Here is a 57,342-nt window from a genome sequence, read left to right as displayed (position 1 = left end):
GATGGGCATCTCCACCGTGTCGTCGTACTGCGGAGCGCAGGTCTTCGAGGCGGTCGGCCTGGAGACCCGGCTGGTACAGCGGTACTTCCGGGGCACGCCGAGCACGATCAGCGGCGTCGGGCTGGACGGCATCCACACCGAGGTGGCCGCCCGGCACGCACTGGCCTGGCCGCCGCCGGGAGCCGAGGCCGCCGCCGGACTGCCGGTCGGCGGCGAGTACCAGTGGCGTCGCGAGGGCGAGCTGCACCTGTTCAACCCCGAGACGGTGTTCCTGCTCCAGCACGCCACCCGTACCCGGCAGTACGACGTGTTCCGCGCCTACACCAGCAAGGTCGACGAGCTGGCCGCGAAGGCCGGGTCGCTGCGCGGGCTGTTCCGGCTGCGCACCGGCGAGCGGACGCCGGTACCGATCGAGGAGGTCGAGCCGGCCAGCGAGATCGTCAAGCGGTTCGCCACCGGCGCCATGTCGTACGGGTCGATCTCGGCGGAGTCGCACGAGACCCTGGCGATCGCGATGAACCGCCTCGGCGGCAAGTCCAACACCGGCGAGGGCGGCGAGGACATCGAGCGCCTCTACGACCCGGCCCGCCGCTCGTCGGTCAAGCAGATCGCCAGTGGCCGCTTCGGCGTCACCAGCGAATACCTGGTCAACGCCGACGACCTCCAGATCAAGATGGCCCAGGGTGCCAAGCCCGGCGAGGGCGGTCAGCTCCCCGGCAACAAGGTGTGGCCGTGGATCGCCCGGACCCGGCACGCCACCCCCGGCGTCGGCCTGATCTCGCCGCCGCCGCACCACGACATCTACTCGATCGAGGACCTCGCCCAGCTCGTACACGACCTCAAGTGCGTCAACCCGGCCGCCCGGGTGCACGTCAAGCTGGTCAGTGAGGTGGGTGTGGGCACGGTGGCCGCCGGGGTGGCCAAGCTCAAGGCCGACGTCATCCTGATCTCCGGTCACGACGGCGGCACCGGCGCATCCCCGCTGAACTCGCTCAAGCACGCCGGCACCCCCTGGGAGCTGGGCCTGGCCGAGGCACAGCAGACGCTGCTGCTCAACAAGCTGCGCGACCGCGTCACCGTGCAGGTCGACGGCCAGCTCAAGACCGGCCGCGACGTGGTGGTGGCGGCGCTGCTCGGTGCCGAGGAGTTCGGTTTCGCCACCGCCCCGCTGATCGTCTCCGGCTGCGTGATGATGCGCGTGTGTCACCTGGACACCTGTCCGGTCGGCATCGCCACCCAGAACCCGGTGCTGCGCGAGCGCTTCAACGGCAAGCCGGAGTTCGTGGAGAACTTCTTCCTCTTCCTCGCCGAGGAGATCCGTGGCTACCTGGCCGAGCTGGGTCTGCGCAGCATCGACGAGGCGATCGGCCGGACCGAGCTGCTCGACGTCGCCCCGGCGGTCGCGCACTGGAAGGCCGGCGGGATCGACCTCGGACGCGTACTGCACCTGCCGGAGCTGCCCGAGGGCGCCGCGCGCCGGGGCGTCCGGGCCCAGGACCACGGCCTGGAACTGGCGCTGGACAACGAGCTGATCGCGCTGGCCGCCCCGGTGCTGGACGCGCCGGCCGACGGGACGCCGGTCGGCCCGGTCCGTGCCGAGGTGACGATCCGCAACGAGCACCGCAGCGTCGGCGCCATGCTCGGCGGCGAGGTGACCCGCCGGTACGGCGGCGCCGGGCTGCCCGCCGACACCGTCGAGTTCACGCTGCGCGGCACGGCGGGCCAGTCGTTCGGCGCCTTCCTGCCGCGCGGGGTCACCATGCGGCTGCACGGCGACGCCAACGACTACGTCGGCAAGGGCCTCTCCGGCGGGCGGCTGGTCGTCCGGCCGGACGCGTCGGCGCCGTTCGTCGGCACCGGCGCCGAGCCCGGCCAGCGGGCCGAGGACCAGATCATCGCCGGCAACACCATCCTGTACGGCGCCACCGAGGGCGAGGTGTTCCTGCGCGGCCGGGTGGGGGAGCGGTTCGCGGTGCGCAACTCCGGCGCGGTGGCCGTCGTCGAGGGCGTCGGTGACCACGGCTGCGAGTACATGACCGGCGGCACGGTGGTGGTGCTCGGCCCGACCGGACGCAACTTCGCGGCCGGCATGTCCGGCGGTACCGCGTTCGTCTGGAACCTCGACCGGCGGCGGGTCAACACCGAGCTGGTCGACCTCGCCGCCCCCGGCGAGCAGGAGCGGGTCCGGCTGCACGAGCTGGTGCAGCGGCACTTCGCGGAGACCGACTCGGCGGTGGCCGAGGCGCTGCTCAAGCGTTGGCCGGAGGCGGTGGAGGAGTTCACCGCCGTGGTACCCCGGGACTACCGCCGGGTGATGGAGATCATGCGGGCCGCCGAAGCCGCCGGCCAGAACGTCGACGACGCGGTGATGAGTGCGCTCGCGCCGACCGCGCAGCCGCCGCAGGCGGCACCCGCGTCGATGCCGGTTCCGTCCGCGTCGCGGGCGGTCGCCCAGGAGGTGGCTCGTGCCTGACCCGAACGGTTTCCTGCGCTACCCCCGGCGGATGCCGGCGCGTCGGCCGGTGCCGGTGCGGATCAGCGACTGGCGCGAGGTCTACCCACCGGCCGGTGAGGAACTGATCCGCGAGCAGGCCACCCGGTGCATGGACTGCGGCATCCCGTTCTGTCACAGCGACACCGCCGGGTGCCCGCTGGGCAACCGCATCCCGGACTGGAACGACCTGGTCCGCACCGGCAACTGGGACGCGGCGGTGGAGTCGCTGCACGCCACCAACAACTTCCCCGAGTTCACCGGCCGGCTCTGCCCGGCGCCCTGCGAGGCGGCGTGCGTGCTCGGCATCGGTGGCGGCGCCCCGGTGACCATCAAGCAGGTCGAGGTGGAGATCGCCGACGCCGCGACGGCCCGGGGGCTGACCCCGCAGCCGAGTCCGACCCCGTCCGGGCGGTCGGTGGCGGTGGTCGGCTCCGGCCCGGCCGGGCTGGCCGCCGCGCAGCAACTCGCCCGTGCCGGGCACGCCGTCACGGTGTACGAGCGCGACGACACCCCGGGCGGTCTGCTGCGGTACGGCATCCCCGACTTCAAGCTGGAGAAGCGACACATCGACGCCCGGCTGGCGCAGTTGACCGCCGAGGGCGTGGTGTTCCGTACCGGCGTGAACGTCGGCGTCGACGTCACCGCCGCGCAGCTCCGGGCCCAGCACGACGCGGTGCTGCTGGCCTGCGGGGCGTTGCAGGGCCGGGACACCGACACCGCGGGCCGGCACCTGCGCGGGGTGCACCAGGCGATGGCGCACCTGGTCGCCGCCAACCGGGTGGTCGCCGCGGCCGGCGCGGGCCGTCCCGCGCTGGCCACCCTGCCGGACGGTACGCCGATCGACGCGGCCGGCAAGCACGTGGTCATCATCGGCGGCGGCGACACCGCGGCCGACTGCCTGGGGGTGGCGCACCGGCAGGGCGCGGCCGGCGTCCACCAGCTCGACCTGTACCCGCGACCGCCGCAGGTCCGCGACGAGGAACGCGACCCGTGGCCGACCTGGCCGTGGATCCTGCGCGAGTACGCGGCGCACGAGGAGGGCGGCGAGCGCGTCTTCGCGGTCGCGGTGCAGGAGTTCGTCGACGACGGCACCGGTGCGGTCCGCGCGGTGCGGATCGCCGAGGTGACCGTCGAGAAGCGGGACGGCCGGCGGATCCTCACCGCTGTCCCGGGGACCGAACGGGAGTTGCCCGCCGACCTGGTGCTGCTGGCCATCGGCTTCGAGGGCACCGAGGAGCAGCCGCTGCTGACCCAGTTCGGGGTGGCCCGCAACGCCCGGGGCGCGATCGACTCGCGGGGTGACTGGCAGACCGGGGCCGACGGGGTCTTCGTCGCCGGTGACATGCACCGGGGCGCGTCGCTGATCGTCTGGGCCATCGCCGAGGGCCGGGCCGCCGCCGCCGCGATCCACGAGTACCTCGGTGGCGTCGGCACTCTCCCGGCACCCGTACACGCCGCGTCCCAACCGCTCGCTGTGTAAGGAGGGGTCCCCTGCTAACGCCTCGTGCATAGCAGGGGACCCCTGCTGACAACCGCGCACCGCACACACGCCCGGCCGTGCCTCGGCCGGGCGTGCTGCGTCTGCGGGGCGGCGGCTATTCACTTCATCTACATGGTTCGATAGCATTACCGGCTAGTAACAACCCCTGGCCACGCGCGCGGTCCACGGGCTCCACCACCACCCTCTGTGGAGGACCGTCATGTCCCACCGTCCGCTGGCCCGTGCCCTCGCCACGCTGGTCGCCCTCGCCACCGCCACCCTCGGCGCACTGGCCGTACCCGGCGCCGCCCAGGCCGCCGCGCCCGTGCACTACGTCGCGCTCGGCGACTCGTACTCCTCCGGGGTCGGCGCCGGCCCGTACGACCTGTCCACCTGCCTACGCAGCCAGAAGTCGTACGCGCCACTGTGGGCCGCCGCCAACGCGGTGGCCAGCTTCCGCTTCCCGGCCTGCGGCGGCGCGGTCACCGCCGACGTGCTCGCCAACCAACTCGGCGCACTCAGCGCCACCACCACGATGATCACCATCACCGTCGGCGGCAACGACGCCGGATTCGCCGACGTGATGACCAGTTGCCGCTTCGGCAGCACGTCCACCTGCACCACCGCGGTCAACGAGGCCAAGGCGTTCGCCACCGGCACCCTGCCGGCCCGGCTGGACCGCACCTACGCCGCCATCCGCGAACGCGCCCCGAACGCGCGGCTGATCGTGCTCGGCTACCCCCGCCTGTTCGAGACCCGGTCCTGCGGACTGCTGGCGATGAGCACCTACAAGCGCACCATCCTCAACGAGGCGGCCGACGTCCTCGCCGAGGTGACCGCCGACCGGGCCGCCGCAGCCGGTGCCACGTTCGCCGACACCCGGCCCACCTTCGCCGGCCACGGCGTGTGCGGCGCCCAGCCGTGGATCCGCGACGTCACCGGCGTGATCGAGGCGTACCACCCCAACGCCGACGGCTACCGGTACGGCTACCTGCCCGCGCTCAACGCCGTCACCGGCTGACCGTTCGTCGTGAAAGGAGGGGTCCCCTGCTATGCACGAGGCGTTAGCAGGGGACCCCTCCTTTCAGCACTCAGCACACGCCCAGTCGCCCGCCGCCGTACCGGGACGAGGCCGACACGGGGGCGACGGGACCGTGCCCGGATCGCCGCTGTCCGTTAGGGTTTCAGCGGACCAGGCGGCCGTCGGCGGAGGGGCACACGTTGGGCAGGCTCGCGTCGGCGTACGGGCAGGCGATGGCCGCCCACCGGGCCGCCCGGGCCCACCTCGACTCCGCCCGTGACGCGTTGCGCGGCGCGGTGCCGGTCACCCCGGCCGCCGACGTCGACCTGGTGGCCCGACTGGCCCGGGTCGGCACCGCGCTGGCCACCCCGACGCCTGGCACCCCCCTGGTGCGCCAGCCCGTGCCGGTACGCGTCGGTGAGGCGGTCGTCGCCGGTGGTGGATTCCCGGTGCTGCTCCCGCTCGGTGCCGGGCACCACCTGGCGGTCGACACCGACGCCCGGCACCCGGCCGTGGCCGCCCTGCTGCGGGCACTCGTGCTGCGGCTGCTGGCCACCGCCACGCCCGGCGGCGTCCGGGTCGCCGGGCTGGACACGGCCGCTCTCGGCGCCACCTTCGGTCCCCTGCGTCCGCTGGTCGACGCCGGGGTGATCGACCCACCGGCCACCACCGAGGCGGACGTCACCGCCCTGCTGGACGCCACCGAACAGCACGCCCGGGACGCCCGCCGCACCGACCGGCCCGACCAGGAACTCCTGCTGGTCGTCGCCGCGTCCGTCCCGTCGCCCCGCGAGGCGGCCCGGCTCGCCGCGCTCACCCACGCCGGCCCCGCCGCCGCGGTCTGTGTCCTGCTGGCCGGCTGGCCGCCGACCGGCCCCGGGGAGTCCGCGCCACCGCTGGGCTCGACCACCGTGGTCCGACTCTCCGACGACCAGGCCCGCGCCGGCGACGCGTCGGGCCGGTCGTCGTCGTCCGGGTACGTCGGCGCGTCGGCCCGGGTCGGTGACCCGCCCGCGACGCCGTTCAGCGCCGACGGCAGCGGACTGCGCGTTCCGGTACGTCTGGACGGCGACGCGCCGCCGGCCTCGGTCGCCGCCCTCGCCACCCATCTGGGCGACGCCGCCCGGCGCGGTGCGGCGGTCACCTTCGCCGACCTGCTGCCCGGGCAGCGCTGGGCCGCCTCGGCCCGCGCCGGTCTGCGTACCGTCGTGGGCCGCGCCGGACGCGATCCGTTCCGCATGGCCTTCGACGACGCCACCCCGCACTGGCTGGTCGGCGGACGCACGGGTGCCGGCAAGACGGTCTTCCTGCTCGACGTGCTCTACGGGTTGGCCGCCCGTTACTCCCCGGCCGAGTTGCAGCTCTACCTCCTCGACTTCAAGGAGGGGGTGAGCTTCACCGAGTTCGTCCCGACCGGGCACGACCCGTCGTGGTTGCCGCACGCCCGCGCCGTCGGCATCGAGAGCGACCGCGAGTACGGCGTGGCCGTCCTCCGCGAGCTGCGCCGTGAACTGCACCGGCGGGCCACCGCACTCAAACGTCACGGCGTCACCAAGCTCGCCGACCTACCCGCCGACACACCGGTGCCCCGGATCGTCGCCGTGATCGACGAGTTCCAGGTGCTGCTGGCCGGCAACGACCCGCTCGCCCGCGAATCGGTGGACCTGCTGGAGGAGTTGGCCCGCAAGGGCCGCTCGTACGGCGTGCACCTGGTGCTCGCCAGCCAGAGCACGACGGGGATCGAGGCCCTCTACGGCCGGGCCGACGCGGTCTTCGGCCAGTTCGCGCTGCGGGTGGCGCTGGCCGGCGGCGGGGGAGTGCTCGACCAGCTCAACGACGCGGCGGCGACCCTGCCGGTCGGCTCGGCCGTGATCAACACCGCCGCCGGCGCCCCCGGCGCGAACACCGTCGTCCGGTTCCCCGACGCGCACGCCGCCGGCAGCGAGCTGACCCGGCTGCGGCACGACCTGTGGCAGGCCCGTCCGCCGGGCGCGCGCCCGCCGTCGGTGTTCCGGGGGTACGACACCGCGCGCGTCGAGGCCGACGCCACCTTCACCGGCCTCCGCCCCGGCGGGCGGCGTCCCCTGGCCCTGGTCGGCCGCACGGTCGACGTGGACGGCACCACGGCCATGTTCATCATGGACACCGCGCCCGGTCGTCACCTGGCCGTGGTGGGCACCTCGCCCACCGGTGCCGAGGTGCTGCGCGCCGCGACCCTGAGCCTCGCCCGACAGCACGCCCCCGGCGAGGCGACCTTCCTGCTCGCCCCGCTGGTCGCCGCCGCCGACTCGGCCGCCGACGACATCGCCGCCGCGCTGACCGCCGCCGGACACCCGGTGCAGCGGCTGGACACCGCCGCCCTGCGCGCCCGGATCGGCACCCTCGCCACGTCCCCGCCCGACTCCGGCCCCGGGGCTGACGGGCCCGATGTCGCGGTGTCGTCCGACGGACCGGCTGGCGCAGCGCGTACCTACCTGGTGGTGTTCGGTATGGACGCCGCCGCCGGGCGACTCGCCGAGACGGATCCGGCGACCTTCCGCTCCGGCCACGACGACCTGCGGACCCTGTTGCGCCAGGGTCCCGGCCACGGCGTGCACCTGCTCGGCTGGTGGCGTGGCCTGCGTCGACTCGCCGACGACCTCGGCGGAACCCAGAACCGCGACGACGTCGCCTGCCTGGTCGCGTTGAACGTTCCCGGCGCGGACCTGGGTCTGCACCTCGGCGTGCACGACCTGGCGTACACGCCCCGGCCCGACCGGGCACTGCTGGTGGACCGGCACGACCAGCGGGTCCGGTTGATCGTGCCGTTCGCCCGGGACGGGCACACCCCCGACGGGCAGGAGTGAGGCGTGTCCAGCTTCGACGAGTACGCCGCACTGCTGCGGCATCTCTCCGCACAGCAGCGCGCGGGTGAACAGGACACCGCCGCCAAGACCGAGCGCCACACTCACCTCGGCGCCACCGTGGACTACCTGCACCGCCGCCTGCTCGCCCAGGGGCAGCGCCTCGACCACCTCGGCCGCACCATCGGCCTGGACCCCGGCACCGCCGGACCGCCGCCGGGCTTTCCGCCCGGGTCCGGTCCGCCGATGCCGGGTGCCGCGCCGGTGTCGGGTGTGCCGGTCTCCGGTGCGCCCGATCCCGGCCCGTCGGGCGGCACGTCGGCCTTCGGCATGCCGGGTGCCGGGTCGGTCTCGGGGACGCCCGAGCCGCCGGCTGCCGCCGGTCACCAGCCGGTGGCCGGGGGACCGTGGGGACCGTCGGGTTCGCCGGGGACGGTGGGGACCGGCGGCGCAGCCGCCGCGCCGGGGCAGCCGGGTGTCGGGGCGTACCCGCAGCCGGGGAGTTCGGGGACGGACCGGGCGTTGCCGGTGGCGGTGAGCGCGACGGAGGTGGGGGTGCCGGCCCAGCGGACCGGTACGGTCGACCCGGCGACGGAGCTGGAACTGGCGCGGCGCTGGGCGGACGAGGCGGACCGGTACGCCCAGCAGGCCGAGATGCTGGCGCAGCGGCCGGCGCTGCTGCCGAGCTGGTCGCCGATGGCCCGGGCGGTCGCCGTGTACCTCGGCTTCTCCGGTGTCGCCGTGATCCTCATGCTGGTGATGGTGCTCGCCTCCGGCGTCGGTGCGGTCGGCTTCGGCACCCTGATCGCCTGGATGTGCGCCGGACTGCCCGCAGCGGCCCTGATCGGTGCCTGGCTGGTGCTGGGCAAGTGGGGGCGGCCCGCCAGCGGTGCCGCCACTCCGCCCCGGTACCCGCTGCTGGGCTTCCTGCTCTGCTTCCTGGCGGTGCCGCTCGCCTACTGCGGCTACCTGCTGCTGTTCCGCGCGCTGCGCTGACCCGGCCGCGGCCTCGTGGCGTGGCGGGCGGCGGAGCGTGGGGCGCGGTTGGGTGTGGCGGCCTCGTGGCGCGGCGGGCGGCGTGGTGCCGCGAAGATTGTTGTTCGGGCGCTGTCGAGCTGGTGGTTCGGGTGCGCGGTGCGGGTGGTCGCGGTGGGCGGACGGATCTCGTACGCTCCTGTGTGGTCGCGGAGGCGGTCGAGCCGGGGAGGGCATGTGAGCGCAGCGGAAATGATCGCCCGGTTGGCGGCGGCCGCGCAGAAGCTGGACGAGGCGAAGGCCAAGACGGCCGCCGCCGCCCAGGACGCGGCCGAGGCGCGGCAGCTCGTCGCGGGGGCGTTGCAGGGGGTGGCCGCCGGGCCGCTGATCGGGATGATCGACTCGTACCGGCAGGCGCTCGCGCAGGCCGCCGAGGGCGGTGGCCCAGCCCGGCAGCACGTCCAGGAGACGATCACGAAGGTACGCGCGCTGGGCAACTGACCACGCGCCGATCGACGATCACGGGGGTGGCGGATGGACCGCGACGGCGGGGTGTTGGACGGGTTCCACCTCGGGTACGTGCCGCCCGGTGTCGGTGACGAGGTGTCGGACTTCTCCAGCGAGTGGGAGGACGTCGCTCTCACCAGCCGCTTCTGGGAACGGCGGACAACCGATGGGCATCGGGTGGATCTGCGCGTCCACGTGCTGCGCGGGCCACGGCTCACCGACCTCGACGCGGTACGCGACTTCCTCGCCGCCTACCTGGAGCGGGATCCGGCGCAGTGGCGGCTGACCGAGTTCCCGCATGAGGACGGCTCCGGGCTGACCGACGACACGCAGGCGTTCTGGCTTGTCGAACCGGGTGTGGCCGTCACCGTGCTGACGATCCCGGAGTTCGCCGACGCGCTCGCGGCGACCGCGCTGGCCGTCCGCGCCGCCCCCTGACCACCGCCCTCGACGCGGTGACGTGGTCGCCGCCTGCGACGCCGTGAAGCGATCGACGCGGTGGCGTCGCCGTGTCCTCCAACGCAGCCAGCGTATGTGGGCTCCGACGAGGCGGATCACCTGTCGCCAGGCCCGGTTGACGGGTCCCGACTGGAGCGAACCGAGTTGGCGACGTGCCTTCCACCCGCTGAGCGGTCGATCCGCCACGCGCATCAGGTCGTCGAGTTCGTCCATCGGCGATCCGACGCGCAGCAGCCTGCGGACGTCGTTCCACTCGAACGCCTCCGCGAGTTCCACCACGAGATCGCGATGAGTGATGAACAGCCGCGGAACCGATTCGGTGACCGGGAACCTCAGGTTGTAGACGATCAGGTCGAAGTCGTACGACTGGTCGTCTTCGTGGCGAATGCCGGTCCTGAGCATCCAGCTCATGCAGTCGTCCCAACCGGGTGCGGCGGCCAGACGTGGGCGGCGGACCTCGTCGCGCGGGCCCGGTCGACCCGGGGGCGATGGGCCTCCGACTCGCGCGCGTCGTCGTGTGGCGGCGGCATCCGCAGGTACGCGCACAGCATGCCATCGACACGCACCGTCCGCCGGTACCGCCCGTCTGGGGTTGCGGCGGGACTTCCGGCGCGGTACGCCATGCGTACGCAGATCCGCCGATGGCTCCGGGTGCCGACCCGGCGGCGGTCTGGAAGTCGAGGATGGAATGGAATTCCTGACCAGTCCCGAGCTGTGGATCGCGTTCGCGACCCTGCTCCTGCTGGAGATCGTGCTGGGCATCGACAACGTCGTGTTCATCTCGATCCTGTCCGGTCGGTTACCTGAGCACCAGCAGGCCCGCGCCCGGATGATCGGTATCTCGCTCGCCCTGATCACCCGGCTGATCCTGCTGGCCTCGTTGTCCTGGATCATCGGCCTGACCGCTCCGCTGTTCACCGTGCTCGGACAGGAGATCTCCGGGCGGGACCTGATCCTGCTGCTCGGCGGGTTGTTCCTGGTCGGCAAGGCGACGTACGAGATCCACGAGCACCTCGAAGGATCCGACCACGCCAGGTCCGGCAAGAAGGCCGCCTCGTTCGGCGTGGTCATCGCGCAGATCCTGGTGCTGGACGTCGTCTTCTCGCTCGACTCGGTGATCACCGCGGTCGGCATGGTCGACGAACTCGCCATCATGGTGGCCGCCGTGGTGATCGCGATGATCATCATGTTGGTCTCGGTCAATGCGGTCAGCAACTTCGTCAACCAGCATCCGACGGTCAAGATGCTCGCCCTGTCGTTCCTGCTGATCATCGGTGCCAGCCTCATCGCGGAGGGCCTCGACCAGCACATTCCGAAGGGCTACGTGTACGGCCCGATCGCCTTCTCGATCTTCGTGGAGTTCCTCAACCTGCGGGTCCGGTCGCGCCAGCGACGCCGTCAGGAGAACCAGCCGGTGCAACTGCACCCGACGTACGTCAAGAACGGTCAGGCGCGGCCCGAGCCCGAGCCGGAGAAGGCCCCGGCCGGCTGACGCCCGTACCCGTCCGGACGCCGCACGCACCCGGTCGGTGCGTGCGGCGTTCGCCGTCCGGCGGTGTGGACCGCGAAGAGATCGCTACCCGCGCGTAACTTTTCATTGACGTTTCCGGATCGTGGCCCGCATCATCGAGGCACGGTCGATCGGACACCCCACCACCTCCACCCGGCAACCCCGGGATCCCCCTTGGGAGGTGCAGCGATGCTGCTCCGAAAGGCTGTCCCCGTCCTGGCCCTGGCCCTTGCCGCCGTCCTGGCGCCCCCGGCCGCCGCCACCGCCGCCCCCGGTGCCCCGGAACCGTCGGCGAACACGACCACCACCACCGACGGACTGCGGGCCCTGGCCGGGGCCAACCCGGTCATCGTCGTCGGCGGACTCAGCGGCTTCGCCGCCGTCTACGAACCCCTCGCCGCCCGGTTGCGCGCCGACGGGTACCGCGTCTGGATCCACCCGCTGCCGAACCTCGGGCTCGGCGACATCAGCGCCTCGGCCGGTGGCCTGCGCAGTTTCGTCGGACAGGTCCGCGCCAGCACCGGCGCGGCCAAGGTCGACCTCGTCGCCCACTCCGAAGGCGGCCTGGTCAGCCGGTATTACATCAAGAACCTGGGCGGTGGGGACACGGTCGGCCGCTACGTCAGCCTGGGCACACCGCAGTACGGCACGTACGTCGCCAACATCGTGGCCTTCCTCGGCCTGGGTAGTTGCGTGGGCGTGATCGCCTGCCAGCAGATGACGATCGGCTCGTCGTTCCTCACTGCCCTCAACGCCGGTGACGACACCCCCGGTGACGTCCGGTGGACCACCGTGCGTACCCGGCAGGACGAACTGGTCCGCCCGGTCGACAACGCCATGCTGGCCGACGGGGCGACGAACGTGTTGATCCAGTCCAGGTGCCCGCTGCGCGTCGTCGGGCACCTCGGACTGGTGGCCGACGGCACCACGTACTCGGTGATCCGCCAGGCCCTCCGCGACCAACCCGTCAACCCCGCCTGCCTGGCCCTCTGACTCACCCGCCCGCCCCCGCCCCCGCCCCCGCCCCCGCCCCCGCCCCCGCCCCCGCCCCCGCCCGCGCCCGCCCCTCTGGCCCCGCCGATCATGGAGTTGTGGTGAAGGAAACGTGGCGTTACAACCGTTTCGTCACTGCCACAACTCCATGATCGTCGGGGAGAGGCCGTGGCGGAGAGGGGCGTGGGGCGGGGTCAGGTGGCGGTGGCGAGGGACTCGTACTCGGCGTCGGTGAGGTCGATGCGGGCGGCGGCGACGTTCTCCTCCAGGTGGGCCACCGACGAGGTGCCGGGAATCGGCAGCATCACCGGCGAACGGCGCAGCAGCCAGGCGAGCGCGAGCTGGGCGGGCGTCGCGCCGTGCTCGGTGGCGATGGCGTCCAGCGGACCGCCGGGGCGGGCCAGCTCGCCGGTGGCGATCGGGAACCACGGGATGAACGCGATGTCGTTCCCCTCGCAGTAGGTCAGCACCTCCTCGGCGCTGCGGTCGGCCACGTTGTAGAGGTTCTGCACCGAGACGATCGGTGCGATCCGGCGGGCCGCCTCGACCTGCGCGACGGTCACCTCGGAGAGCCCGATGTGCTGGATCTTGCCCTCGTCGCGCAGCAGCACCAGCTCGCCGAGCTGGTCCTCCAGCGGCACCTTCGCGTCGACGCGGTGCAACTGGTAGAGCCCGATGCTCTCCAGGCCCAGGTGGCGCAGGCTCAGCTCGCACTGCTGGCGCAGATACTCCGGGCGGCCGACCGGGCGCCACACGCCCGGGCCGCCGCGGGTCAGGCCGGCCTTGGTCGCGATGACCAGATCGTCGGCGTACGGGTGCAGCGCCTCTCTGATCAACAGTTCGGAGACGAACGGCCCGTACGAGTCGGCGGTGTCGATGAAGGTGACGCCCAACTCGTACGCCCGGCGCAGCACCCGGACCGCCTCGGCCGGGTCCTTCGGGTCGCCCCAGACGCCCGGGCCGGTGATCTGCATGGCCCCGTAGCCGAGCCGGTCGACGGTCAGCTCCCCGCCGATGCGGTAGGTGCCGGAGTGCTTCGCGGGCCTCGGGTCGGTGTCGCTCGCCATTCGCCGTTCCCCTCGTGTCGTTCGTCGGTGACCGGGCTGGTCACCCTGGGATACACCTTCCCCCTGGCGCGGGGGTGCGCCGCCGGGAGCGGGTACCCGATCGTGGTCCGCCCGGCGGAGATGATCAACGGAGCGGTCGGGTCGAATCCGATCAGCGGCCGGTGCGGGTCACCGGTGGCGTGAGACGCTCAGGGGTACCGCCGTGCGTGCCGCCGCAGGGCGTGGATGAGCTGCGGAAAGGAACGTGATGGCAGGAGAGCCGCGGGTCGACTTCGCGCTCGACACGTTCGAGTGCATCGTGCTGTATCCGGGCACCGCCGGGCGGGCGTTGCCGGCCGAGACCATCCAGCGCCTCCAGGCCGAGCACGCCGAGCACATGGCGGCGTTGCAGCGCCGGGGGATCATCCTGGTGGCCGGGGCGGTGGACGGCAACGACGCCCGGGAGCCGGACCCGCCGCTCGGCTTCGGGCTGGCGCGCACCGGCTCGGTGGACGACGTACGCAGCGTGATGGAGGCCGATCCGGCCGTGCAGGCCGAGCTCTATCGGGTGGACGTGATGACGTTCCTCTGCCCGGCGGGTTCACTGGAGTTCCCGCTGGCCAAGACGGAGAGCTGAGGCGGGGACGGGATTCGGCGGACGATCTTCGTGCGGTGATGGCGCGAGCACCCTCGGTCACCGCAGTGGAGCGCCTCACCGGCCATTGGTGTCAGGGGCGTACCATTCCGGCGCGCGGTCGCTGTTGCCCGCCGTCGACGTCCGGTGCGGCTTCGCCCGCCGGCTGCGCGCGTTCGGCGCGCAGCGTTGGACAATCGTTCCGCAATGCGCAAGGGGTCGGCCCGTGGTCCGACCTGGAGGAGAGACTAGCCTGATGGGCGTGACACGCCGCGCGAAGATCGTCTGCACTCTTGGCCCCGCCACCTCGTCGCCCGAGCGCATCCGTGGGCTCGTCGAGGCCGGCATGAATGTGGCGAGGCTCAACTTCAGCCACGGCAGCCACGCCGACCACGAGGCCGTCTATCGGCTCGTCCGGGAGGCGGCCGAGGCGGCCGGGCAGCCGGTGGCGATCCTGGCCGACCTGCAGGGACCGAAGATCCGGCTGGGCCGGTTCGCCGACGGGCCGCACGAGTGGCGTACCGGCGACTCCGTCGTGATCACCGGCGACGAGATCCTGGGCAGCAAGGAGCGCGTCTCCTGCACGTACCGCCGCCTGCCGCAGGAGGTCAAGCCGGGCGACCGGCTGCTGATCGACGACGGCCGGGTGGCCGTCGAGGTCACCGACGTGACCGGCAACGACATCCGGGTGCTGGTCACCGAGGGCGGACCGGTCAGCAACAACAAGGGCGTCTCGCTGCCCAACGTCGCGGTGAGCGTGCCGGCCCTCTCCGAGAAGGACGCCGCCGACCTGCGCTTCGCGCTCGGTCTCGGTGTCGACCTGGTGGCGCTCTCGTTCGTCCGCTCGGCCGACGACATCAAGCTCTGCCACTCGATCATGAGTGAGGTCGGCGTGCACCGGCCCGTGCTCGCGAAGGTCGAGAAGCCGGAGGCCGTCGACCACCTGGAAGCGATCGTGCTGGCCTTCGACGGCGTGATGGTCGCCCGCGGCGACCTCGGCGTGGAGCTGCCGTTGGACGAGGTCCCGCTGGTGCAGAAGCGCGCCGTGCAGCTCTGCCGGGAGAACGCCAAGCCGGTCATCGTGGCCACCCAGATGCTCGACTCGATGATCGAGAACTCACGCCCGACCCGCGCCGAGGCCTCCGACGTCGCCAACGCCGTCCTCGACGGCGCCGACGCGGTGATGCTCTCCGGCGAGACCAGCGTCGGCAAGTACCCGGTGCTCACCGTCAGCACCATGGCCAAGATCGTCACCACCACCGAGGCCGGGTCCATCGCCGTGCCCCGGCTCCAGCACGACCCGCGTACGCACGGCGGGGCGCTCACCGTCGCCGCCTCCTCCATCGCCCGGGCCATCGGCGCCAAGGCACTGGTCGCGTTCTCGCAGACCGGCGACACCGTGCGTCGGTTGAGTCGGTTGCACTGCGACCTGCCGCTGCTGGCCTTCACCCCGGTCCCCGAGGTGCGTCAGCAGCTCGCCCTCTGCTGGGGCGTGGAGACCTTCCTGATGCCGTTCGTCCAGCACACCGACGACATGTTCCGGCAGGTCGACCAGGCGCTGCTCGGGCTCAACCGGGGCAACCCCGGCGACCTGGTGGTGGTCGTGGCGGGCAGCCCGCCCGGCAGCCCCGGCTCGACCAACACGCTGCGGGTGCACCAGCTCGGATCGCTCGTCGACGCCGCCACCGCGAGGGCGTTGCAGTGACCGACGGCGAGGGGACCATCGTCGGCCAGGCCGCCGTCGACCAGTTGCTGGAGGTGCTCGACCTGGAGTCGATCGGCACCATGTCGTTCCGGGGGGTGAGCCCCCTGGTCGGCCCGCAGCGGGTCTACGGCGGCCAGGTCGCCGGCCAGGCACTGGTCGCGGCCGGGCGCACCGTCGCCCCGGACCGGGTGGTCCACTCGCTGCACGGCTACTTCGTCCGCGCCGGGGACCCGGCCGAACCGATCGCGTACGAGGTGGAGAACATCCGCGACGGCCGGTCCTTCTCGGTCCGCCGTTCGGTGGCCCTGCAACACGGCAAGCCGATCTTCTTCATGTCCGCCTCGTTCCAGCGGCACGAGGAGGGGCTCGACCACCAGACGCCGGTCCCGCCGGACGTGCCCGCCCCGGACGACGTGCCGACGATGTCCGACCGGTTGGCCCGTTACCCCGAACGGCTCGGCATCTGGGGGCAGATCCCGCGCCCCATCGACGTGCGGTACGTCGGTGAGCCGGGTTGGGTCCGCCCCGGTGACCGGCCGGCCGAGAAGCACCAGCGGGTGTGGATGCGGATCGACGGCAAACTCCCCGACGATCCGCTGCTGCACGCCTGCGCCCTGACGTACGCCTCCGACCTGACCCTGCTCGACTCGGTGCTCTCCGTGCACGGCGAGGTGTGGGGGCCGGGCGGGGTGGTCGGGGCCAGCCTGGACCACGCCCTGTGGTTCCACCGCCCGTTCCGGGCCGACGAATGGTTCCTCTACGACTGCGGCAGCCCGTCCGCCTCCGGTGCCCGTGGGCTGGCCACCGGCCAGTTGTTCACGATCGACGGTCGGCACATCGCCAGCGTGGTGCAGGAGGGTCTGCTGCGCCGGGTGGGCGAGTAGCCGCGACCGCCGGTCGCGCCGCCGGGCGACCGCGTAAACCGATCGGTCAAGGGGTGATCGTCCGGCTGGATCGGGTGGCCCGCTAACCTGTCCGGCATGCGACTCTCCGCTCGGGTGGACTACGCCCTCCGCGCGGTCACCGAGCTGGCCTCGGTGACCGGGGCTGGGCGCGGTCGCCCGGTGACCGCCGACCAGATCGCCCGCGCCCAGGAGATTCCGCCGAAGTTCCTGGAGAGCATCCTGCTGCAACTGCGCCGGGGCGGCATCGTGCAGGCGCAGCGGGGACCGGAGGGCGGCTACTGGCTGGCCCGCCCGGCCGAGGAGATCTCCCTGGCCGAGGTGATCCGGGTGATCGACGGACCGCTGGCCCACATCCGTGGCCAGCGCCCCGAACAGCTCGGCTACCACGGGGCGGCCCGCGCCCTACAGGACGTCTGGATCGCCCTGCGCGCCAGCGAACGCCAGATCCTGGAGCTGGTCACGATCGCCGACGTGGCCCAGGGCACCCTGCCCGAGCAGGTCACCAAGCTGGTCGCCGACCCGCGCGCCTGGACCTGATCCGCGTCGACCCGGGGGAGTCCCCGTCGGCCCTGGCCGTGGCGGCTCAGACGGCCCCCACCCGGCATGTCGTGTGGGGGCGCCGCCCCGATCGCGGACCCGCGTCGTCTCACTGACCGATCAGAGGGTTGACCGGAGGGCACCCCGTACCGCATTCTCGACCAAGTTGATAGGAGATGCCAAAAAGCTAGGGGGCGTCCGTGCGCAAGTTGCTCGTCATCGCACTGGTCGGGCTGGCCGCGCAACTGGTCGACGGTGCGCTCGGCATGGCCTACGGACTGACGTCCACGACCCTGCTGCTGGTGGTCGGCATCGCGCCGGCCGCGGCGTCCGCCTCGGTGCACCTGGCCGAGATCGGCACCACGCTCGCCTCCGGGGCGGCGCACTGGCGGTTCGGCAACGTCGACTGGCGGGTGGTACGCCGCATCGCCCTGCCGGGCGCGATCGGCGCGTTCGCCGGGGCCACCTTCCTGAGCTGGCTCTCCACCGAGTCGGCCGCCCCCTGGATGGCCGCCATCCTGTTCACCCTCGGCGCGTACCTGCTCGTCCGCTTCTCCCGGCCGCTGCGCCGCAACCCGGCCGCGGGTCAACTGCGCGGGCGCTTCCTCGGTCCGCTCGGGCTGGTCGCCGGCTTCGTCGACGCCACCGGCGGCGGGGGATGGGGGCCGGTCGCCACGCCGGCCCTGCTGGCCTCCGGTCGGATGGAGCCGCGCAAGGTGATCGGCTCGGTCGACACCTCCGAGTTCGTCGTCGCCGCCTCGGCCAGCCTCGGCTTCCTGATCGGCCTCGGCACCGAGGGCTTCCTGCTGCCCATCGTGCTCGCCCTGCTCGCGGGTGGGCTGATCGCCGCGCCCATCGCGGCCTACCTGGTGCGGATCATCCCGGCCCAGATGCTCGGCGCGGCCGTCGGCGGCGTGATCGTGCTGACCAACGCCCGCGTCCTGCTGGGCGCCGCCGAGCTGCCCAGCGGCGTGCCGGTGGTGGTCTACGTGCTGCTGGCCGCCGGATGGGTGGCCGCGCTGGTGCTGGCGGTGCGGGTGCTGCGGCGGACCCGCCGCGAGGAGGCGCTCGCGGCAGCCGCCGCACCGGTCGACCGCACCGCGTCGCCCACCGGGGCCCACGACACGCCGACCGACGCCGACAGCAGCACCCGCGCCCTCTCCGGCGCGGACCGCTGACGGCCCGCGGGTCGTACCGTCCTCGGTGATCCGACTCCCGGACCACCGAGGGACCACCCGCGCGTGGGTGGCCCGACGCCCCTGACTCAGTCGGCGGCGGTACGCGCGGCCTGAGACACCAGCTCCCAGGCCCCGTCCACGTGGACCTCGGTGGTCTGCGGCGCACCGACGGCCAGCCGCAGCGTGTACTGGCCAGCGACCCGGGTGTGCGTCAGGTGGACCCGACCGGTGGCGTTCACCGCCGCCAGCAACCGCTCGTTCGGCTCGTCGTCGCCCCGCAGCCGGAAACAGACCAGCGCGTACGGGTGCCCGGCGACCAGTTCGAAGCGGTCGTCGGCGCGTACCCGGTCGGCGAAGCGGGCAGCCAGGGCGACCCCGCTGCGAATGTGCGCGCGCAGCCCCTCCACGCCGTACCAGCGCAGCACGAACCAGAGCTTGAGCGCGCGGAAGCGCCGACCCAGCGGCACCTGCCAGTCCCGGTAGTCGATCACCGCACCGGACTCGGTGGCCGCGTTGCGCAGGTACTCGGGCAGCACGGTCAGCGCCTCGACCAGCTCACCGGCGTCGGCCACCCAGAACGCGTCGCAGTCGAAGCCGGTCAGCAGCCACTTGTGCGGATCGAAGCAGTAGGAGTCGGCGTACTCCAGTCCGTCGTGGCCGAACCGCAGCTCGGGGCAGACCGCCGCCGAGCCCGCGTACGCCGCGTCGACGTGCAGGAAGACGCCGTGCTCGGCGCAGATCGGCCCGATCTGCGGCAGTGGGTCCACGGCGGTGGTGGAGGTGGTGCCGACGGTCGCCACCACCAGGGCGGGGATCACTCCGGCGGCGATGTCCGCCTCGATCGCGGCCCGCAGCGCCGACGCCGACATGGCCCGGGTCTCCGGGTCCACCTCGATCAGCCGTACGCCCTCGGCGCCGAGCCCGGCGATCCGGGCGGCCTTCTCCACCGAGGAGTGGCCCTCGGTGGAGGTGTAGACCCGGTACCGCCGGTCCACGCCGACCTGCCGCCACCGTCCCCGCGCGGCCCGGTGCACCGCCACCAGCGTGGCGACCAGCGTGGCGGAGGAGGCGGAGTCCTGGATGACCCCGCCGCCGGGGCCGCTGGAGCGGAACCTGCGCGGCAGGTCCATCAGGTCGGCCAGCCAGTCGAGCAGCACCGTCTCCAGCTCGGTGCAGGCCGGGCCGGTGGCCCAGAGCATCCCCTGCACGCCGAGCCCGGCGCTGACCATGTCGCCCAGCACGCTGGGTCCGCTGGTGTTGGCCGGGAAGTAACCGAAGAAGCCGGGATGCTGCCAGTGGGTGAGCCCGGGCGTCACCACCGAGTCCAGGTCGGCGAGGAGCGCCTCCACCGGTTCGCCGTGCGTCGGCGGTCCGGCCGGTAGTCGGGCGGCGACGGTGCCGGGTGGATCCGGCGAGGTGACCGGGCGCTTGTCGAGGGTGGCCCAGTAGTCGGCGATCCAGTCGACGACCGCGTACCCGGCCTGACGGAACTCGTCGGGAGTCATGTGCCGCGCCATGGCATGAGTCGATCAAGAAGCGGGCACGGTGGCAAGCGGCCGTGCGAGACTGAGAAGGCGGTGAGCAGAGAAACGGACAGGCACCGGGCCGCGATCGCGGAATCCGCACAACCGCAGCCCGGTGCCCCACACCGCGGCACCCCCGACCCGTCCCGACCGGGGAGTGCCGTACCACCACCGGTAATAAAGTTAGGCGGGCTCCGCGTCGCGAGGGTGACGCTGTCGTGAAGATCGTGTTTCGTGCCCACCGAACCGCTGTGACCTGGGTTACTGCCTCAGCGGCGCAGACCCCCGGCCACCTCGGTCGCGATCAGCTCGAACGACCGCACCCGGTCGGCCACGTCGTACACCATCGCGGTCAGCATCAACTCGTCCGCACCCGTCCGCGCCAGCAACTCACCCAACTGCCGACGGACCGTCTCCGGCGACCCGACCGCCTGACCCTCCCGACGCTGCACCACGAACTCCCGCTCCAGATCCGTGTACGGATACGCCGCCGCCTCCTCCGGCGTGGCCAGCGGCTCCGGCCGCCCCGACCGCAGCCGCAGGAACGACAACCCCGCCGGCCCGGACAGCCACTCGGCCCGCTCGTCGGTCTCCGCGCACACCGCGTTCACCGCCACCATCGCGTACGGCCGCTCCAGCCACTGCGACGGGCGGAAACTCTGCCGGTACAACGCCAACGCGGGCAGCGTGTTCTGCGCGCTGAAGTGATGCGCGAACGAGAACGGCAACCCCAGCGCACCCGCCAACCGGGCACTGAACCCACTGGACCCCAGCAACCACACCGCCGGTCGCTGCCCCCGCCCCGGGGTGGCCGTGATCGGCCCCGACCCGTCCTCGCTGAAGTACTCCATCAGGTCGGCCAACTCGCGCGGGAAGCCCTCCGCCGACAACCCCTCCATCGTCCGGCGCAACGCCAACGCGGTCACCTGGTCGGTGCCCGGCGCGCGACCGATACCCAGGTCGATGCGGCCCGGATGCAGCGCCTCCAACGTGCCGAACTGCTCCGCCACCACCAGCGGCGCGTGATTCGGCAACATCACCCCACCCGACCCGAGCCGGATGGACTCGGTGTGCGCCGCCAGATGCGCGAGCAGCACCGCCGGTGCCGACGACGCGATGGCCGGCATGTTGTGGTGCTCGGCCACCCAGAACCGGCGAAAGCCCAACTCGTCGGTACGCCGGGCCAACTCGGTGGTGTGCCGCAACGCCTCGGTCGCGGAGGCGCCGGCAGCGACGGGGGCCAGGTCGAGGACAGACAACGGTACGTCGATCACACGGCTGGCCAACCCGTCGGAGGCCACCTTTGTTCCCCACCGACGACCGACGTGAGTCAGCCCATTCCCCGCGCCTGCTCGAAGATCAGGCTGGTCTGGCTGTGCTGCACCGCCGGATCCACGGCCAGATAGTCGAGGACGAAGTCCCGCAACGCCTCCGCCGACGCCGCCCGCACGTGCAGCACGTAGTCCTCCGCCCCGGCCACGTGGAACACCGACACCACCCCCGGCAGGCGCACCGAACGCGTCCGGAACGCGTCCACCGCCGCCCGCGCGTGCGCGGTCAACCGCACCGACACCAACGCCTGCAACGGCAACCCCACCGCCGCCGGGTCCACCTCGGCGTGGAAACCCCGGATCGCCCCGCACTCCCGCAAGGCCCGGGTACGCGCCAGACACGTCGACGGCGCCACCCCCACCCGCTCGGCCAGCGCGTTGTTCGGCAACCGCCCGTCGGCGGTCAACTCGGTCAGGATCGCGCGATCGGTGTCGTCCAGGGCCGCGAACGGCCGCACATCGTTCGGAACGAGGGGCATGAAGCCATCCTCCACCGAACATCATCGCTACGGATAGAGCTGATGGCGAATGATCTTCGGAAGTATTGTCCTCACGGCGCGCTATGTTCGATCCTTGCCGCCATGACGACCGTGGACACCCGAGCCGTGCACGCCGGCCGCGACGACCTCGCCGCCCTCGGCGTCCACGTGCCGCCGATCGACCTCTCCACCACCAACCCACTGCCCTCGGTCCACGACGGCGGCGACGCCTACGAACTCCTCGCCACCGGCGGCACCCCGACCCCCGGCACCAGCGCCGTCTACCAGCGGCTCTGGAACCCCACCGTGGCCCGCTTCGAGACCGCCCTCGCCGAACTCGAAGGCACCACCGACGCCGTCGCCTTCGCCAGCGGCATGGCCGCACTCACCGCCGCCCTGCTCGCCGCCACCCGCGACGGCAAACGACACCTCGTCGCCGTCCGCCCCCTCTACGGCGGCACCGACCACGTGCTCGCCACCGGCCTGCTCGGCACCGACGTCACCTGGGCCCGCCCCGACGAGGTCGCCGCCGCCGTCCGCCCCGACACCGCCCTGGTCGTCGCCGAGACCCCCGCCAACCCCACCCTCGACCTCGTCGACATCCGCGCCCTCGCCGACGCCGCCGGTGACGTGCCCCTGCTGATCGACAACACCGTCGCCACCCCGGTACTACAACAACCCGCCCGCCACGGCGCCGCGCTTGTGCTGCACAGCGCCACCAAGAGCATCGGCGGACACGGCGACGTCCTCGCCGGCGTCGTCGCCTGCGACCCGCACTGGGCCGCCCGGCTACGCCAGGTCCGGGCGCTCACCGGCGCGGTCCTGCACCCGCTCGGTGCGTACCTGCTGCACCGGGGCCTCCAGACGCTGCCGCTGCGGGTCCGCGCCCAACAGGCCGGCGCGGAGAAACTCGCCGCCTGGCTCGCCGACCACCCCGCCATCGAACACGTGCACCACCCCGGACTCGACGACGACGCCGGGCTCATCGGCCGCCAACTCGCCGGCCCCGGCAGCCTGCTCGCCTTCCGGGTACGCGGCGGCGCACCCGCCGCGGCGGCCGTCGCCGGTGCCTGCCGCCTGATCACCCACGCGGTCTCGCTCGGCGGCGTCGACACCCTCGTCCAGCACCCCGCGTCGCTGACCCACCGCCCGGTCGACGGCGACGCGAAACCCGACGGTGGCCTGCTGCGGCTCTCGGTCGGACTGGAGGACCCCGAGGATCTGCGCGCCGACCTGGCCCGGGCCCTCGACGTCGCCTGAGTCACCGGGCCGCGGTCAGGACTTCGGCCCGACATGGCGGTCCAGCACGGCGACCGCCTCCCGACGCGCGACGGAGAGACTGTTGCGGCGGTTCATCCGCCACGCCACGCCGAGCAGGTCCAGCGCCCACTGGCACAACCCCATGATGTCGGCCGACTCGTTGACGAACATGTAGCGCGGATAGACGTACGTCCGGCCCCGCACCGTGACCCGGTTGGCGCAGCGGGTCCCGTCGGAGTGGAAGAGCCCTCGGACGAAGTGGCCCGCGTGTTCGGTCAGGATCTCCCACTGCCAGGATGCCGGGACGATCGGGCGCTCGTGCTTCTTGCCCGGCCCGTGTTGTGGGAGAAGGCATGGCCAGTGGTTGCCGGCGCTCTGCATCGCCACGCAGCCCTGCTTCTTGACGCGTTGGACCTTGTTGGCCAGCACCGACCTCATCGCCGTGTCGCAGGCCTCGATCAGGTCCGGCCAGGCGTCGGCGCAGTAGATTCATAACACCGGTACCCGATCGGTCGTAACGAGATGCCCGTCGCCGAGATAGAGGCCGAGCAGGTACGCGTAGGCGGCCGGGTCCGCCGGACCCTCCTGGCCGGGGCGGCATCGGAAGCAGCGGTCAGCGCTGCTCGCCATCGTCGGCTCCGGGCGATCGACGCACCAATGCCATACGGTGGTGTAGGGAAGCGGGAGGCGCGTGCCGCCGAGCGGATGGTGTGGCCCCGGGCAAGAAGATCGCGGACATGTGCCCGCATCTCAGGAGGATGCACGACGACATCATCGAACACACGTATGACAAGAGTGCCGGGAGCGGGATTCGAACCCGCAAGCCCTTTCGGGCAGAAGTGTTTGAGACTTCCGTGTATGCCGTTCCACCATCCCGGCGGGTGGGGCTTACTGTACCCGACTACGCTCGTGCGGGAGCATGGGTGGTAGCCGTGCAAAAACGATCGTGGGAGTGGCTCGTGGCCGAGACGCAGACGGATGCCGCGCGCAGGCGGGTACTGATCGCCGAGGACGAGGCGCTGATCCGGCTGGACCTGGCCGAGATGTTGGCCGAGGAAGGCTACGAGGTGGTCGGGGAGGCCGGTGACGGCGAGACCGCCGTACGTCTGGCCGAGGAGCTCAAGCCCGATCTGGTCATTCTCGACATCAAGATGCCGATCATGGACGGGCTGGCGGCTGCCGAGCGGATCGCCGGTGCCCGGATCGCCCCGGTGATCATCCTGACCGCGTTCAGCCAGCGTGACCTGGTCGAGCGGGCCCGGGCGGCCGGTGCGATGGCATACCTGGTCAAGCCGTTCCAGAAGTCCGACCTGGTGCCGGCGGTGGAGATCGCCCTCTCCCGCTACTCGGAGATCGCCGCGTTGGAGGCCGAGGTCGCCGGGCTCAACGACCGGCTGGAGGTCCGCAAGACCGTCGAGCGGGCCAAGGGCGCGCTGATGACCACGTACAACATGACCGAGCCGCAGGCGTTCAAGTGGATCCAGCGCACGGCGATGGACCACCGGATGACCATGAAGGAGGTCTCCGAGCGGATTCTCGCCGAGACCGCCGGTGGCGGCGAGGCCACCCGCCCGGCGCCCTGACCGCCCACCGGCACGGGGCAGTCGTGATGCCCCTCGGCCGTTAGCATCTGGCGGCATGGGTGCCCGGCGTTCCACGCTGACGCGGCGATTCGGTTCGCCTCGTGTGGGCGTGTCCCGGGTTCGGCGGTCGTTCCTGCTGGTGTTCGGCCTGCTGGCGCTGGTGCTGGCGGGGTGCCCGGCACCGCAGCGGAACGACGCCGGTCCGGAGCCGGCGCGGCTGCGCTGGGAGCGGGTGGAGTTGCCGAGTCCGTCGGAGCCGGGTCGGGTCCTGCTGCGGGACCTGGTGGCCTGTGCCGGGCACTGGTATGCGGCCGGTGCGGTGGCGGATCCGGCCGGAGCGACCAGCCCGGCGGTGTGGTCCAGTCTGGACGGTGCGACGTGGACGCCGGTGCCGTTGATCGCGGATTCGTTCTACGGGCGGCAGAGCGTGCTGTTCTCGGTGGGCTGCCGGGACGGCGCGGTCGCCGCGGTCGGCGGCAAGGTCGGTGGCGCGCACGGCAATCCCCGGGTGAGCACCTGGTGGCAGCGTCGGGACGGCACGTTGGTCGAGGTGGCGGCCTCGTTCGAGCTGTACGGCGGCCCGAAGGCGGTCAACGTGTCCCGGTTGGCCGGTGGCCCGGACGGGTGGTTGATCGTCGGGAACCGGGCCAGCGGTGCGGCGGTGTGGGTGTCGTCGGACGCGGCGGAGTTCGCGATCGTCGAGGCGGCGCCGGAGCTGGCCAGTGACGGTCAGGGTGTGACGTGGGTGTTCGACGCGGTGGCCGGGCCGTCCGGCTGGTCGGCGGTGGGTGGGCTGTTGGCGCCGGGGCGCATCGACCGGGATCCGGCGGCGTGGACCTCCTCGGACGGGCGTACCTGGCAGCGGACGGTCCTGCCGGGCGGCCAGGAGTACGAGGAGATGCAGCGGGTGGTCCTGGTCGACGGGGTGCCGTTGGGGGTGGGTCTGCGCGGGCGACAGTTCGGCGCGTGGCGTCGGGAGCCGGGCGGGTGGACGGCGGCGGGCCGGTTCGGCCAGGTGGCCGGTGGGGTGCCGTCGGTCGGTGGGGTGGCCGTCTCCGTCGGGCAGGTGCTGGCGGTGGTGTCCGACGGCGAGCGGTACGGCGGTTGGCTCTCCGGTGACCGGGGCGACGGCTGGCGGCCGGTGGAGTTGCCGGTGGCGGCGCCGGTCGGGGCGGCTCGGGCGGTGGCGCTGGCGGCGGAGGGTGGGCGGTGGTGGTTGGCGGTCGACGACGGGGCGCAGACCTCGATGTGGGTGGGGCACGCCGACCCGCCGTAGGAGTGAGTTCGCTGTCACTCTCGGTGGTTTTCGGAGTGGAAACATGATCTTCACGAGGGTGCCGCACGGCATGTCCGTCCGGGCGTGTCGGCGGTGTTCCGGGGTGTTCCAACAGGCGGACAGGTGTCGGCTAACGACCGGTCAGCGGATTGACCTGTTACGGGAGTGGCAGGCTTGACGGCTCTCTTCGTAACGGTTTCGCAGACCCCGCTCCGACCTCTTCCTTGGCCGAATGAGTGTGGGTACGCTCCGCCAGCACGAGCCGTAATGCAGGGGGCGTCCCTGCCCGGTACGCGGTGGACGGGCCACACCTTGTCGCCGCCGAGCCGGGTCCCAATGCCCACCTGCTTCTGGAGGAGGTCAGGAAGCCGTGAGGCGAAGCTATTCAAGGGCGCTGGGTACTGCCGCGCTCGCCGCGGTGCTGGTCGCCGCCGCCGGGTGTCAGGACGCCGGTGGTAGCGGCGACAACACCGCGTCGGGTGACTGCGGTGGCAAGATCGCCATCTTCGGCGCGTTCACCGGCGACAACGCGGGTCTGGTGCTGCCGTCGCTGAACGCCGCGAAGCTCGCGATCAAGCAGCACAACGAGGCAAACGCCGACTGCAAGGTCGAGATGGTCGAGTTCGACACCCAGGGTGACCCGGCGCAGGCGACCCCGGTCGCGAACCAGGTTGCGGGTGACACCTCGTTCCTCGGTGTCATCGGTGGTCACTTCTCCGGTGAGTCGGACGCCACCATGCCGGTCTACGAGGCCGCCGGTCTCGTGATGGTCGCCCCGTCGGCGACCCGGACCGACCTGACCCAGAAGGGCAACAAGTCCTTCTACCGGGTGGTCGGCAACGACGGCACCCAGGCGGGCGCCGTGGCGACCTACCTCAAGGGCGAGAACGCGCAGCGGGTCTTCCTGATCGACGACGCCAGCGCCTACGGCGCCGGTATCACCGCCGAGCTGACCAAGAACCTGGGCGCCACCGTCGCGGCCAGCGACAAGATCCAGGAGCGGCAGTCGCAGTTCGAGGCGACGATCTCCAAGATCAAGGCGGCGAACGCCGACTTCGTCTTCTACGGTGGCTACACCCGGGAGGCCGCGCCGCTGGTCCGCCAGATGCGGGCCGCCGGTGTGCAGGCGAAGTTCATCGGTCCGGACGGCCTGTACGACCCGGCCTTCCCGGCCGGTGCGTCCGGTGGCGCCGACGGCTCCATCATCACCTGCCCGTGCCTCCCGCCGGACAAGGCCGGTGGCACCTTCACCGCCGACTACCAGGCCGAGTACGGCCAGCTGCCGGGTTCGTACGGTGCTGAGGGCTTCGACGCCGCGCAGATCTTCATCGACGCCTTCAAGGACGGCAAGAAGTCCCGCGCCGAGATCCTGGAGTTCGTGAAGAACTACGACAAGCAGGGCGTGTCGAAGTACATCAAGTTCGACGCCAACGGCGACGTGGACCCGTCGAGGGTTGTCATCTGGGCCTACCAGATCAAGGGCACGGAGATCTCTCCGCTGCAGGAGCTCAAGCTCAGCTGACGAACAGTATCGGGGTGCGGCCGGGGTGATCCCCCGGCCGCACTCGATGCAAGGAGACCTGGTGAATTTCGCGGACCTCTTCAGCCACATCGGTCAGCACACCGTCGACGGGTTGTCCAAGGGGGCGATCTATGCCCTGATCGCTCTCGGTTACACCCTGGTGTACGGCGTCCTGCGCCTGATCAACTTTGCCCACTCCGAGGTCTTCATGGTCGGCACCTTCGCGGTGCTGGGCCTGTGGACGGCCTTCGGGGTGGAGAACAACCCGCCGCTCGGCCAAGCGGTGATCTTCCTGGTACTCGGCCTGATAGTCGCGGCGATAGCCTCCGGCGGTACGGCCCTGGCGATCGAACGGGTCGCGTACCGACCGCTGCGGCGCAAGAACGCGCCGCCCCTCATCTTTTTGATCACCGCGATCGGTCTGTCGCTGGTACTGGTGGAGATCTTCGGCCTGGTGCTGCCGAAGCTGCTGGGCGACCTGGTGCCGTCCATGTTCGGCCGGGGCCGGATCATCCTCGGCATGCCGACGATCATCGAGCAGAAGACGCTGTTCACGATCGGCAACACGGAGATCAACAACGTTCAGTTGATCGTGATCGTGTCCGCGGTGGCGATGATGGCGGTGCTCGACTGGTTCATCAACCGCACCCGGTACGGCCGGGGTGTGCGGGCGGTGGCGCAGAACCCGGAGACGGCGGCCCTGATGGGCGTCAACCAGGAGCGCGTGATCATGCTGATCTTCGTGCTCGGTGGCATCATGGCGGGCGCGGCGGCGCTGTTGTGGGGCATGCGTTTCGGCTTCACGCAGAACAGCATCGGATTCGTGCTCGGCCTCAAGGCGTTCACCGCGGCCGTCCTCGGCGGCATCGGTAACCTGCGCGGCGCGTTGCTGGGTGGGCTGTTCCTCGGCATCGTCGAGGTCTACGGCGCCACCATCTTCGCGTCCAACTGGGAGGACGTCATCGCCTTCGTGGTGCTGGTCATCGTGCTGATGTTCCGCCCGACCGGCATTCTGGGCGAGTCGCTGGGGAGGGCCCGAGCATGATCGACAAGATTCGTGACCTGGACCGTAAGCGCACCAACGCCCTGCACTCGGTCGGCGACCGGTGGCGGGCGCTGCCGAAGTGGCAGCGGGTGCTGTCCTTCGTGGCCTTCGTGATCTTCCTCTACTACCTGCCGCTGCTCGGCATCCCCGGCCTGACCTGGCTGCGGACCGACTCGATCTCGGGTGGTAGCAACTGGGCCGGTGTGCTGTTCACCTGCGCCGTCTACGTGTTGGTGGCGATCGGTCTCAACGTCGTGATCGGCCTGGCCGGTCTGCTGGACCTGGGCTACATCGGCTTCTTCGCCATCGGCGCGTACGCGGTGGCCCTGTTCGGCTCGGTGAACTCGCCGGTCGTGAAGTGGATCCAGGCGGAGTTCAACCTCCCGACGACCTGGGCGGTGGCCTGGGCGATCTGTGTGTTCATCGCGTTGGTGATGTCGCTGATCTCCGGGGTGATCCTGGGCTGGCCGACGCTGCGGCTGCGCGGTGACTACCTGGCCATCGTGACGCTCGGCTTCGGCGAGATCATCCGGATCGTGGCCCGTAACCTGGAGGGCGTCACCCGGGGTCCGCAGGGCATCTCGGCGATCCCCGGCCCGGAGGGTCCGCCCTCGCCGGACAACCAGGTCTTCGGCCTGGTCGACGTCAAGCCGTGGTACTGGCTGGCGATCACCGTCGTACTGCTCATGGTCTTCGCGGTGCGCCGGCTGGAGAACAGCCGGGTCGGCCGGTCCTGGCTGGCCATCCGGGAGGACGAGGACGCTGCCGCGGTGATGGGCGTCTACCCGTTCAAGTTCAAGCTCTGGGCGTTCGCCATCGGTGCGGCGCTCGGCGGTTTCGCCGGCTTCCTGTTCGCCAGCCGGTACGCCTTCATCGACCCGACCCAGTTCAACGTGAACCTGTCCATCCTGTTCGTGGCGATGGTCGTGGTCGGTGGGTCCGGCAACATGGTCGGCGTCTCGGTGGGTGCGGTGCTGCTGGCGTACCTTCCGGAGCGGTTCCGTGAGGTCGCCGACTACCGGTGGTTGGCCTTCGGTCTGGCCATGGTGCTGGTGATGATCCTGCGTCCGCAGGGCCTGATCCCCAGCACGCGACGGGCCCGCGAACTGAAGGACCGTGCGGCGGAGGCAGAGGAGGCGCCCGCTCATGTCTGACGAGACCAACACCCCGTCCGACGCGACCGAGACCACGGCGGCGCCGAAGATCCCGGCACAGCCGGGACCACGCAAGACGCTGTTGGAGATCGACGACGTCACGCTGCGCTTCGGTGGCGTGGTCGCGCTCAACGGGATCAGCTTCGAGATCAACGAAGGCGAGATCCTCGGCCTGATCGGGCCGAACGGCGCCGGCAAGACCACCTGCTTCAACGTGATGACCGGGGTCTACAAGCCGACGTCGGGCGCGGTCCGGTTCCGTGGTGAGCGGGTCACCGGTCGCAAGCCGCACCAGATCAGCCGGCTGGGCATCTCCCGGACGTTCCAGAACATCCGGTTGTTCCCGGAGATGTCCGCGCTGGAGAACGTCATGGTCGGGACCGACTCCCGGCACAAGACGAGCGTGCCCGGCGCGCTGTTCCGGCTCTACCGGGTGCGGCCCAAGGAGGAGGAGCTGCCGCAGGTCACCGCCTCCGGCGGGATCGTGCGGACCTGGCAGACGGTGCGGCGTAGCTTCGCCAAGACCTTCGGTCTGTCCCGGCACATCCTGGAGGAGCGGGCCGCCGAGGACAAGGCGATGGAGCTGTTGCGCTTCGTCGGCATCGCCGACCGGGCGAACGACGCGGCGCGCAACCTCCCGTACGGCTACCAGCGACGACTGGAGATCGCCCGGGCGCTCGGCACCGAGCCGAAGCTGCTCTGCCTGGACGAGCCGGCGGCCGGGTTCAACCCGGCCGAGAAGGAGGATCTGCTGGGGCTGATCCGCCGGATCCGGGACAAGGGCGTGACGGTGCTGCTGATCGAGCACGACATGCGGCTGGTGATGGGTGTCACCGACCGGATCGTGGTGCTGGAGTTCGGCACCAAGATCGCCGATGGTCTGCCGGCCGAGGTCAGTCGAGACCCGCGGGTGATCGCGGCGTACCTGGGGGAGCCCGCCGATGCTGCTTGAGTTGGACGACGTCAGCGTCTCGTACGGTCGGATCGAGGCGTTGCACGGCATCAGCCTCACGGTCAACGAGGGCGAGGTGGTGGCCCTGATCGGTGCCAACGGCGCCGGCAAGACCACCACCATGCGGGCGATCTCCGGGATCCGTTCGCTGTCCGGCGGCCGGATCACCTTCGACGGCGAGGACATCAGCAAGCTCCGTGCCGACCTGCGGGTGGTCCGGGGTCTGTGTCAGTCGCCCGAGGGCCGGCAGATCTTCCCCGGTATGACGGTGCTGGAGAACCTGGACATGGGGGCGTACACCCGGCGGGACCACGCCGGCATCGCCGCCGACCTGGAGAAGGTGCTGGAGCTGTTCCCCCGGCTGCGTGAGCGGCGCAAGCAGGCCGGTGGCACGCTCTCCGGCGGTGAGCAGCAGATGCTCGCCGTCGGTCGGGCGCTGATGAGCCGGCCGAAGCTGCTGCTGCTGGACGAGCCGTCGATGGGCCTGGCCCCGATGATCATCCAGCAGATCTTCGACATCATCGTGGAGATCAACCAGCAGGGCACCACGGTGCTGCTGGTGGAGCAGAACGCGCAGCAGGCGCTCTCCCGCGCGCACCGGGCGTACGTCCTGGAGACCGGACGGATCGTCAAGGAGGGCACCGGGCAGGAACTCCTGCACGACCCCTCGATCAAGGAGGCGTACCTGGGCGTGGCCTAGCCGCCGCGAGCCGTCGACGGCCGCCCGTCCCCGCGTCCGGGGGCGGGCGGCCGTCGACGTTTCCGGTTGGCCGCCGGTGCCGCCGCGCCGGGGGTGTCGGGGGCACGGACTAGAGTCGCTGCCGTGACAGCTACGACGCCGCGCCTGCTCCTCGTCGACGGACACTCCCTGGCATACCGGGCGTTCTTCGCCCTGCCGGTGGAGAACTTCTCCACCACGACCGGGCAGCCGACCAACGCCGTCTACGGCTTCACCTCCATGCTGATCAACGTGCTGCGCGACGAGCGGCCGACGCACATCGTGGTCGCCTTCGACGTGTCCCGCCGCTCCTTCCGCACCGAGAAGTACGCGGAGTACAAGGCCGGCCGCAGTGAGACGCCGACCGACTTCAAGGGCCAGGTCAGCCTGGTCAAGGAGGTCCTGGCGGCGTTGCGGGTGCCGGTGGTGGAGAAGGAGGGCTACGAGGCCGACGACATCATCGCCACGCTCGCCTGTCAGGCCCGCGACCAGGGCATGCCGGTGCTGATCAGCACCGGCGACCGGGACGCCTTCCAGCTCGTCGACGACCAGGTCACCGTGCTCTATCCGCGCAAGGGCGTCTCCGACCTGGCGCGGATGGACCCGGCCGCGATCGAGGCCAAGTACGGGGTCGGCCCGCAGCGCTACCGCGACCTGGCCGCGCTGGTCGGCGAGACCAGCGACAACCTGCCCGGCGTCCCGGGGGTCGGCCCGAAGACGGCCGCCAAGTGGATCAACACGTACGGCGGGGTGGAGGGTGTCATCGCCCGCGCCGACGAGATCAAGGGCAAGGCCGGTGACAGCCTGCGCGAGCGGCTGGCCGACGTGATCCGCAACTACGAGATCAACTGCCTGGTCACCGACCTCGACCTGCCGGTGCGGCCGGAGGACGCCCGCTGGTCGGGGTGGGATCGCGAGGCGGTGCACCAGGTCTTCGACACTCTCCAGTTCCGCATCCTGCGGGACCGCCTCTACCAGTACCTCGATGCGGTGGAGCCGGAGGCCGAGGCGGGCTTCGACCTGACCGGCGAGGTGCTCGCCGCGCCCGGTGCGCTGGCCGGGTGGCTGGAGACGCACGCGACGGCCGGTACCCCGGTCGGCGTCGCGGCGAAGCTGGACACCGGCCCGAACCGGCGGCACACGGCCGTGGTCACCGGCATGGCGCTGGCCACCGCCGACGGCGCGGCGGCGTGGTTCGACCCGAGCGCGTTGGCGCAGGACGACGAGACGGCCCTGGCGGGCTGGCTGGCCGACGAGAGTCGGCCCAAGGTGCTGCACGACAGCAAGCCGGCCGTGCTGGCCTTCGGCGCGCACGGCTGGTCGCTGGCCGGCATCGCCCGGGACACCCAGATCGCGGCCTACCTGGCCCGCCCGGACCAGCGTTCGTACGACCTGACCGACCTGGCGTTGCGCTACCTGCACCGGGAGCTGCGGGTCGACGCGCCGGACGACGGGCAGCTCACGCTGGACGGGTTGGGCGGCGACGGTGAGGCCGAGCAGAACCTGATGGTGCACGCCCGGGCCACCCTCGACCTGGCCGAGGCGATCGACGCCGAGTTGTCCCGCGACGGGGAGCAGTCGGCGCGGCTGATGGCCGGGGTGGAGTTGCCGCTGATGCGGGTGCTGGCCGCGATGGAGCGCACCGGCATCGCCGCCGACACCGACTACCTGTCGGAGTTGGAGGCGCACTTCGCCGCCGAGGTGAAGGCCGCTGCCCAGGGCGCGTACGCGGTGGTCGAGCGGGAGTTCAACCTGGGCTCGCCCAAGCAGCTTCAGGAGATCCTCTTCGGTGAACTGAACCTGCCCAAGACCAAGAAGATCAAGACCGGGTACACCACCGACGCCGACGCCCTGCAGTGGCTCTACGCGCAGACCGAGCACCCGCTGCTGCACCACCTGCTGCGGCACCGGGACGTGGCCAAGCTCAAGTCGACCGTGGACGGTCTGCTCAAGTCGGTCTCCGACGACGGGCGCATCCACACCACCTTCAACCAGACGGTGGCCGCCACCGGCCGGCTCTCCTCCACCGAGCCCAACCTGCAGAACATCCCGATCCGGACCGAGGAGGGGCGCCGGATCCGGCGCGCGTTCGTGGTGGGTGAGGGATACGAGTGCCTGCTCACCGCCGACTACAGCCAGATCGAGATGCGGATCATGGCGCACCTGTCGACGGACGACGCGTTGATCGAGGCGTTCAACTCCGGTGCCGACTTCCACGCCGCCACCGCCTCGTCGGTCTTCGGGGTGCCGGTCGCCGAGGTGACCCCGGACCAGCGGCGCAAGATCAAGGCGATGAACTACGGCCTGGCGTACGGGTTGAGCGCGTTCGGGTTGTCCCAGCAGCTCGGCATCACCGCCGAGGAGGCGCGCGGGCTGATGGAGGACTACTTCGCCGGCTTCGGCGGGGTCCGCGACTACCTGCACGAGGTGGTGGCACGGGCCCGCCAGGACGGCTACACCTCCACCATCCTGGGCCGCCGTCGCTACCTGCCCGACCTGGTCAGCGACAACCGGCAGCGGCGGGAGATGGCGGAGCGGATGGCCCTCAATGCGCCGATCCAGGGCTCGGCGGCGGACATCATCAAGGTCGCCATGCTGCACGTGGACACCGCGTTGCGGGAGGCGGGCCTGCGTTCCCGGATGCTGTTGCAGGTGCACGACGAGCTGGTCTTCGAGGTGGCGCCGGGGGAGCGGACGGCGTTGGAGGAGTTGGTACGCCGCGAGATGGGTGCGGCCTATCCGCTCTCCGTGCCGTTGGAGGTGTCGGTCGGCGAGGGCCGGGACTGGAACAGCGCCGACCACTGACCCCGTGTGCCCGGCTCCGGCGGCCGACGGTCAGGCGGTGATCGCGGTGTCCGTGGGACCGGCCGCCGGGGCGGTGTCGGGCGAGGGGCCGGTGACCGGGGACGCCGCGCGCAGCGCGTCGGCGAGCCGGTCGCGCAGCGCCACCTGGGCGGCGATGCGGGCGTCCAGCACGGCCAGGCGCTCCCGGGCGATCCGTAGCCCGACGGGGGAGGGCGCTGCGGCGGCCACGTCCCCGTCGAGGCAGGGCAGGAAGGCCCGCACGTCGGTCAGGGTCAGCCCGCCGGCCAGCAGGTGCCGGATGTTGCGGACCCGGACGACGGTCCGCTCGTCGTACTCGCGGTAGCCGTTGGCGGCCCGGTACGCCTCGATCAGGCCGTGGTCCTCGTAGTGGCGCAGCGCCCGGGGCGTGCTGCCGGTGGCGTGGGCCAGTTCCCCGATCCGCACCCCGGGCACCGTCCTCTCACGCCACGACCGCGCCACCGTCGACGGGCAGCACCACCCCGGTGACGAAGGCCGCCGCCGGTTCGCAGAGCCGCAGGATCGCCCACGCTACCTCGTCAGGGTCGCCGATCCGGCCCAGCGGGGTGTGTGCGAGTTGCCAGGCGCGGATCGCCGCCTGCTGCGGCGGGGTGAGGCCCTGGTGCGTACCGATCGGGGTGTCGATCGCGCCGGGGGCGACCGCCACCACGCGGACGCCGCGCGGTGCCAACTCCACCGCCCAGCTCCGGGTCAGCGAGTCGAGGGCGGCCTTGCCGGCGGCGTAGAGCGCGGAGCCCGGCCAGGCCCGCTGCCCGACTGCGGTGGTGACGTTGACGATCACGCCCCGGCTGGCGGTCAGCGCCGCGACGGCCGCGTGGGCCAGCCGGATCGGGGCGAGCAGGTTGGTCTCCAGTTGCCGGCGGGCCGCGTCCTCGTCCAGGTCGGCCAGGTCGCCGCCGCCGGCGATGCCCGCGTTGTTGACCAGGACGTCGAGCCGGCCATGCCGGTCGACGGCTTCGCGGACCACCCGGTGGGGCGCGTCGGCGGCGGTGAGGTCGACGGCGAGTGGCGTGATCAGAGGGTGGCAGGTCGCGGTCTCGGTCAGCGGGGCGGCGCGCCGCCCCACCGCGACGACGTGCGCTCCGGCGGTGCCGAAGGCGCGGGCGGTGGCCCGGCCGATTCCGGTGCCGGCGCCGGTCACGACGACGACTCGGCGTGGCAGGTGGTCGTTCATGCCGCCGATCGTCGGACCCTGCCGTTAGCGGCAGGGTCAAGCCGCGCCTCAGCGGGCCGGGCCGCGCCGGTTCTTCGGTGGGCTGCCGTGTCGTTCCAGTGCCTTCCGGGACGGGCCACCGGGCGGGGGCAGCGGGGCCTTGACCGGATCATGGCCCCAGTTCATCAGCGAGTACCGCCAGCGGGTGTCGCGTACGTCGCCGCTGGGCCGCTGCGCCATGTGTCGCCGGACGTAACCGACGACCTTGCGCATGTGCTTGTAGTCGGCGGCGCTGAGCTGGTCGCGTTTGCGGCGGAGCAGGTCGACGATCCTGCGGCCGGACTCGTGGCCGACCGACTCGCCGCCCTCGGTCCCCTTCTTCTGCCAGCCGACGTGCTTGGACTCCGGCGTCTCCAGCCACTGCTGGAGTTCACCGGGCTTCATGTTCACCGCCTCGGTGAACTCCCGGTAGGTCTGCTGGTCGTCAGTCCCGCTCACGGCGCAGCACCTCCGGGTGGTGGGCGACGTCCCGGCCCGAGTCGTCGTTGCGGACGCGGTACTGCGGGGCCTGCGGCGACGCGTTCACGGTGTGCCCGCGCACCCGGGTGCGTTCGGTCAGCTTCTCCTGCACCACGCCGTGCGCCCGGCCGCTGTGGCTGGCCCAGGAGACGTGGTCGCCTCGGCGGAACTCCTTCTCGGCCATGGCGCGGGTTACCCGCGGGCGTGGGGCGGAAACGACGCTCGACCCGACGTCGGCGGGGCAGGATCAGCCGCCCCGCTCGGCGACGAAGATCGCGCTGCCGGGGAAGAGTCGGCCGCGCAGCGGACTCCACTGCCCCCAAATCCCCTCGTGTCCCGCCGGCCACTCCGGCTCCACCAGGTCCACCAGGTCGAACCCGGCACCGACCAGTTCGCGGACCCGGTCGCCGAGGGTGCGGTGCTGCTCGACGTAGGTGGCCACGCCGGTCTCGTCCTGCTCCACGTACGGCTGCCGGTCGAAGTAGGAGTGCACGGCGGTGAGCCCGCCCTCGCCGGGGTCGTCGAGGAAGATCCAGCGCATCGGGTGGGTGACCGAGAAGACCCAGCGTCCGCCGGGACGCAGGACCCGGTGCACCTCGCGCATCAGGGCCGCCGAGTCGTCGACGAACGGCACCGCGCCGAACGCCGTGCAGGCGATGTCGAAGCTGCCGTCGGCGAAGGGCAGCGCCAGCGCGTCGGCCTGGGCCAGCGGTACGCGTACCCCGCTGCGGTCGGCGGCGCGCGCGGCGTGGCGCAACATGCCGGCGGACAGGTCCACCGCGACCGGGTGGGCGCCCTGGGTGGCCAGCCAGCGGGCGCAGGACGCCGCGCCGCAGCCGACCTCCAGCACCCGGCGTCCGGCCGTCTCGCCGAGCAACCGGGCGTCGGCCTCGCGCAGCCCCTCCGGGCACCAGACGAAGTCCACGTCGCCCAGGAAGGTCCCGTGTTCGGCCTGGTAGGCGTCGGCGTCGGTGTCCCACCAGTGGCGGTTGGCGCGGCGGATCTCGGCGTCGCCGACCCGGCGCCGGGTCACCCGGTTGTCGTCGTTCACCCGCTCACGCTAGGCGTCCGGAAGGGGTGGGACGGCGGTGGGCCGGGGTGTCGTGGTGTCGGCTGGCCGAAATCTCCGCTTTCGCGGGTGGTGAGGTGATGAGCAGACGGGAGGGCTTGCACGCTGTGGTAATGCAGCGGGTAGGGTAGACGATGCGCTCGCGGATCGCGTGTCTCGGCAGGGAGCAGGTGCGCGGTCGACGGAGTCACATCAAGATCTCGTTCAGCGATTTCCGGGTGGTGGGTCCGCCGGCGGATCCGTTGGCGCGCACAGGTCACCGCGACACCAGCCTGCTGTGACACACCATCCGACCGGAGCAACCGCCCACATGACGAGCAGCATCGAGGCCCCCTCGAGCGCCACCAAGGTCACCGTCGACGATCTCGGCTCTGAGGAGGCTTTCCTCGCCGCGATCGACGAGACCATCAAGTACTTCAACGACGGCGACATTGTCGAAGGCACCGTCGTCAAGGTCGATCGGGACGAGGTCCTGCTCGACATCGGCTACAAGACCGAGGGCGTCATCCCCTCTCGTGAGTTGTCGATCAAGCACGACGTGGACCCGGCAGAGGTCGTCTCGGTCGGTGACCACATCGAGGCCCTGGTCCTCCAGAAGGAGGACAAGGAGGGGCGGCTGATCCTCTCCAAGAAGCGGGCGCAGTACGAGCGGGCCTGGGGCACGATCGAGAAGATCAAGGACGAGGACGGTGTCGTCCGCGGTTCGGTCATCGAGGTGGTCAAGGGTGGCCTCATCCTCGACATCGGGCTGCGCGGCTTCCTGCCCGCCTCCCTGGTCGAGATGCGGCGCGTGCGCGACCTGCAGCCGTACGTCGGCCGCGAGCTCGAAGCCAAGATCATCGAGCTGGACAAGAACCGCAACAACGTGGTGCTGTCCCGCCGTGCCTGGCTGGAGCAGACGCAGTCCGAGGTGCGCACCGAGTTCCTCAACAAGCTCCAGAAGGGGCAGGTCCGCAAGGGCGTCGTCTCCTCGATCGTCAACTTCGGCGCGTTCGTCGACCTCGGCGGCGTGGACGGTCTGGTGCACGTCTCCGAGCTGTCCTGGAAGCACATCGACCACCCCTCCGAGGTGGTCGAGGTGGGCCAGGAGGTCGAGGTCGAGGTCCTGGACGTCGACCTGGACCGCGAGCGGGTCTCGCTGTCGCTGAAGGCGACCCAGGAGGACCCGTGGCGGCAGTTCGCCCGCACCCACGCGATCCAGCAGATCGTGCCGGGTAAGGTCACCAAGCTCGTGCCGTTCGGTGCGTTCGTCCGCGTCGACGACGGTATCGAGGGCCTGGTGCACATCTCCGAGCTGGCCGAGCGCCACGTGGAGATCCCCGAGCAGGTCGTGCAGGTCGGCTCCGAGGTCATGGTCAAGGTCATCGACATCGACCTGGAGCGTCGCCGGATCTCGCTGTCGCTCAAGCAGGCCAACGAGGGCTTCGTCGAGGGCGAGGAGCACTTCGACCCGACCCTCTACGGCATGGCTGCCACGTACGACAACGAGGGCAACTACATCTACCCGGAGGGCTTCGACCCGGAGACGGGCGAGTGGCTCGAGGGGTACGACAAGCAGCGCGAGACCTGGGAGAACCAGTACGCCGAGGCGCGGCAGCGGTGGGAGGCGCACCAGAAGCAGGTGCAGACCTCTCGGGCCGCCGAGGCCGAGGCCGCTGCCAACCCGCAGCCCGCCCCGACCGGCACCACCACCTCGACCAGCGCGGCCCCGAGCCGGCAGGCCGAGGAGCCCGCGGGCACCCTGGCCACCGACGAGGCGCTCGCCGCTCTGCGGGAGAAGCTCGCCGGCGGTAAGTGACCCGCTGCTGACGACGACGGGCCCCGCCCCGACCTGGATCAACCGGGTCGAGGCGGGGCCCTCGCCGTCGACCGGCACGCTGAGGCGACCCCGCCTCGCGGGCTTGGCGCAGCCGCCCTGGTCAGGTTGACTGGTGCCGTGTTGAAGATCGGACTCACCGGCGGGATCGGCTCGGGTAAGAGCGCGGTGGCGCGTCGGCTGGTCGAGCGCGGGGCGGTGCTCGTCGACGCCGACCGGATCGCGCGGGAGGTCGTCGCTCCCGGCACCGACGGGCTGGCCGAGGTCGTCGCCGCCTTCTCCGAACGGGTACTCGACGCCGACGGCGCCCTGGACCGGCCCGCCCTGGGCGAACTGGTCTTCGCCGACGAGTCGGCCCGCCGCCGCCTGGAGGCCATCGTGCACGGCCGGGTGCGGGCCCGTACGGCGGAACTGGTCGCCGCGGCTCCACCGGACGCCGTGGTGGTCAACGACGTACCGCTGCTGGTGGAGGTGGGACTGGCCGCCACGTACCACCTGGTGGTCGTGGTGCGCACCGAGGTGGAGACCCGGCTGCGCCGGTTGGCCCGCGACCGGGGGATGAGCCGGGCCGAGGCGGAGCGGCGGATCGCCGCGCAGGCCGACGACGCCCGCCGCGCGGCGGCGGCGGACGTGCTGCTCGGCAACGACGGCACCCTCGACGACCTGCACGCGTCGGTCGACGCGCTCTGGCGCGACCGGCTGGTGCCCTACGAGGTCAACCTGCGGCGGCGTCGGCCGGTCCGGCTGGATCGGGCACGCCTGGCCGAACCCGACCCGACCTGGCCGCAGCAGTACGCGCGGCTCGCCGCCCGGATCCGGCACGCGGTCGCCCCCGCCGACCTGCGCGTGGACCACATCGGGTCGACCGCGGTCACCGGCCTGGCGGCCAAGGACGTCATCGACATCCAGCTCAGTGTGTCGTCGTTGGCCGAGGCGGACGGCCCGATGGCCGACCGGCTCGCCGACGCCGGTTTTCCCCGGCTGCCCGGCGAGTGGTGGGACACCGCGCGCACCGGCGGTGGCCGGTGGGCGAAGCGGCTGCACGGCAGCGCCGACCCGGGCCGCCCGGTGCACCTGCACATCCGGGAGGTCGGCTCGCCCGGCTGGCGGTATGCCCTGCTGATGCGTGACCACCTGCGTGCCGATCCGGACCGGCGGGCCGCGTACCTGGGACTCAAGCGGGAGTTGGCCGCCTCCGCGCCGGAGAGCGGTGCGTACGCCACGGCGAAGGACCCGTGGTTCGACGAGGAGCACCTGCGGGCCGAGGAGTGGGCCGCCCAGACCGGGTGGCGTCCCTGACCGTCCGGGTGGTTCAGGTCGGCGGGGTCAGCCGGGGCACCCGCCCGGTGGTGAGGTCGAGCTGTGCCCAGGCTCCGGCCGGCGTACGGGCCTCCAGCCGGCGCAGCAGTCCGGTGCGGTCGATCCAGTAGCGGGTCGGTCCCGGGGCGGTGTCGACCTCGACGACGTCCACCGGCACACCGGCGTGGCTGTCGCCGCGGATCCGCCGGGTGCCGCCCTGCGGGCCGGTGCCTCGGGCGGCCCGCAGCGCGGCGGTGACCAGCGGGTCCAGCGCCGCGGTGGGGTGCGGGCCGGTCCGCCAGCCGGTGGCCGGAGGCGGCAGCGGCGGCCGTGCCGCCGGGTCCGTGGCGGACCGGGTCTCGATCCGCGCCACCGTGCGCCGGTCGTGCCGGACCAGCACGCGGCGGTCCGTGGCGTCGAGTGCGGTGACGCCCAGGTACGCGGTGCCCGCCGTCCAGCTCAACCAGCCGGCGCCGCGCAGGTCCAGGCCGATGTCGACCGGGCCGACCAGGGTGGCGGTGGCGCCACCGGCGGCGCGGAGCCGGGCGGGCAGCCGGTGCCAACGGTTCCGTTCGGCGGTGGTGAGGGCACGGGGCAGTCCGGGGCGACCGCCGAGCGCGTCGACGGGGCGCAGCGTGGGCCGGTCGGCCCGGTGCACCTGGAGTTGCACCTCGCCGACGCCGGGCAGGGCGGTCTCGACCCGGTGCAGCCGTCCCGCGACGTCCAGCCAGTACCGGGCGGGGTCGCCGGGGGCGGTGCGGGGCGCGGCGGTGGGCGATCCGGTCGGGGCGGTGTCGCCGGTCGGGGCGGTGGTGCCGGACGCGGCGGGGCGCGGCAGAGCCGTCTCCAGCACGTCGACCTGCTCGCCGCCGACCTGCTCGCGTCGCAGCCAGCGGCCGGACACCCCGTCGGCGGGCTCCGGCCGGTCGCGGGCCAGGTCGAAGACCAGGCCCAGCACCGGGTCGAGGGTCCGGTCGGCGGGCAGTCGCCAGCCGTCGCCCGGGGGCAGCAGCGGTGGCATGGCGGGGGTCGACATCGCCTCCGGGTCGGGGCGGACCACGGTCACCGTGGGGGTGGCCTGGACCAGTCCGCGCAGCGGGCCGGCGCCGGGGCCGCTGACGTCGAGGTAGACCAGTCGGCGGGACCAGTCCACCCAGCCGAGCAGGTCGGTGCGGCCGGTGGTGCCGGTCACCGTCAGGTGCAGCCCGGCCCGGACGTCCCGGTAGTTGACGACCCGCATGGCGACCAACCGGTCCCGCTCGGCCGCGGTCAGCGCGCGGGCGGGTGGTGCGGCGGGTGCCCAGTTCACCAGCGTCGCGACCAGGGTGACGGCGGAGGCCGCGGCGGTCAGGGCGAGCGCGGCCAGGACGACGCGGCGGCGCCGGGCGGCGGTCTGCCGGGACTGCTCGGCCTCCTGGTGCGCCCCGGCGAGGTCGTCGTCCTCGGCCGGGTTGCCGGCCGCCGGGTCGAGCATGCCGTGCACCAGGGCCGCCCGGCGCACGCCGGGGCGCGGTCGCGGTGCACCGGTGGCCGGGTCGGGCCCGGTCAGGCCGAGGATCTCCGGTGGGGCGGTGCCGGCGCGGTGCCGGCGGGCACCGGCCCGGTGGCGGCGGTCGCCCCGCCCGGTCGGGCCGTCCGTCGGGCGGCCGGGCCGGTTGGTCGCGTCAGGCCGGGTGTGGGCGTCGGTGGTGCGCGCCTGAGGCGGGGTGTGCGCGTCGGCCGGGTCGTCGGGGCCGGTGTCGTCGGAGGCCGGTCGTGAGGTGTCCTTCACGGGAGGTTGAACGGGGCGGACCGGGCTGGGGTGACGAGGTGGCGGCGCTCGCGGCGGCCGGTCTGCGCGTTCGGCGCGACCACGTCGGGCGCGCACGCCGGGCATGCCGGGTGCTGCGGCCTTCGGTGCCGGGGCGGCGTGGCCTGTGGGGCCCGCCACCGGCCCGGTCGGCCGCCGCGAGCGGCCTACGGAAAAAGCGTAGCCGGGTGAGAAGAACCACACAATGCGAATATCGAAGCCGATCAGGTGCCGCCTGTAGTCGCGGCGCAGTGTCGGTCCCCCGGCGTACGGTTGACCTCATGGCGCTCGACATTCCCCGGCTGGACGGCCGTTTCCAGGTCGTCAGCGAGTTCCAGCCGGCCGGTGACCAGCCGGCGGCGATCGACGACCTGGAGCGACGGGTCCGTCGTGGCGACCGGCACACGGTGCTGCTCGGCGCGACCGGCACCGGCAAGAGCGCCACGACCGCCTGGCTGGTCGAGCGGCTGCAACGGCCCACGCTGGTGCTGGCGCCCAACAAGACGCTCTGCGCCCAGCTCGCCAAGGAGTTCAGCGAGCTGTTGCCGGACAACGCGGTGGAGTACTTCGTCTCGTACTACGACTACTACCAGCCCGAGGCGTACATCCCGCAGACCGACACGTACATCGAGAAGGACTCCTCGATCAACGAGGAGGTCGAGCGGCTGCGGCACTCGGCCACCATGTCCCTGCTCACCCGGCGCGACGTGGTGGTGGTGGCGACCGTCTCGGCGATCTACGGGCTGGGCACCCCCGAGGAATACCTGGACCGCGCGGTGCGGGTCGCCGTCGGCCAGGAGTTCGACCGGGACCAGTTGCTGCGCCGGCTGGTCGACATCCAGTACGCCCGCAACGACATGGCCTTCCAGCGCGGCACGTTCCGGGTCCGCGGCGACACGTTGGAGATCATCCCGGCGTACGAGGAACTCGCCATCCGCATCGAGCTGTTCGGCGACGAGGTGGAGAAGCTCTACTACCTCAACCCGCTCACCGGGGACGTGGTGCGCGAGGTCGACCATCTGCTGATCTTCCCGGCGACGCACTACGCGGCCGGGCCGGAGCGGATGGAGCGGGCGATCCGCGACATCGAGACCGAGTTGGGCGAGCGCCTGGCCGAGCTGGAGCGGCAGGGCAAGCTGCTGGAGGCGCAGCGGCTGCGGATGCGGACCACGTACGACATCGAGATGATGCGGCAGGTGGGCTTCTGCTCCGGCATCGAGAACTACTCGATGCACATCGACGGCCGGTTGCCCGGCAGCCCACCGCACTGTCTGCTCGACTACTTCCCCGACGACTTCCTCACCGTCGTCGACGAGTCGCACGTGACGATCCCGCAGATCGGCGGCATGTTCGAGGGCGACGCCTCGCGGAAGCGGATGCTGATCGACCACGGGTTCCGGCTGCCCAGCGCCGCCGACAACCGCCCGTTGCGGTTCGACGAGTTCCTGGAGCGGGTCGGCCAGATGGTCTTCCTGTCGGCCACCCCCGGGCCGTGGGAGCTGGAGCACGCCCAGGGCGAGTTCGTGGAGCAGGTGATCCGTCCGACCGGCCTGGTGGACCCGGAGGTCGTGGTCAAGCCCACCAAGGGCCAGATCGACGACCTGATGCACGAGATCAAGCTGCGCACCGAGCGCGACGAGCGGGTCCTGGTCACCACGTTGACCAAGAAGATGGCCGAGGACCTGTCGGACTACCTGCTGGAGAACGGCATCCGGGTGCGGTATCTGCACTCCGAGGTCGACACGTTGCGTCGGGTCGAGTTGCTGCGGGAGTTGCGGCGGGGCGACTACGACGTGCTGGTCGGCATCAACCTGCTGCGCGAGGGCCTGGACCTGCCCGAGGTGTCGCTGGTGGCGATCCTGGACGCGGACAAGGAGGGCTTCCTGCGCAGCGGCCGGTCGTTGATCCAGACCATCGGTCGCGCGGCCCGTAACGTCTCCGGTCAGGTCCACATGTACGCCGACAAGATTACGCCGTCGATGGCGGACGCGATCGAGGAGACCGACCGGCGGCGGGCCAAGCAGATCGCGCACAACGAGGCGCACGGGATCAGTCCCGAGCCGTTGCGTAAGAAGATCCACGACATTCTCGACGACATCTATCGCGAGGCGGAGGACACCGAGGCGACCCGGGTCGGCGGTGCGGTGCGCCAGTTGTCGCGGGGCAAGGCGCCGGTCAAGGAAACCCGCAGCCGGAGCCGGGGCGGTGCGGCCACCCCGGCTCGTGAGGGCATGGCGCGGGCCGAGTTGGCGCAGCTCATCCAGGAGCTCAACGACCAGATGCTGGCCGCCGCGCGGGAGTTGCAGTTCGAGTTGGCCGCCCGGATCCGCGACGAGGTCGCCGACCTCAAGAAGGAGTTGCGGGGGATGGACGCCGCCGGGGTGACCTGACGCCCGGGGCGGATGTGGTGGCGCGCGGCGATATCGGTTCGTTGCATAGCGCGAGCGAGGTATTGCCGTGCGTGACTGTCCTGCGTACTCTCCCACGGTGGGGAGGCCGGGATGCCGTTGTCAGCAAGTCCTGTCATCCGCCGGGTACGGCTCGGCGCAGAGCTGCGCCAGCTTCGCCGCGGGGAGTCGCTCACCTTGGAGCAGGTCTGTGGCCAGCTCGGGTGGGCGTCCACATCCAAGTTGTCGCGCATCGAGCTGGGTCAGAGTCGGCCGGATCTGGCCGACGTGCTCGACCTTCTCGACGTCTACCAGGTGCCGGCACCGCAGCGTGAGGCGTTGATCGTCATCGCCCGGGACGCGGCGGCCGGTCGCGGCTGGTCCCGCGCGCTGGGTGAGATGGGGGAGCGACAACGCGCGTACGCGGAGCTGGAGGCGGGTGCGGCCGGCATCGTCGAATACCAACCCTCGGTGCTGCCCGGGCTGGTGCAGACTCCGGCGTACGCCCGGCTGCGGCTGACCGCCGCCGCGCTGATCGCGCCCGAGTTGGACCTGGAGGCCGAGGTGCGGGCGCGGGGGCTGCGGCAGCAGGTGCTGCGCCGGGCCGATCCGCCGCACTACACGGCCCTGCTGGACGAGCGGGTCTGCGCCCCCGGAGGTCTGCCGGAGGACGTCTGGCGGGAGCAGTTGTGGCACCTGGTGGCGCTGACGGAGCTGCCGCACGTCACGATCCGGCTGGTGCCCGGCGACACCCCGCCGCACGAGGGTGTGCATCCGCTGGCGGGCTTCTCCTGGTACGTGTTCCCCGATCCGGCGGATCCCCGCACGGTGATGGTGGAGACGCTCACCACCGACCTGCGGTTGGTCGCCGAGGCCGACATCGCGCGCTACGAACGGATGGTCGACTGGCTCTCCGCGGCGGCGTTGCCGGCCGTCGAGACCGCGTCGGTGCTGGCCCGGCAGGCGGAGGGGCCGGAGATCCCTCGGCCCGCCGACCCGGTCGAGGAGATGTCGACCGTGGAGCGCGACACGGAGCGGCTCGCCGGCTGACCCGCGCCGCCGCCCACGACGCAACGGGGTGCGCCGGGCGCGGACGACCGTGCGGTGACGCGCGGCCGCCGGGCCCGGCGCGCCCCCGAGCCCGTCGGGACCGGCAGCCGCGCATCGCGGCGCACGGTAGACGAGGGGTACGACAATTTCCGCCGGGACGCCGACGGCGCGCCCTCAGGCGGGTACGTCGTCGAAGTGCTCGACGAGCGGTGGACCGGCGAAGTACGGACCGATCAGCCCGCGCCACTGCGCGAAGCGGTCGGTCTGCCGGAAGTTGACCTCGTGCGCCTCGACCGAGTCCCACTCGACCAGCAGCACGAACCGGGTGGGGGACTCGACTCCCCGGGTCATCCGGACCGAGCGGCAGCCCGGGGTGTCACGCAGGACCGGGTGCGCCGTGCGGTACGCGGCGGCGAACTCGTCCTCCTGCCCCGGAATCACGTCGATCAGCGCGACTTCAAGCACCATGTCAGCAGCCTCGCACGGCGGGCGGGTGGAGGTGGGCGCAGGGGTCTGTTCCGCCGCCGGTCGGCGCTCCAGGGTGAGCGCGCGAAGGACCGGGAGGACCTGTGATCGACTGGCTCTCCAGCACGGCGTTCAGCGTCGCCGGGGCGGGCATCGAGCCGGTGGACGCGGTCTTCTCCTCCGAGGAGTACGGCACGGAACTGGCCCGGCGCTTCGATGCGGTGGCGGTCTGCGTGGACCCGGACCGGCGCACGGTGCCGGTCTCCGGCACGGCGGTCCGGGCCGATCCGGTGGCGCACTGGCGGTGGCTGAGCCCGCCGGTGCGGGCCTGGTTCGTCGGTGGTGGGTGCCGAGTCGGGTGGTCCCTGGCCGATCCGCTGCCCCGGCCACCCACGACACCTAGCCTCCTAGGAAGCCGTAGGCGGCGTGTGCCGGGCCACCCGATGCACGCACACCGGCGACCCACGCCCCGACCTCGGCGGGTGTGCCGAGCGCCGGGGCGTCGACCGCCCGCACCTCGTCGGGAGATCGCCAGAGGGTGGCGACGGCGACCCGCGCTTCGGCACCGTGTCGCACGCCCACCCCCAGGCCGGTTGCACCCCTGGCTCCGGACGATAGGAAACTTTCCGCCGATCGACAATCCTCAGTCCGCATCTTTACTCCGATCGGCCGGGTCGTCCGGACCGGGCGTGCCGCGGTGATCGTCGGACCGGGCACACTGGTGGGCCGGTGACCGTGCGGGGAAGGGTGAGAACGTGGGCCTGGAACGGGACTGGCGGCTCGTGGGTGCGCCCAACGCGCGGGACCTCGGAGTTCTGGTCGGGGGCGCGCGAGGTGCTGATCGAGGCGATGCGGCGGGTGCACGGGCCGTTCGACGCGTACCTGCGCGCCGGGCTGGGGGTCACCGACGAGACGGTGGCGGCGGTGCGGGCGCACCTGTTGGAGTGAGGTGGTGGCGGTCGCGCCACAGCCGGGCGGAGATGTCGGCGACCAGTCGGCGGGCGTGTGCGTCGGCCGGGCCGCTGGGCTGTGCCTCGGTCAGCGGGGTGGTGGTGCAGACCACCAGCAGGTAGGGCGCGGCGTCGGCGGGGAAGACCACCGCGGCGCCGTGGCGTACTCCGCGTACCCAGCCGTTCTTGTGGGCCAGCCGGGTGCCGGCGGGCAGGCCCTCGGCGATGTCCTGGCGGACCTGTTGGGCGCAGAGCACGTCGAGCATCGCGGCGCAGGCGGCGGGTGCGGCGATCGGTCCGGGACGGGTGGCGCCGACGGCGACGGCGCGCAGCAGGGCGGCCAGGTCGTCGGCGGTGACCAGGTTGGTGATGCCCGCGTCACGGGCGGCGAGGTCCTCGATGCCCCGGGTGGTGACGCTGTGCCGGGCGCCGGCCGCCGCCCAGACCTCGGCGACGGCGGGACGGCCGACATGTTCGAGGACCAGGTTCGTGGCGAGGTTGCTGGACCGGACGATCATGCGTTCGGCGAGCCAGCGCAGCGGTTCCTCCCGCCCGAGCCGGTCCCAGACGTCCTGGTCGTTGTCGTACTCCCGAACGCAGGAGTACGCGGGCGCGTCCGGCAGGGCGGAGGTGAACCGGTTGCGGACCGGCACCGGGGTGTCCAGGTCGAGCCGTCCGGTCTCGGCGGTGCGGTGCAGCGCGGCGAGCACCGCGAGTTTCATGGTGCTCGCCGCGTAGTGGGTGGCCTCGGCGTGTCGGGTCCAGGTGGGCGGGGCGTCGAGGCGCCCCGCGTACACCGAGATCGTGCCGGGTTCCCGGTCCAGCCGCGCGTCGAGGTCGTCGGCGGACATGGCAGGGGTCAGCCGGCGTGCTTGCGGCGGGCGGCGGTGCGCGCCCGCTGGGTCTGGTCGAGCACGACCTTGCGGATGCGTACGGCGACGGGGGTGACCTCGACGCACTCGTCCTCGCGGCAGAACTCGAGGGCCTGCTCCAGCGACAGCTTGCGCGGCGGGATCAGCTTCTCGGTCTCGTCGGCGGTGGAGGAGCGCATGTTGGTGAGCTTCTTCTCCTTGGTGATGTTGACGTCCATGTCGTCGGAGCGGGAGTTCTCCCCGACGATCATGCCCTCGTACACCTCGGTGGTGGGCTCGACGAAGAGCTGGCCGCGCTCCTGGAGGTTGGTCATCGCGAAGGCGGTGACCGCGCCGGCCCGGTCGGCGACCAGCGAGCCGTTGTTGCGGGTGCGCAGCTCACCGAACCACGGCTCGTACGACTCGAAGACGTGGTGCAGGATGCCGGTGCCGCGGGTCTCGGTGAGGAACTCGGTGCGGAAGCCGATCAGGCCGCGCGCCGGGACCAGCCACTCCATCCGGATCCAGCCGGTGCCGTGGTTGACCAGTTGCTCCATCCGGCCCTTGCGGGTGGCCAGGAGCTGGGTGATCGCGCCGAGGTAGTCGTCGGGCGAGTCGATGGTGAGCCGTTCCACCGGCTCGCAGGTGCGGCCGTCGATCTCGCGGGTGACCACCTGCGGCTTGCCGACGGTCAGCTCGAAGGACTCGCGGCGCATCTGCTCGACCAGGATCGCCAGGGCCAGTTCGCCTCGGCCCTGCACCTCCCAGGCGTCCGGGCGCTCGGTGGGCAGTACCCGCAGCGACACGTTGCCGATGAGTTCCTTGTCGAGCCGGTCCTTGACCATGCGGGCGGTGACCTTGGCACCCTTGACCCGGCCGACCAGCGGCGAGGTGTTGGTGCCGATGGTCATCGAGATGGCCGGTTCGTCGACGGTGATCAGCGGCAGGGCCTTCGGGTTCTCCGCGTCGGCGAGGGTCTCGCCGATCATGATCTCCGGGATTCCGGCGACGGCGATGATGTCGCCCGGGCCGGCCGAGTCGGCGGGCTTGCGCTCCAGGCCCTCGGTCATCAGCAGCTCGGAGATGCGGACCCGCTGGGTGCTGCCGTCGGTGCGGCACCAGGCCACGGTCTGGCCCTTGGCGATGGTGCCCTGCCGGACCCGGCACAGCGCGAGGCGGCCGAGGAACGGGGAGGCGTCGAGGTTGGTCACGTGGGCCTGCAGGGGTGCCTGCTCGTCGTACGCGGGCGGCGGGATGGTGTCCAGCAGGGTGCGGAACAGCGGCTCCAGGTTGGGGCTGTCCTGGGGTACGGAGCCGTCGGCGGGCTGGGTCAGCGAGGCGATGCCGTCGCGGGCGCAGGCGTAGACGATCGGGAAGTCGATCTGCTCCTCGTCGGCGTCGAGGTCGAGGAAGAGCTCGTAGGTGTCGTCGACGACCTCCTTGATGCGGGCGTCGGGGCGGTCCACCTTGTTGATCACGAGGATGATCGGCATCCGGGCCTTGAGGGCCTTGCGGAGCACGAAGCGGGTCTGCGGCAGCGGGCCCTCGCTGGCGTCGACCAGCAGCACCACACCGTCGACCATGGTCAGGCCGCGCTCGACCTCACCGCCGAAGTCGGCGTGGCCGGGGGTGTCGATGATGTTGATGGTGACCGGGTCGGAGCCGTCCGCCGGCAGGTAGCGCACGCCGGTGTTCTTGGCGAGGATGGTGATGCCCTTCTCGCGTTCGAGGTCCATCGAGTCCATCACCCGCTCGGTCACCTCGCCCCGGGCGCCATAGGCGCCGGCCTGCCGCAACATGGCATCGACCAGGGTGGTCTTGCCGTGGTCGACGTGAGCGATGATGGCGACGTTGCGAAGGTCGGTGCGCAGCTGCATGAGCTCCATCCTCCCGCCTGGTCGGTAGCCGCGTGGCGTCGGGGTCACCGGAGAGTGGGGCCGCGCGGTGACGGAGAGCACTGTCACACTTGCAGGGCAGTCCTGCCGAGGTGATCCGGGGGCGCCGTGCACGACCTGCTGAACTCGGTGCAGAACCTGCCACCGGGTCTGATCTACGTGGTGGCGGCGCTGGTGGTCGCGGCCGAGACGGCGCTGCTCGTCGGGTTGGTCGCGCCCGGGGAGGCCACGCTGCTGTTGGTGGGCTTCCTCACGTACACCGGGACGTTGCGGCTCGGTCCGGCGTTGGTGGCGATGGTCGTCGCGGCGGCGGCGGGGGACGCGGTGGCGTTCCGGGCCGGGCAGCGCTACGGGCCCCGGTTGCGGGCGAGTCGCTGGGGGGTGCGGGTGGGACCGCAGCGGTGGGCCCGGGCGGACGCGATGCTCGACCGGATGGGCGGCCGGGGGGTGCTGACCGCCCGCTGGGTGGCGTTCGCCCGGACGCTGGTGCCCCGGCTGGCGGGTGCGGCGGGCATGCCGTACCGCCGGTTCGTGCCGTGGAACCTGGCCGGGGTGGCGACCTGGGTGGGTGGGTCCGTGCTGGTCGGGCATCTGGCGGGCGAGTCGTACGAGACGGTGTCCCGGCTGCTCGGGCGGGCCACCGGCGCGGTGCTGGTGCTGATCGCCGCGCTGCTCGCGGTGGTGCTGGTCGGGCGGTGGCTGGGGCGTAATCCGGATCCGGCGCGGGCGTTGTTGACGCGGGCCGCGCGGCTGCCGCCGTTGCGCTGGCTGTCGGCCCGGTACGGGCTGCTGTTCTTCCTGCTCAGTCTGCGGCTCGGTCCGGCGTGGGCGTTGCTGGCGAACCTGGCGGTCGGCGTGGTGCTGCTGTTCGTGGTCGGTCTGGTCATCGCCTGGGCGTTGCGGACGGTGGTCCGGCACAGCGGTCTCTCGCTGGTGGACGGGGCGATCGCGGGGTGGTTCGCGGCGCGGCGGACGCCGGACGCGGTGGAGGCGACGCAGGCGGCGGTGTCGGTGCTTCGGGGGTCGTCGCTGATCGTGGTGGTGGCGGTGGTGGCGCTGGTGCAGGCGTGGCGGCACCGGCCGTGGCAGGCGGACCTGCTCAGTGTGGTCGGCACGGTCGGCGCGTTCGTGCCGTTGGTGGTGCTGGCGGTGGTGGCCGACCTGGCCGCCGGAGGTCGGACGGTGCTGTTCTCCACGCAGAACGTGGTGGTCACCGCCAGCCTGTGCACGCTGGCGTGGTTGCTGTCGCGGGGGGCGCGGTGGCCGTTGGCGGTGGCGGCCTGGACGGTCGCGGCGGTCGGGGTGGTCGCCATCGGCGGGGCGCGGCTCTATCTGGGGATGAGCACGGCCAGCGGGACGGTGGGGGCGGTGTTGCTGGGGGCGGCGTGGCCGGCGGTGTTCATGGTGGCGTGGGCCACTCGGGACCGGGCGGTGACGGCCGGGCCGGGGCGCGATCCGGGTTTCGGCCCGACGGTGTAGCCGCGAGGGGGTTGACCTGGGCGGGGTGGATGTGCGGGCCGCGGATCACGGCCGGTGGCTGTTAGGGTGCGGCGGGCTCGTCACTGCCGAAGGGGGTCGACATGGGACGGAGCGTCACCAGGCTGGGCGTCGCGTTGCTCGCCGCGCTGTTGCTGGCGACCGGGGGTGGTTGCGCCAGAGTGGACGCTCCCGCTGCGGAGGTGCCCGCGCCGGTCGCGTTGCCGACGGAGTCGACTGAGCCGACGGAGGCTGACGGGTCGGAAGGCCCGGACGAGGCGAGTCCGACGCCGAAGGCGGTCCAGTCGATGGGGGCCGCGCCCCGGTCGGCTGCCGCGTCGTCGTCGCCGTCGGCGAGTGTCCGGCCGACGCCGCGACGCAGCGCCCCGGCGCCCCGCCGGGTGCCGAAGCCGCCGACGGAGACCAACGTGCCGCCGAAGCAGCCGAAGCCCGCGCCCAGTGGCTGCCGGCCCACGTACAAGGGCGAGCAGGCCAGCCGGGCGCAGGTCAAGGCGGCGCTGACCGACGCGGCAGGTCGGACGTACTGGCCGACCTCCGCGCCGGACATCCGCGTTCCGTTGGATCTGATCAAGGCGACCGCCTGGCAGGAGAGCGGGTGGCAGTCCAACATCGTCGCCTGCGACGAGGGCATCGGCCTGATGCAGGTGATGCCGGACACCGCGACCTGGATGAACCAGCGGTTCGGGCAGAACTACGACGTGTGGGACTACCGGGACAACGCCTACCTCGGCGGCACCTATCTGGCCTGGCTCACCAAGTACATCGGTGACATGTACTTCGACGCCGACTACCGGCTGGACGCCAGCCTGTGCACCTCGGGCGTACTGGACTCCTGTCTGCTCAACGCGGTCATCGCCGCGTACAACTTCGGTCACGGGGCGGTGGCCCGGCCGGGACAGCCGCTGGCCATCCCGAATCCGGGTTACGTGCGCAACGTACGGGCGCTCATGTCGGAGTGCGTCTGCCTGGGGTTCTGATCGCGGGTGATCCGGCCGGGCCACCAGAACCTCTCGCCGAGCAGGAACGCCAGCGCCGGCACGACGACCGTGCGCACGAGCAGGGTGTCCAGCAGGACGCCGAGGCAGACGATGATGCCGATCTGGGTCAGCGTGATCAGCGGCAGCACGCCGAGCAGCGCGAACACGGCGGCGAGCAGGATGCCGGCGCTGGTGATGACGCCGCCGGTGGCGCGGAGCGCGGAGAGCATGCCCTCCCGGGTGCCGGTGGTGCGGGCGTCCTCCCGGGCCCGGGTGACCAGGAAGATGTTGTAGTCCACGCCGAGCGCGACGAGGAAGACGAAGGCCAGTAGCGGCACCGTGGTGTCCAGCGCCGGGAAGCCCAGGACGTGGTCGAAGAGCAGCCACGCGCCGCCGAGGCTGGCGAAGTACGACGCGACCACGGTGACCACCAGCAGCACCGGGGCGACGACGCCGCGGAGCAGCAGGACGAGCACCGCACCGACCAGCAGCAGGATCAGCGGCAGGATCATCCGCAGGTCCCGGTCGTCGGCGGCGGCGGAGTCGTAGTCTCCGGCGAGGCTGCCGCCGACCACGGCGCCGGAGAGGTCGTCGACGCCGGACGGGGCCGGGGGTGCCGAGTCGGGTACCGCGGCGACGGCGTCGCGCAGCGCGACCAGGGTGCGGTTCGAGGCGGCGGTGCCGGGTTCGGCGTCGAGGACGACGTCGATCTGGGCGACGGCGTCTCCGGCCGGGCCGGGGCGGGCGGAGGCGACCCCGTCGACGGCGGTGGCGGCCTCGGTGACGGCCGCAACGGCGTCGGGGTTGGTCATCACCGCGACGGGTTGGGTGGTGCCGGCGGGGAAGGCCCGGCCGAGGGTCTGTGCGCCGGCCACCGCCTCCGGCTCGACCCGGAACTGCTCGGTCTCGGACAGGCCGGTGCGCAGGCCCAGCCCGCCGAGGGCGAGGGCGGCCAGCAGCAGGGTGGCCAGCGCCGCGACGGGCACCGGGCGGCGGATCACGGCGGTGCCGAGGCGGCCCCAGATCCGGCCTTCGCGGCCGACGCTGCCGACCTCGGGCACCAGCGGCCAGAACAGGCGGCGTCCGCCGAGCACCAGGGCGGCGGGCAGTACCAGCAGCGCCGAGGCCATCGCGAGCAGGATGCCGGTGGCGCAGGCCACGGCGAGGGCCCGGTTGAGTTCCCGCTCGCTGAGCAGCAGCGTGAGTACGCCGAGCATGACGGTGCCGCCGCTGGCCAGGATCGGTTCGGCGGTGCGGCGCAGGGCCTTGCGCATCGCGACGAAGCGGTCCTCCTCGCGGCGGAGTTCCTCGCGGTAGCGGGCGATGAGCAGCAGGGCGTAGTTGGTGGCGGCGCCGAAGACGAGGACGCTGGCGATGCCGGTGACGGCGCCACCGGCGAAGTTGATGCCGACCGCCGGGATGAGGGTGTCCAGGGCGCGCAGGGTGATCTGTTCGGTGGCCGCCACGATGGTCAACGGGACCAGCCAGAGCAGTGGGCTGCGGTAGGTGACCAGCAGCAGGACCGCGACGACGGCGGCGGTGAAGGCGAGCAGGGTGAGGTCGGCGCCCTCGAAGACCTTGGTGAGGTCGGCGGTGAAGGCGGGGCCGCCGGTGACCTCGACGGTCAGCTCCGCGGGCAGTGCGGTGAGCGTCTCGCGCAGCTCGGCCACCTGGTCGGTGACCGCCTGCTGGCCGTCGGCGGTGGACATCGGCACCACGACCAGGGCGACGGTGCCGTCGGGGGAGACCTGGGGCGGGACGACCTGGCCGCCGACGGCGAACTCGGTGAGACCGGCGGATCCGGTGGTGATGGCGGCCTGGTCGGCGTCGGTCAGCGGGGCACCGTCGTCGCGGCTGACCACCACCACGGCGGCGGAGACGTCGCTTTGCGGTAGTTCGTCCTGGAGTAGCTCGACCTGGGTCGACTCCCAGCTCTCCGAGAGCCCGGTGGCGGAGACCGGCGCCGGGTTCTCGGGGGTGGGCAGGGCGAAGACGATCGCCCCGAAGGCGAGCGTCAGCAGGACGGTGAGCCAGGCTGCGCGGCGGCTGCGCGCGACACGGGTTGACACGGACATCCGGGAAGCCCCTCGAACAGGTCTCTCGACAGACAGATATCTAGACAGTCGAGAGTTTTGCCCATCAAGATAGAAGTGGCAACCACGGGCGGGGTGAGAATCTCGACAACGATGGTGGACGTCCGGCTGGGTATGCTCCGACGCGGGCGTACGGGAGGGGAAGCGGCGCGACGTGGCGGCTCAGGGGATGTACCGGCGGCGGGATACCCGCCGGGACCTGCTGATCGCCGAGATCACCGCCGAGCTGCGCCGCTACGGCGTGGACGCCCAGCACGTCGGGCACGCCTTCGCCGGGCAGCACGGGCTCAACGTCACCGACCTGCAGGCGCTGATCGCGGTGATGGACGCCGAGTTGGCCGACGCGCCGATCACTCCCGGACGGCTCGGCGAACACCTCGGCATCTCCTCCGGGTCGGTCACCGCCCTGATCGACCGGCTGGAACGGGGTGGGCACATCCGGCGGGACCGGGATCCCACCGACCGGCGCAAGATCCTGCTCCGCTACGCCGACCGCGGTGCCGCGCTGGCGATGGACTTCTTCCGGCCGTTGGGCGAGCGCACCGACCGGGTGATGAGCGGCTTCCGCGACGACGAGCTGGAAGTGGTGTACCGCTTCATCTCCGCGATGGGCGTCTCGCTGCGCGAACACCGGGACACCGTCCGCGGCGCCCGACCCGAGCCGCCCCGTCGCCGGACGGACTGACCCGATGTGGGAGCGACTGACGTCGGCGCTCGCCGGGGCCGCGCTGCGGTTGCCGCCGGCGCGTACCCGTCGGGTCACCGTCACCCGGGACGTCCCGGTCCGGACCCGCGACGGGGTGATCCTGCGGACCGACCACTACCGCCCCGACCTGGCCGACGCGCCGACCGTGCTGATCCGGACCCCGTACGGGCGGGGTGGGCCGATGCGGCTGCTCTGCCGGCTCGCCGCCGAGCGTGGATTCCACGTGGTCATCCAGTCCTGCCGGGGCACCTTCGGCTCCGGCGGCTCCTTCGACCCGTTCGTGTTCGAGCGCGACGACGGGCTGGACACCCTCGACTGGCTGCGCCGGCAGCCCTGGTGGCGGGGCGCGTTCGGGATGTTCGGCGCCAGCTACCAGGGTTTCGTGCAGTGGGCGCTGGCCGCCGACGCGGGTCCGGAACTGCGGGCGATGGTCGCGGTGGCCACCGCCTCGTCCACCCGCGACTCCACGTACGCGGGCGAGTCCTTCGCGCTGGACACGGTGCTGACCTGGGTGGAGCTGCTCCAGGCGCAGACGGTGCCGTGGCTGGCCCGGCAGTGGGAGCTGAAACGGGGTCAACCCCGGCTGGCCGCCGCCCTGGCACACCTGCCCCTGGTCGAGGCGGACCGGATCGCCACCGGGGTCACCGTGCCGTTCTTCCAGGAGTGGCTGGAGCACCACACCCCGCAGGCCGACTACTGGCGTACCCGGATCTTCGACGACCGGCTCGACCAGGTGCGGACCCCGGTGGCGATGGTCAGCGGGTGGCACGACATCTTCCTGCCCGCCCAGTTGCGCGACTACGCGGCGCTGCGCGCCACCGGCGTCCGTCCGAGGTTGGTGGTGGGGCCGTGGACCCACGGCAGTCCCGGCCTGTTCGTGGCCGCGTTGCGCGAGGGGCTCGGCTGGCTCGACGAGCACCTGAACGCCCCCGCCGCCGCCCCGCCCGACCCTGCGGCTGACGCACCGGTGCGGGTGCACGTGGGCGGCGTCGGCGGCGGGTGGCGTGACCTGCCCGACTGGCCGCCGCCGGCCCGATCCGTCCGGTGGCACCTGCACCCCGGCTTCGCGCTGCGCGCCGCGGCGCCGGTGCCGTCCCCGCCGGACGGCTTCTGGTACGACCCGGCCGACCCGACCCCCTCGCTGGGTGGCCCGCTGCTGGTGGCCCAGCGCGCCGGGCCGTTCGACAACCGTCCGGTCGAGGCGCGGCCGGACGTGCTGACCTGGACCACCGATCCGCTGGAGCAGGCGGTCGAGGTGATCGGCCCGGTGCGGGCGGAGATCCACCTGCGCAGCGACCTGGACCATCTGGACGTCTTCGTGCGACTGTGCGACGTGGACCGGCGGGGCCGTTCCTGGAACGTGTGCGACGGGTTGGTCCGCGTCGACCCGCACCGGTTCCCCTGCGACGCGTCGGGCGTGGTGACGGTGCCGGTGGAGATGTGGCCGACCGCCCACCGTTTCGCCCCCGGGCACCGGTTGCGGTTGCAGGTCTCCGGCGGGGCCCATCCCCGGTACGCGCGCAACCCGGGCACCGGCGAGCCACTCGGTGATGCTGTCACTCTCCGTGGTGGACGTCGGGAGATCATCCACGACCCGGAACATCCGTCCGCAGTGGTCCTGTCGATCCTCCACTCTGCCTCACAGCCTATTCCAAGCTGAATAAACCGCCTCTGAGCTGGGCATTCGTCCAGAAGTGGGGTTATGGTGGGAACACGCCCGGCGCTGTGCAACCAATGGCCGGGAGCGCTTGTACAGCCTGCCTACCGCGCACGCGGTGTCACTGCCGTGCCCGGCCCCCGACGAATCAGCAGAGGGGGGAACCATGACGCGGGCACCGGCGAACCTGATGGCCGTCCGCAGCTTGCTGCTCAAGCACCTCAACCGCGATCCCAACCGGGCACGCGACGAGGACCTGGAACCCAACGAGGTCGGCATCGTCGGCGACGCCAACCATCGCGGCGGATACCACACCGGGTCCGACCGGGTGGTCGCCAACGACTACTCGGTGGTCGAGTCGCCCCGGGACCGCAACGGTCTGACCCTGGACGCGGCCGCGCTGGACGTGGGCATGTTCCGGGTCGCCAGCGGCGGTCGTACCCACGACCTGTCCACGTTCTCGACCTGGTGTGTGGCCCAGTGCGTCGCCAACACGGCGGACACCCGGGACATCCGCGAGATCATCTATTCACCGGACGGCAAGGTGGTGCGGCGGTGGGACCGGCTGGGGCGGCGCAGCACCGGCGACAGTTCCCACCTGTGGCACACCCACTTCAGCTTCTTCCGGGACTCGATCAAGGCGGGACGTGACCAGACGCCGCTGTTCCGCCGCTACCTGACCACCATCGGACTCATCACGTCGGAGCAGGAGGAGACGGACATGACCCCCGAGGAGCACAACTGGCTCAAGACCGTGCACCGCAACCTCACCGTCCTGGACGGACGCAACCCGATCGGGCAGACGTACACCCGTACCACCACGGGTGAGGACCACACCGACCCGAAGTTCCAGGTCGGGCACCCGACGCTGCGGAGCCTGGGCGCGCAGTTGACCGCGTTGCAGACCGCGGTGGAGGCGCTGGCCAACCGCGACTTCACCGACGAGCAGGCGATCATCACCGGTGTGCTGGCCGGGCTGACGCCCGAGGAGATCGCGGCGGCCATCCCGCCGACCGTGGCCGAGCAGGTCGTGCGGGAACTCGGGCGGCGGCTGGCCGCCTGAGGCGAGATCGGTGGACGTGTGGGGGGGGCCGGCCGGGCCCCCCCCCCCCCCCCCCCGCGGCGGCGCGGGGGGGGGGGGCCCCCCGCGCCCCCCCGCCCCCCCGGGGGGGGCCCACCAGAACCGAGTGGCCGC

49 protein-coding genes and 1 tRNA gene (1 of these 50 cut by a window edge) are annotated in these 57,342 nt (G+C 72.1%); 33 read left to right on the top strand and 17 right to left on the bottom strand.

The window, feature by feature from the left end:
• The 9 genes from gltB to ACIBMZ_RS12265 all read left to right on the top strand — a co-directional run.
• Positions 1-2,473, top strand: partial view of a glutamate synthase large subunit gene (gene gltB, locus ACIBMZ_RS12305; protein ID WP_396692962.1) — the 3' portion only. 2,255 nt of this gene lie to the left of the window's left edge; 2,473 of the gene's 4,728 nt are visible here — the last part of the coding sequence; its start codon lies off the left edge, out of view; its stop codon occupies positions 2,471-2,473.
• A complete protein-coding gene (locus ACIBMZ_RS12300; protein ID WP_396692960.1) occupies positions 2,466-3,974 on the top strand; it encodes a glutamate synthase subunit beta in 1,509 nt (502 codons plus the stop codon). Before gltB ends, ACIBMZ_RS12300 begins: the two co-directional genes overlap by 8 nt.
• 220 nt (positions 3,975-4,194) lie before the next feature.
• A complete protein-coding gene (locus ACIBMZ_RS12295; RefSeq protein ID WP_396692958.1) occupies positions 4,195-4,995 on the top strand; it encodes an SGNH/GDSL hydrolase family protein in 801 nt (266 codons plus the stop codon).
• 233 nt (positions 4,996-5,228) lie between these two features.
• Positions 5,229-7,841, top strand: a complete 2,613-nt coding sequence (locus tag ACIBMZ_RS12290; protein WP_396693504.1) for an FtsK/SpoIIIE domain-containing protein — start codon at positions 5,229-5,231, stop codon at positions 7,839-7,841.
• A gap of 3 nt (positions 7,842-7,844) precedes the next feature.
• The gene (locus ACIBMZ_RS12285; protein WP_396692956.1) at positions 7,845-8,834 is read left to right on the top strand and encodes a hypothetical protein; all 990 of its coding nucleotides are present in this window, start codon (positions 7,845-7,847) and stop codon (positions 8,832-8,834) included.
• A 216-nt stretch (positions 8,835-9,050) separates the two neighbouring features.
• Positions 9,051-9,314 (top strand): DUF6244 family protein, encoded by a 264-nt coding sequence (locus tag ACIBMZ_RS12280; RefSeq protein ID WP_350696440.1) that lies wholly within the window; start codon positions 9,051-9,053, stop codon positions 9,312-9,314.
• A gap of 33 nt (positions 9,315-9,347) precedes the next feature.
• Positions 9,348-9,758 (top strand): hypothetical protein, encoded by a 411-nt coding sequence (locus ACIBMZ_RS12275; RefSeq protein ID WP_396692954.1) that lies wholly within the window; start codon positions 9,348-9,350, stop codon positions 9,756-9,758.
• A 709-nt stretch (positions 9,759-10,467) separates the two neighbouring features.
• On the top strand, positions 10,468-11,271 hold the full coding sequence (locus ACIBMZ_RS12270; protein ID WP_396692952.1) for a TerC family protein: 804 nt from the start codon (positions 10,468-10,470) through the stop codon (positions 11,269-11,271).
• Between the two features lie 207 nt (positions 11,272-11,478).
• Positions 11,479-12,282 (top strand): esterase/lipase family protein, encoded by an 804-nt coding sequence (locus ACIBMZ_RS12265; RefSeq protein WP_396692950.1) that lies wholly within the window; start codon positions 11,479-11,481, stop codon positions 12,280-12,282.
• Between the two features lie 194 nt (positions 12,283-12,476).
• Here the strand turns inward: ACIBMZ_RS12265 and ACIBMZ_RS12260 are convergent, their stop codons facing one another.
• Positions 12,477-13,349 carry an aldo/keto reductase gene (locus tag ACIBMZ_RS12260; protein WP_396692948.1) on the bottom strand — a complete coding sequence of 291 codons (873 nt, stop codon included), beginning with the start codon at positions 13,347-13,349 and terminating at the stop codon, positions 12,477-12,479.
• Positions 13,350-13,596: 247 nt separating this feature from the next.
• On the opposite strand from ACIBMZ_RS12260, the gene ACIBMZ_RS12255 reads away from it, so the two are divergent.
• The 5 genes from ACIBMZ_RS12255 to ACIBMZ_RS12235 all read left to right on the top strand — a co-directional run bounded on the left by ACIBMZ_RS12255 (position 13,597) and on the right by ACIBMZ_RS12235 (position 18,287).
• Entirely contained in the window at positions 13,597-13,965 is a 369-nt protein-coding gene (locus ACIBMZ_RS12255; RefSeq protein WP_350696456.1) for a YciI family protein, read from the top strand.
• 253 nt (positions 13,966-14,218) lie between these two features.
• Complete coding sequence (gene pyk, locus ACIBMZ_RS12250; RefSeq protein WP_396692946.1) at positions 14,219-15,667, top strand: pyruvate kinase; 1,449 nt, start codon at positions 14,219-14,221, stop codon at positions 15,665-15,667.
• Complete coding sequence (locus ACIBMZ_RS12245) at positions 15,664-16,551, top strand: acyl-CoA thioesterase (RefSeq protein ID WP_396692944.1); 888 nt, start codon at positions 15,664-15,666, stop codon at positions 16,549-16,551. The genes pyk and ACIBMZ_RS12245 overlap by 4 nt, the downstream gene beginning before the upstream one ends.
• Positions 16,552-16,647: 96 nt before the next feature.
• Entirely contained in the window at positions 16,648-17,109 is a 462-nt protein-coding gene (locus ACIBMZ_RS12240; RefSeq protein WP_396692942.1) for an RrF2 family transcriptional regulator, read from the top strand.
• Positions 17,110-17,309: 200 nt separating this feature from the next.
• Positions 17,310-18,287: a sulfite exporter TauE/SafE family protein gene (locus ACIBMZ_RS12235; protein ID WP_396692940.1), complete on the top strand. Its 978-nt coding sequence runs from the start codon at positions 17,310-17,312 to the stop codon at positions 18,285-18,287.
• An 86-nt stretch (positions 18,288-18,373) separates the two neighbouring features.
• On the opposite strand, the gene ACIBMZ_RS12230 is transcribed toward ACIBMZ_RS12235, so the two are convergent.
• The 3 genes from ACIBMZ_RS12230 to ACIBMZ_RS12220 form a co-directional block, all read right to left on the bottom strand.
• Positions 18,374-19,804, bottom strand: a complete 1,431-nt coding sequence (locus ACIBMZ_RS12230) for a pyridoxal-dependent decarboxylase (RefSeq protein WP_396692938.1) — start codon at positions 19,802-19,804, stop codon at positions 18,374-18,376.
• A gap of 275 nt (positions 19,805-20,079) precedes the next feature.
• The gene (locus ACIBMZ_RS12225; protein WP_396693502.1) at positions 20,080-21,084 is read right to left on the bottom strand and encodes an LLM class flavin-dependent oxidoreductase; all 1,005 of its coding nucleotides are present in this window, start codon (positions 21,082-21,084) and stop codon (positions 20,080-20,082) included.
• 56 nt (positions 21,085-21,140) lie between these two features.
• Complete coding sequence (locus ACIBMZ_RS12220; RefSeq protein WP_396692936.1) at positions 21,141-21,620, bottom strand: Lrp/AsnC family transcriptional regulator; 480 nt, start codon at positions 21,618-21,620, stop codon at positions 21,141-21,143.
• A 102-nt stretch (positions 21,621-21,722) separates the two neighbouring features.
• Here ACIBMZ_RS12220 and ACIBMZ_RS12215 point away from each other — a divergent pair, with 102 nt between their 5' ends.
• Positions 21,723-22,880, top strand: coding sequence for a trans-sulfuration enzyme family protein (locus tag ACIBMZ_RS12215; protein ID WP_396692934.1), 1,158 nt, complete (start codon positions 21,723-21,725; stop codon positions 22,878-22,880).
• Positions 22,881-22,895: 15 nt separating this feature from the next.
• On the opposite strand, the gene ACIBMZ_RS12210 is transcribed toward ACIBMZ_RS12215, so the two are convergent.
• From ACIBMZ_RS12210 to ACIBMZ_RS12200, 3 genes are all read right to left on the bottom strand, one after another.
• Positions 22,896-23,318, bottom strand: coding sequence for a hypothetical protein (locus ACIBMZ_RS12210; RefSeq protein ID WP_396692932.1), 423 nt, complete (start codon positions 23,316-23,318; stop codon positions 22,896-22,898).
• Between the two features lie 51 nt (positions 23,319-23,369).
• A complete protein-coding gene (locus tag ACIBMZ_RS12205; protein ID WP_396692930.1) occupies positions 23,370-23,510 on the bottom strand; it encodes a hypothetical protein in 141 nt (46 codons plus the stop codon).
• A 166-nt stretch (positions 23,511-23,676) separates the two neighbouring features.
• A tRNA-Leu gene (locus ACIBMZ_RS12200) sits at positions 23,677-23,759 on the bottom strand.
• Positions 23,760-23,839: 80 nt separating this feature from the next.
• Between ACIBMZ_RS12200 and ACIBMZ_RS12195 the strand changes: the two genes are divergently transcribed.
• The 8 genes from ACIBMZ_RS12195 (at position 23,840) to polA (ending at position 33,935) form a co-directional block, all read left to right on the top strand.
• Positions 23,840-24,463, top strand: coding sequence for an ANTAR domain-containing response regulator (locus ACIBMZ_RS12195; RefSeq protein WP_396692928.1), 624 nt, complete (start codon positions 23,840-23,842; stop codon positions 24,461-24,463).
• Positions 24,464-24,572: 109 nt separating this feature from the next.
• A complete protein-coding gene (locus ACIBMZ_RS12190; RefSeq protein ID WP_396692926.1) occupies positions 24,573-25,739 on the top strand; it encodes a hypothetical protein in 1,167 nt (388 codons plus the stop codon).
• Between the two features lie 370 nt (positions 25,740-26,109).
• Positions 26,110-27,261 (top strand): branched-chain amino acid ABC transporter substrate-binding protein, encoded by a 1,152-nt coding sequence (locus tag ACIBMZ_RS12185; protein WP_131053255.1) that lies wholly within the window; start codon positions 26,110-26,112, stop codon positions 27,259-27,261.
• 61 nt (positions 27,262-27,322) lie between these two features.
• Positions 27,323-28,306, top strand: coding sequence for a branched-chain amino acid ABC transporter permease (locus ACIBMZ_RS12180; protein ID WP_396692924.1), 984 nt, complete (start codon positions 27,323-27,325; stop codon positions 28,304-28,306).
• Positions 28,303-29,460 (top strand): branched-chain amino acid ABC transporter permease, encoded by a 1,158-nt coding sequence (locus ACIBMZ_RS12175; protein WP_396692922.1) that lies wholly within the window; start codon positions 28,303-28,305, stop codon positions 29,458-29,460. The genes ACIBMZ_RS12180 and ACIBMZ_RS12175 overlap by 4 nt, the downstream gene beginning before the upstream one ends.
• Positions 29,453-30,412 carry an ABC transporter ATP-binding protein gene (locus ACIBMZ_RS12170; RefSeq protein WP_396692920.1) on the top strand — a complete coding sequence of 320 codons (960 nt, stop codon included), beginning with the start codon at positions 29,453-29,455 and terminating at the stop codon, positions 30,410-30,412. The genes ACIBMZ_RS12175 and ACIBMZ_RS12170 overlap by 8 nt, the downstream gene beginning before the upstream one ends.
• Positions 30,402-31,112: an ABC transporter ATP-binding protein gene (locus ACIBMZ_RS12165; RefSeq protein WP_396692918.1), complete on the top strand. Its 711-nt coding sequence runs from the start codon at positions 30,402-30,404 to the stop codon at positions 31,110-31,112. Before ACIBMZ_RS12170 ends, ACIBMZ_RS12165 begins: the two co-directional genes overlap by 11 nt.
• Before the next feature lie 123 nt (positions 31,113-31,235).
• Positions 31,236-33,935 (top strand): DNA polymerase I, encoded by a 2,700-nt coding sequence (gene polA / locus ACIBMZ_RS12160; protein WP_396692916.1) that lies wholly within the window; start codon positions 31,236-31,238, stop codon positions 33,933-33,935.
• 30 nt (positions 33,936-33,965) lie between these two features.
• Here the strand turns inward: polA and ACIBMZ_RS12155 are convergent, their stop codons facing one another.
• From ACIBMZ_RS12155 to ACIBMZ_RS12135, 5 genes are all read right to left on the bottom strand, one after another.
• The gene (locus ACIBMZ_RS12155) at positions 33,966-34,379 is read right to left on the bottom strand and encodes a MerR family transcriptional regulator (RefSeq protein WP_396692914.1); all 414 of its coding nucleotides are present in this window, start codon (positions 34,377-34,379) and stop codon (positions 33,966-33,968) included.
• A 16-nt stretch (positions 34,380-34,395) separates the two neighbouring features.
• Positions 34,396-35,148: an SDR family NAD(P)-dependent oxidoreductase gene (locus tag ACIBMZ_RS12150; protein ID WP_396692912.1), complete on the bottom strand. Its 753-nt coding sequence runs from the start codon at positions 35,146-35,148 to the stop codon at positions 34,396-34,398.
• Positions 35,149-35,196: 48 nt separating this feature from the next.
• A complete protein-coding gene (locus ACIBMZ_RS12145; protein ID WP_396692910.1) occupies positions 35,197-35,625 on the bottom strand; it encodes a DUF3140 domain-containing protein in 429 nt (142 codons plus the stop codon).
• Positions 35,612-35,830: a DUF2945 domain-containing protein gene (locus tag ACIBMZ_RS12140; RefSeq protein WP_396692908.1), complete on the bottom strand. Its 219-nt coding sequence runs from the start codon at positions 35,828-35,830 to the stop codon at positions 35,612-35,614. Before ACIBMZ_RS12140 ends, ACIBMZ_RS12145 begins: the two co-directional genes overlap by 14 nt.
• A 63-nt stretch (positions 35,831-35,893) precedes the next feature.
• Positions 35,894-36,697, bottom strand: coding sequence for a class I SAM-dependent methyltransferase (locus ACIBMZ_RS12135; RefSeq protein WP_396692906.1), 804 nt, complete (start codon positions 36,695-36,697; stop codon positions 35,894-35,896).
• 328 nt (positions 36,698-37,025) lie between these two features.
• On the opposite strand from ACIBMZ_RS12135, the gene rpsA reads away from it, so the two are divergent.
• Together rpsA and coaE are read left to right on the top strand one after the other, a co-directional pair.
• Complete coding sequence (gene rpsA, locus ACIBMZ_RS12130; RefSeq protein ID WP_117227135.1) at positions 37,026-38,513, top strand: 30S ribosomal protein S1; 1,488 nt, start codon at positions 37,026-37,028, stop codon at positions 38,511-38,513.
• Between the two features lie 138 nt (positions 38,514-38,651).
• Positions 38,652-39,830: a dephospho-CoA kinase gene (gene coaE / locus ACIBMZ_RS12125; RefSeq protein WP_396692904.1), complete on the top strand. Its 1,179-nt coding sequence runs from the start codon at positions 38,652-38,654 to the stop codon at positions 39,828-39,830.
• A gap of 13 nt (positions 39,831-39,843) precedes the next feature.
• Here coaE and ACIBMZ_RS12120 read toward each other — a convergent pair whose 3' ends face one another.
• Positions 39,844-41,601, bottom strand: a complete 1,758-nt coding sequence (locus tag ACIBMZ_RS12120) for a hypothetical protein (RefSeq protein WP_396692902.1) — start codon at positions 41,599-41,601, stop codon at positions 39,844-39,846.
• A gap of 299 nt (positions 41,602-41,900) precedes the next feature.
• Between ACIBMZ_RS12120 and uvrB the strand changes: the two genes are divergently transcribed.
• Both uvrB and ACIBMZ_RS12110 read left to right on the top strand, forming a co-directional pair.
• Complete coding sequence (uvrB, locus tag ACIBMZ_RS12115; RefSeq protein ID WP_396692900.1) at positions 41,901-44,009, top strand: excinuclease ABC subunit UvrB; 2,109 nt, start codon at positions 41,901-41,903, stop codon at positions 44,007-44,009.
• A gap of 111 nt (positions 44,010-44,120) precedes the next feature.
• Positions 44,121-45,056 (top strand): helix-turn-helix domain-containing protein, encoded by a 936-nt coding sequence (locus ACIBMZ_RS12110; protein WP_396692898.1) that lies wholly within the window; start codon positions 44,121-44,123, stop codon positions 45,054-45,056.
• Between the two features lie 174 nt (positions 45,057-45,230).
• On the opposite strand, the gene ACIBMZ_RS12105 is transcribed toward ACIBMZ_RS12110, so the two are convergent.
• Entirely contained in the window at positions 45,231-45,524 is a 294-nt protein-coding gene (locus ACIBMZ_RS12105; protein WP_396692896.1) for an antibiotic biosynthesis monooxygenase family protein, read from the bottom strand.
• A gap of 783 nt (positions 45,525-46,307) precedes the next feature.
• Here ACIBMZ_RS12105 and ACIBMZ_RS12100 point away from each other — a divergent pair.
• Positions 46,308-46,469, top strand: coding sequence for a tyrosine-protein phosphatase (locus tag ACIBMZ_RS12100; protein WP_396692894.1), 162 nt, complete (start codon positions 46,308-46,310; stop codon positions 46,467-46,469).
• Here ACIBMZ_RS12100 and ACIBMZ_RS12095 read toward each other — a convergent pair.
• Both ACIBMZ_RS12095 and typA read right to left on the bottom strand, forming a co-directional pair.
• A complete protein-coding gene (locus ACIBMZ_RS12095) occupies positions 46,423-47,322 on the bottom strand; it encodes a serine hydrolase (protein ID WP_396692892.1) in 900 nt (299 codons plus the stop codon). The two genes, ACIBMZ_RS12100 and ACIBMZ_RS12095, sit on opposite strands and share 47 nt — an antisense overlap.
• A gap of 8 nt (positions 47,323-47,330) precedes the next feature.
• Complete coding sequence (gene typA, locus ACIBMZ_RS12090) at positions 47,331-49,199, bottom strand: translational GTPase TypA (RefSeq protein ID WP_396692890.1); 1,869 nt, start codon at positions 49,197-49,199, stop codon at positions 47,331-47,333.
• A gap of 126 nt (positions 49,200-49,325) precedes the next feature.
• Between typA and ACIBMZ_RS12085 the strand changes: the two genes are divergently transcribed.
• Together ACIBMZ_RS12085 and ACIBMZ_RS12080 are read left to right on the top strand one after the other, a co-directional pair.
• On the top strand, positions 49,326-50,696 hold the full coding sequence (locus tag ACIBMZ_RS12085) for a DedA family protein (RefSeq protein ID WP_396692888.1): 1,371 nt from the start codon (positions 49,326-49,328) through the stop codon (positions 50,694-50,696).
• Between the two features lie 101 nt (positions 50,697-50,797).
• Complete coding sequence (locus tag ACIBMZ_RS12080; protein ID WP_396692886.1) at positions 50,798-51,691, top strand: transglycosylase SLT domain-containing protein; 894 nt, start codon at positions 50,798-50,800, stop codon at positions 51,689-51,691.
• On the opposite strand, the gene ACIBMZ_RS12075 is transcribed toward ACIBMZ_RS12080, so the two are convergent.
• On the bottom strand, positions 51,637-53,766 hold the full coding sequence (locus ACIBMZ_RS12075) for an MMPL family transporter (protein WP_396692884.1): 2,130 nt from the start codon (positions 53,764-53,766) through the stop codon (positions 51,637-51,639). The genes ACIBMZ_RS12080 and ACIBMZ_RS12075 overlap by 55 nt on opposite strands.
• A 187-nt stretch (positions 53,767-53,953) precedes the next feature.
• Here ACIBMZ_RS12075 and ACIBMZ_RS12070 point away from each other — a divergent pair, with 187 nt between their 5' ends.
• The 3 genes from ACIBMZ_RS12070 (at position 53,954) to ACIBMZ_RS12060 (ending at position 57,210) form a co-directional block, all read left to right on the top strand.
• Entirely contained in the window at positions 53,954-54,469 is a 516-nt protein-coding gene (locus ACIBMZ_RS12070) for a MarR family winged helix-turn-helix transcriptional regulator (RefSeq protein ID WP_396693500.1), read from the top strand.
• 4 nt (positions 54,470-54,473) lie between these two features.
• Complete coding sequence (locus ACIBMZ_RS12065) at positions 54,474-56,150, top strand: CocE/NonD family hydrolase (RefSeq protein WP_396692882.1); 1,677 nt, start codon at positions 54,474-54,476, stop codon at positions 56,148-56,150.
• 163 nt (positions 56,151-56,313) lie between these two features.
• The gene (locus tag ACIBMZ_RS12060; RefSeq protein ID WP_396692880.1) at positions 56,314-57,210 is read left to right on the top strand and encodes a hypothetical protein; all 897 of its coding nucleotides are present in this window, start codon (positions 56,314-56,316) and stop codon (positions 57,208-57,210) included.
• Positions 57,211-57,342 lie beyond the last annotated feature (132 nt).

It is taken from the genome of Micromonospora sp. NPDC049900, from assembly GCF_044461025.1.
Classification (GTDB): Bacteria; Actinomycetota; Actinomycetes; order Mycobacteriales; family Micromonosporaceae; genus Micromonospora.
The sequence above is the reverse complement of the archived record's forward strand: the minus strand, read 5'-3'. Positions and strand labels throughout refer to the sequence as shown.

Excerpts from the sequence above, each read along its gene's own strand:
- ACIBMZ_RS12295 (WP_396692958.1), top strand. The coding sequence starts at position 4,195 with ATGTCCCACCGTCCGCTGGCCCGTGCCCTCGCCACGCTGGTCGCCCTC.
- ACIBMZ_RS12290 (WP_396693504.1), top strand. The coding sequence starts at position 5,229 with ATGGCCGCCCACCGGGCCGCCCGGGCCCACCTCGACTCCGCCCGTGAC.
- ACIBMZ_RS12275 (WP_396692954.1), top strand. The coding sequence starts at position 9,348 with ATGGACCGCGACGGCGGGGTGTTGGACGGGTTCCACCTCGGGTACGTG.
- ACIBMZ_RS12270 (WP_396692952.1), top strand. The coding sequence starts at position 10,468 with ATGGAATTCCTGACCAGTCCCGAGCTGTGGATCGCGTTCGCGACCCTG.
- ACIBMZ_RS12265 (WP_396692950.1), top strand. The coding sequence starts at position 11,479 with ATGCTGCTCCGAAAGGCTGTCCCCGTCCTGGCCCTGGCCCTTGCCGCC.
- ACIBMZ_RS12260 (WP_396692948.1), bottom strand. The coding sequence starts at position 13,349 with ATGGCGAGCGACACCGACCCGAGGCCCGCGAAGCACTCCGGCACCTAC.
- ACIBMZ_RS12255 (WP_350696456.1), top strand. The coding sequence starts at position 13,597 with ATGGCAGGAGAGCCGCGGGTCGACTTCGCGCTCGACACGTTCGAGTGC.
- pyk (WP_396692946.1), top strand. The coding sequence starts at position 14,219 with ATGGGCGTGACACGCCGCGCGAAGATCGTCTGCACTCTTGGCCCCGCC.
- ACIBMZ_RS12240 (WP_396692942.1), top strand. The coding sequence starts at position 16,648 with ATGCGACTCTCCGCTCGGGTGGACTACGCCCTCCGCGCGGTCACCGAG.
- ACIBMZ_RS12230 (WP_396692938.1), bottom strand. The coding sequence starts at position 19,804 with ATGGCGCGGCACATGACTCCCGACGAGTTCCGTCAGGCCGGGTACGCG.
- ACIBMZ_RS12220 (WP_396692936.1), bottom strand. The coding sequence starts at position 21,620 with ATGCCCCTCGTTCCGAACGATGTGCGGCCGTTCGCGGCCCTGGACGAC.
- ACIBMZ_RS12215 (WP_396692934.1), top strand. The coding sequence starts at position 21,723 with ATGACGACCGTGGACACCCGAGCCGTGCACGCCGGCCGCGACGACCTC.
- ACIBMZ_RS12210 (WP_396692932.1), bottom strand. The coding sequence starts at position 23,318 with ATGAGGTCGGTGCTGGCCAACAAGGTCCAACGCGTCAAGAAGCAGGGC.
- ACIBMZ_RS12205 (WP_396692930.1), bottom strand. The coding sequence starts at position 23,510 with ATGGCGAGCAGCGCTGACCGCTGCTTCCGATGCCGCCCCGGCCAGGAG.
- ACIBMZ_RS12175 (WP_396692922.1), top strand. The coding sequence starts at position 28,303 with ATGATCGACAAGATTCGTGACCTGGACCGTAAGCGCACCAACGCCCTG.
- ACIBMZ_RS12170 (WP_396692920.1), top strand. The coding sequence starts at position 29,453 with ATGTCTGACGAGACCAACACCCCGTCCGACGCGACCGAGACCACGGCG.
- ACIBMZ_RS12165 (WP_396692918.1), top strand. The coding sequence starts at position 30,402 with ATGCTGCTTGAGTTGGACGACGTCAGCGTCTCGTACGGTCGGATCGAG.
- ACIBMZ_RS12150 (WP_396692912.1), bottom strand. The coding sequence starts at position 35,148 with ATGAACGACCACCTGCCACGCCGAGTCGTCGTCGTGACCGGCGCCGGC.
- ACIBMZ_RS12140 (WP_396692908.1), bottom strand. The coding sequence starts at position 35,830 with ATGGCCGAGAAGGAGTTCCGCCGAGGCGACCACGTCTCCTGGGCCAGC.
- rpsA (WP_117227135.1), top strand. The coding sequence starts at position 37,026 with ATGACGAGCAGCATCGAGGCCCCCTCGAGCGCCACCAAGGTCACCGTC.
- uvrB (WP_396692900.1), top strand. The coding sequence starts at position 41,901 with ATGGCGCTCGACATTCCCCGGCTGGACGGCCGTTTCCAGGTCGTCAGC.
- ACIBMZ_RS12110 (WP_396692898.1), top strand. The coding sequence starts at position 44,121 with ATGCCGTTGTCAGCAAGTCCTGTCATCCGCCGGGTACGGCTCGGCGCA.
- ACIBMZ_RS12105 (WP_396692896.1), bottom strand. The coding sequence starts at position 45,524 with ATGGTGCTTGAAGTCGCGCTGATCGACGTGATTCCGGGGCAGGAGGAC.
- ACIBMZ_RS12095 (WP_396692892.1), bottom strand. The coding sequence starts at position 47,322 with ATGTCCGCCGACGACCTCGACGCGCGGCTGGACCGGGAACCCGGCACG.
- typA (WP_396692890.1), bottom strand. The coding sequence starts at position 49,199 with ATGCAGCTGCGCACCGACCTTCGCAACGTCGCCATCATCGCTCACGTC.
- ACIBMZ_RS12080 (WP_396692886.1), top strand. The coding sequence starts at position 50,798 with ATGGGACGGAGCGTCACCAGGCTGGGCGTCGCGTTGCTCGCCGCGCTG.
- ACIBMZ_RS12075 (WP_396692884.1), bottom strand. The coding sequence starts at position 53,766 with ATGTCCGTGTCAACCCGTGTCGCGCGCAGCCGCCGCGCAGCCTGGCTC.
- ACIBMZ_RS12070 (WP_396693500.1), top strand. The coding sequence starts at position 53,954 with ATGTACCGGCGGCGGGATACCCGCCGGGACCTGCTGATCGCCGAGATC.
- ACIBMZ_RS12065 (WP_396692882.1), top strand. The coding sequence starts at position 54,474 with ATGTGGGAGCGACTGACGTCGGCGCTCGCCGGGGCCGCGCTGCGGTTG.
- ACIBMZ_RS12060 (WP_396692880.1), top strand. The coding sequence starts at position 56,314 with ATGACGCGGGCACCGGCGAACCTGATGGCCGTCCGCAGCTTGCTGCTC.